The organism is Rhodococcus sp. ARC_M12 (genome assembly GCF_022810385.1).
Taxonomy (GTDB): domain Bacteria; phylum Actinomycetota; class Actinomycetes; order Mycobacteriales; family Mycobacteriaceae; genus Rhodococcoides; species Rhodococcoides navarretei.
The window spans coordinates 1-56,951 of record NZ_JALGQI010000003.1; the positions used below are offsets into that span (position 1 = coordinate 1).

The 56,951-nt window shown below is 64.8% G+C and carries 57 protein-coding genes and 3 tRNA genes (1 of these 60 running past the window's edge); 21 read left to right on the forward strand and 39 right to left on the reverse strand.

All coding sequences use genetic code 11. The features are described from left to right. The 6 genes from MTX35_RS05270 to MTX35_RS05295 all read right to left on the reverse strand — a co-directional run. Positions 1-422: IS3 family transposase (locus tag MTX35_RS05270; RefSeq protein WP_243593979.1), on the reverse strand; the 422-nt coding region annotated here is incomplete at its 3' end. A gap of 44 nt (positions 423-466) precedes the next feature. Beyond that, a complete protein-coding gene (locus MTX35_RS05275; RefSeq protein ID WP_243593980.1) occupies positions 467-778 on the reverse strand; it encodes a transposase in 312 nt (103 codons plus the stop codon). 13 nt (positions 779-791) lie between these two features. Next, positions 792-1,694, reverse strand: coding sequence for a hypothetical protein (locus tag MTX35_RS05280; protein ID WP_243593981.1), 903 nt, complete (start codon positions 1,692-1,694; stop codon positions 792-794). A 137-nt stretch (positions 1,695-1,831) separates the two neighbouring features. Next, a tRNA-Val gene (locus tag MTX35_RS05285) sits at positions 1,832-1,906 on the reverse strand. A gap of 87 nt (positions 1,907-1,993) precedes the next feature. Next, positions 1,994-2,455 carry a peroxiredoxin gene (locus MTX35_RS05290; RefSeq protein WP_243593982.1) on the reverse strand — a complete coding sequence of 154 codons (462 nt, stop codon included), beginning with the start codon at positions 2,453-2,455 and terminating at the stop codon, positions 1,994-1,996. Positions 2,456-2,486: 31 nt separating this feature from the next. Continuing rightward, positions 2,487-2,909 (reverse strand): DUF3052 domain-containing protein, encoded by a 423-nt coding sequence (locus MTX35_RS05295; protein WP_032379129.1) that lies wholly within the window; start codon positions 2,907-2,909, stop codon positions 2,487-2,489. Positions 2,910-3,167: 258 nt separating this feature from the next. On the opposite strand from MTX35_RS05295, the gene aceE reads away from it, so the two are divergent. From aceE to MTX35_RS05325, 6 genes are all read left to right on the forward strand, one after another. Then, complete coding sequence (gene aceE / locus MTX35_RS05300) at positions 3,168-5,987, forward strand: pyruvate dehydrogenase (acetyl-transferring), homodimeric type (protein WP_243593983.1); 2,820 nt, start codon at positions 3,168-3,170, stop codon at positions 5,985-5,987. An 86-nt stretch (positions 5,988-6,073) separates the two neighbouring features. Further along, positions 6,074-7,453, forward strand: coding sequence for a CdaR family transcriptional regulator (locus tag MTX35_RS05305; protein ID WP_243593984.1), 1,380 nt, complete (start codon positions 6,074-6,076; stop codon positions 7,451-7,453). A 128-nt stretch (positions 7,454-7,581) separates the two neighbouring features. Next, positions 7,582-8,490 carry an ACP S-malonyltransferase gene (locus tag MTX35_RS05310; protein WP_243593985.1) on the forward strand — a complete coding sequence of 303 codons (909 nt, stop codon included), beginning with the start codon at positions 7,582-7,584 and terminating at the stop codon, positions 8,488-8,490. 88 nt (positions 8,491-8,578) lie between these two features. Next, the gene (acpM, locus tag MTX35_RS05315; RefSeq protein WP_045199610.1) at positions 8,579-8,923 is read left to right on the forward strand and encodes a meromycolate extension acyl carrier protein AcpM; all 345 of its coding nucleotides are present in this window, start codon (positions 8,579-8,581) and stop codon (positions 8,921-8,923) included. 8 nt (positions 8,924-8,931) lie between these two features. Next, on the forward strand, positions 8,932-10,182 hold the full coding sequence (locus MTX35_RS05320) for a KasA/KasB family beta-ketoacyl-ACP synthase (RefSeq protein ID WP_243593986.1): 1,251 nt from the start codon (positions 8,932-8,934) through the stop codon (positions 10,180-10,182). 128 nt (positions 10,183-10,310) lie between these two features. Further along, complete coding sequence (locus tag MTX35_RS05325; RefSeq protein ID WP_243593987.1) at positions 10,311-11,744, forward strand: acyl-CoA carboxylase subunit beta; 1,434 nt, start codon at positions 10,311-10,313, stop codon at positions 11,742-11,744. 183 nt (positions 11,745-11,927) lie between these two features. On the opposite strand, the gene MTX35_RS05330 is transcribed toward MTX35_RS05325, so the two are convergent. The 3 genes from MTX35_RS05330 to MTX35_RS05340 all read right to left on the reverse strand — a co-directional run bounded on the left by MTX35_RS05330 (position 11,928) and on the right by MTX35_RS05340 (position 13,926). Beyond that, positions 11,928-12,374 (reverse strand): cold-shock protein, encoded by a 447-nt coding sequence (locus MTX35_RS05330; protein ID WP_243594197.1) that lies wholly within the window; start codon positions 12,372-12,374, stop codon positions 11,928-11,930. A 91-nt stretch (positions 12,375-12,465) separates the two neighbouring features. Next, a complete protein-coding gene (locus MTX35_RS05335; RefSeq protein WP_121869542.1) occupies positions 12,466-12,978 on the reverse strand; it encodes a DUF3145 domain-containing protein in 513 nt (170 codons plus the stop codon). A gap of 144 nt (positions 12,979-13,122) precedes the next feature. Next, the gene (locus MTX35_RS05340; protein WP_243593988.1) at positions 13,123-13,926 is read right to left on the reverse strand and encodes a serine hydrolase; all 804 of its coding nucleotides are present in this window, start codon (positions 13,924-13,926) and stop codon (positions 13,123-13,125) included. A gap of 85 nt (positions 13,927-14,011) precedes the next feature. Here MTX35_RS05340 and MTX35_RS05345 point away from each other — a divergent pair, with 85 nt between their 5' ends. From MTX35_RS05345 to MTX35_RS25960, 3 genes are all read left to right on the forward strand, one after another. Continuing rightward, positions 14,012-16,147 carry a molybdopterin-dependent oxidoreductase gene (locus MTX35_RS05345; RefSeq protein ID WP_243593989.1) on the forward strand — a complete coding sequence of 712 codons (2,136 nt, stop codon included), beginning with the start codon at positions 14,012-14,014 and terminating at the stop codon, positions 16,145-16,147. Between the two features lie 68 nt (positions 16,148-16,215). Further along, positions 16,216-16,292, forward strand: a tRNA-Ile gene (locus MTX35_RS05350). Positions 16,293-16,437: 145 nt separating this feature from the next. Further along, the gene (locus MTX35_RS25960; RefSeq protein WP_243593990.1) at positions 16,438-17,058 is read left to right on the forward strand and encodes a YdeI family protein; all 621 of its coding nucleotides are present in this window, start codon (positions 16,438-16,440) and stop codon (positions 17,056-17,058) included. A gap of 15 nt (positions 17,059-17,073) precedes the next feature. Here the strand turns inward: MTX35_RS25960 and MTX35_RS05360 are convergent, their stop codons facing one another. From MTX35_RS05360 to MTX35_RS05375, 4 genes are all read right to left on the reverse strand, one after another. Then, entirely contained in the window at positions 17,074-17,658 is a 585-nt protein-coding gene (locus MTX35_RS05360; protein WP_243593991.1) for a hypothetical protein, read from the reverse strand. Beyond that, positions 17,655-18,005, reverse strand: a complete 351-nt coding sequence (locus tag MTX35_RS05365) for a hypothetical protein (RefSeq protein WP_243593992.1) — start codon at positions 18,003-18,005, stop codon at positions 17,655-17,657. The genes MTX35_RS05360 and MTX35_RS05365 overlap by 4 nt, the downstream gene beginning before the upstream one ends. Beyond that, positions 18,002-19,792, reverse strand: coding sequence for a TIGR03767 family metallophosphoesterase (locus MTX35_RS05370; protein WP_243593993.1), 1,791 nt, complete (start codon positions 19,790-19,792; stop codon positions 18,002-18,004). The genes MTX35_RS05365 and MTX35_RS05370 overlap by 4 nt, the downstream gene beginning before the upstream one ends. Positions 19,793-19,898: 106 nt before the next feature. Then, positions 19,899-20,366 (reverse strand): universal stress protein, encoded by a 468-nt coding sequence (locus MTX35_RS05375; protein WP_243593994.1) that lies wholly within the window; start codon positions 20,364-20,366, stop codon positions 19,899-19,901. A gap of 113 nt (positions 20,367-20,479) precedes the next feature. On the opposite strand from MTX35_RS05375, the gene MTX35_RS05380 reads away from it, so the two are divergent. Further along, complete coding sequence (locus MTX35_RS05380) at positions 20,480-21,202, forward strand: GAF and ANTAR domain-containing protein (protein WP_243593995.1); 723 nt, start codon at positions 20,480-20,482, stop codon at positions 21,200-21,202. 12 nt (positions 21,203-21,214) lie between these two features. On the opposite strand, the gene MTX35_RS05385 is transcribed toward MTX35_RS05380, so the two are convergent. From MTX35_RS05385 to MTX35_RS05395, 3 genes are all read right to left on the reverse strand, one after another. Further along, positions 21,215-22,669, reverse strand: a complete 1,455-nt coding sequence (locus MTX35_RS05385) for a DHA2 family efflux MFS transporter permease subunit (RefSeq protein ID WP_243593996.1) — start codon at positions 22,667-22,669, stop codon at positions 21,215-21,217. A gap of 55 nt (positions 22,670-22,724) precedes the next feature. After that, positions 22,725-22,889: a hypothetical protein gene (locus tag MTX35_RS05390; protein WP_243593997.1), complete on the reverse strand. Its 165-nt coding sequence runs from the start codon at positions 22,887-22,889 to the stop codon at positions 22,725-22,727. 74 nt (positions 22,890-22,963) lie between these two features. Then, the gene (locus MTX35_RS05395; protein ID WP_243593998.1) at positions 22,964-23,431 is read right to left on the reverse strand and encodes an NUDIX domain-containing protein; all 468 of its coding nucleotides are present in this window, start codon (positions 23,429-23,431) and stop codon (positions 22,964-22,966) included. Between the two features lie 83 nt (positions 23,432-23,514). Here MTX35_RS05395 and MTX35_RS05400 point away from each other — a divergent pair, with 83 nt between their 5' ends. Continuing rightward, on the forward strand, positions 23,515-24,156 hold the full coding sequence (locus tag MTX35_RS05400) for a ScbR family autoregulator-binding transcription factor (RefSeq protein ID WP_243593999.1): 642 nt from the start codon (positions 23,515-23,517) through the stop codon (positions 24,154-24,156). Here MTX35_RS05400 and MTX35_RS05405 read toward each other — a convergent pair. Further along, positions 24,134-25,048 (reverse strand): AfsA-related hotdog domain-containing protein, encoded by a 915-nt coding sequence (locus MTX35_RS05405; protein WP_243594000.1) that lies wholly within the window; start codon positions 25,046-25,048, stop codon positions 24,134-24,136. The genes MTX35_RS05400 and MTX35_RS05405 overlap by 23 nt on opposite strands. Before the next feature lie 267 nt (positions 25,049-25,315). Continuing rightward, positions 25,316-25,388: transfer RNA gene (locus MTX35_RS05410), tRNA-Asn, on the reverse strand. Between the two features lie 160 nt (positions 25,389-25,548). On the opposite strand from MTX35_RS05410, the gene MTX35_RS05415 reads away from it, so the two are divergent. Next, positions 25,549-25,794, forward strand: coding sequence for a hypothetical protein (locus tag MTX35_RS05415; protein ID WP_068052299.1), 246 nt, complete (start codon positions 25,549-25,551; stop codon positions 25,792-25,794). Here MTX35_RS05415 and dnaG read toward each other — a convergent pair. Genes dnaG through MTX35_RS05450 form a run of 7 tightly spaced genes read right to left on the reverse strand, consistent with a single transcriptional unit; the run spans position 25,791 to position 33,279 of the window. Continuing rightward, entirely contained in the window at positions 25,791-27,707 is a 1,917-nt protein-coding gene (dnaG, locus tag MTX35_RS05420) for a DNA primase (protein ID WP_243594001.1), read from the reverse strand. The two genes, MTX35_RS05415 and dnaG, sit on opposite strands and share 4 nt — an antisense overlap. Before the next feature lie 42 nt (positions 27,708-27,749). Beyond that, a complete protein-coding gene (locus MTX35_RS05425; protein WP_243594002.1) occupies positions 27,750-29,024 on the reverse strand; it encodes a deoxyguanosinetriphosphate triphosphohydrolase in 1,275 nt (424 codons plus the stop codon). After that, on the reverse strand, positions 29,025-29,741 hold the full coding sequence (locus tag MTX35_RS05430; RefSeq protein WP_243594003.1) for a YdcF family protein: 717 nt from the start codon (positions 29,739-29,741) through the stop codon (positions 29,025-29,027). A gap of 56 nt (positions 29,742-29,797) precedes the next feature. Then, positions 29,798-30,406 carry a response regulator transcription factor gene (locus tag MTX35_RS05435; RefSeq protein WP_243594004.1) on the reverse strand — a complete coding sequence of 203 codons (609 nt, stop codon included), beginning with the start codon at positions 30,404-30,406 and terminating at the stop codon, positions 29,798-29,800. Next, on the reverse strand, positions 30,403-31,518 hold the full coding sequence (locus MTX35_RS05440; protein WP_243594005.1) for a sensor histidine kinase: 1,116 nt from the start codon (positions 31,516-31,518) through the stop codon (positions 30,403-30,405). Before MTX35_RS05440 ends, MTX35_RS05435 begins: the two co-directional genes overlap by 4 nt. A 46-nt stretch (positions 31,519-31,564) precedes the next feature. Then, the gene (locus MTX35_RS05445) at positions 31,565-32,368 is read right to left on the reverse strand and encodes an ABC transporter permease (RefSeq protein WP_243594006.1); all 804 of its coding nucleotides are present in this window, start codon (positions 32,366-32,368) and stop codon (positions 31,565-31,567) included. Continuing rightward, positions 32,365-33,279: an ABC transporter ATP-binding protein gene (locus MTX35_RS05450; RefSeq protein WP_243594007.1), complete on the reverse strand. Its 915-nt coding sequence runs from the start codon at positions 33,277-33,279 to the stop codon at positions 32,365-32,367. The genes MTX35_RS05445 and MTX35_RS05450 overlap by 4 nt, the downstream gene beginning before the upstream one ends. Positions 33,280-33,407: 128 nt before the next feature. Here MTX35_RS05450 and MTX35_RS25635 point away from each other — a divergent pair, with 128 nt between their 5' ends. Next, a complete protein-coding gene (locus MTX35_RS25635; RefSeq protein WP_279393217.1) occupies positions 33,408-35,441 on the forward strand; it encodes a TPM domain-containing protein in 2,034 nt (677 codons plus the stop codon). A gap of 69 nt (positions 35,442-35,510) precedes the next feature. Here MTX35_RS25635 and MTX35_RS05460 read toward each other — a convergent pair whose 3' ends face one another. Continuing rightward, the gene (locus tag MTX35_RS05460) at positions 35,511-36,896 is read right to left on the reverse strand and encodes a glycine--tRNA ligase (RefSeq protein WP_121869514.1); all 1,386 of its coding nucleotides are present in this window, start codon (positions 36,894-36,896) and stop codon (positions 35,511-35,513) included. Between the two features lie 185 nt (positions 36,897-37,081). Here MTX35_RS05460 and MTX35_RS05465 point away from each other — a divergent pair, with 185 nt between their 5' ends. Then, positions 37,082-37,543, forward strand: a complete 462-nt coding sequence (locus tag MTX35_RS05465; RefSeq protein WP_243594008.1) for a metalloregulator ArsR/SmtB family transcription factor — start codon at positions 37,082-37,084, stop codon at positions 37,541-37,543. Continuing rightward, entirely contained in the window at positions 37,540-37,980 is a 441-nt protein-coding gene (locus MTX35_RS05470) for a Fur family transcriptional regulator (protein WP_243594009.1), read from the forward strand. Before MTX35_RS05465 ends, MTX35_RS05470 begins: the two co-directional genes overlap by 4 nt. Positions 37,981-37,986: 6 nt before the next feature. Here MTX35_RS05470 and MTX35_RS05475 read toward each other — a convergent pair whose 3' ends face one another. The 4 genes from MTX35_RS05475 to recO are packed head-to-tail and all read right to left on the reverse strand — an operon-like array spanning position 37,987 to position 41,049. Beyond that, positions 37,987-38,979, reverse strand: a complete 993-nt coding sequence (locus MTX35_RS05475) for an iron-siderophore ABC transporter substrate-binding protein (protein ID WP_243594010.1) — start codon at positions 38,977-38,979, stop codon at positions 37,987-37,989. A gap of 49 nt (positions 38,980-39,028) precedes the next feature. Beyond that, positions 39,029-39,448, reverse strand: a complete 420-nt coding sequence (locus MTX35_RS05480) for a hypothetical protein (protein ID WP_374230241.1) — start codon at positions 39,446-39,448, stop codon at positions 39,029-39,031. Further along, positions 39,441-40,259, reverse strand: a complete 819-nt coding sequence (locus MTX35_RS05485) for an isoprenyl transferase (protein WP_243594011.1) — start codon at positions 40,257-40,259, stop codon at positions 39,441-39,443. Before MTX35_RS05485 ends, MTX35_RS05480 begins: the two co-directional genes overlap by 8 nt. Continuing rightward, positions 40,216-41,049, reverse strand: a complete 834-nt coding sequence (gene recO, locus MTX35_RS05490; RefSeq protein WP_243594012.1) for a DNA repair protein RecO — start codon at positions 41,047-41,049, stop codon at positions 40,216-40,218. Before recO ends, MTX35_RS05485 begins: the two co-directional genes overlap by 44 nt. A 72-nt stretch (positions 41,050-41,121) precedes the next feature. Here recO and MTX35_RS05495 point away from each other — a divergent pair, with 72 nt between their 5' ends. Continuing rightward, positions 41,122-42,543, forward strand: coding sequence for an amidase (locus MTX35_RS05495; protein WP_243594013.1), 1,422 nt, complete (start codon positions 41,122-41,124; stop codon positions 42,541-42,543). 76 nt (positions 42,544-42,619) lie between these two features. On the opposite strand, the gene era is transcribed toward MTX35_RS05495, so the two are convergent. The 8 genes from era to hrcA form a co-directional block, all read right to left on the reverse strand. Continuing rightward, positions 42,620-43,534 carry a GTPase Era gene (gene era / locus MTX35_RS05500; protein WP_243594014.1) on the reverse strand — a complete coding sequence of 305 codons (915 nt, stop codon included), beginning with the start codon at positions 43,532-43,534 and terminating at the stop codon, positions 42,620-42,622. A gap of 15 nt (positions 43,535-43,549) precedes the next feature. Beyond that, positions 43,550-44,872 carry a hemolysin family protein gene (locus MTX35_RS05505; protein ID WP_243594015.1) on the reverse strand — a complete coding sequence of 441 codons (1,323 nt, stop codon included), beginning with the start codon at positions 44,870-44,872 and terminating at the stop codon, positions 43,550-43,552. 40 nt (positions 44,873-44,912) lie between these two features. Then, a complete protein-coding gene (ybeY, locus tag MTX35_RS05510; protein WP_243594016.1) occupies positions 44,913-45,455 on the reverse strand; it encodes an rRNA maturation RNase YbeY in 543 nt (180 codons plus the stop codon). Between the two features lie 53 nt (positions 45,456-45,508). Continuing rightward, entirely contained in the window at positions 45,509-46,552 is a 1,044-nt protein-coding gene (locus tag MTX35_RS05515; protein WP_094612780.1) for a PhoH family protein, read from the reverse strand. A gap of 93 nt (positions 46,553-46,645) precedes the next feature. After that, the gene (locus tag MTX35_RS05520; RefSeq protein ID WP_243594017.1) at positions 46,646-47,401 is read right to left on the reverse strand and encodes a S9 family peptidase; all 756 of its coding nucleotides are present in this window, start codon (positions 47,399-47,401) and stop codon (positions 46,646-46,648) included. Next, complete coding sequence (locus MTX35_RS05525; RefSeq protein WP_243594018.1) at positions 47,398-48,171, reverse strand: 16S rRNA (uracil(1498)-N(3))-methyltransferase; 774 nt, start codon at positions 48,169-48,171, stop codon at positions 47,398-47,400. Before MTX35_RS05525 ends, MTX35_RS05520 begins: the two co-directional genes overlap by 4 nt. A 3-nt stretch (positions 48,172-48,174) precedes the next feature. Beyond that, a complete protein-coding gene (dnaJ, locus tag MTX35_RS05530; RefSeq protein WP_243594019.1) occupies positions 48,175-49,332 on the reverse strand; it encodes a molecular chaperone DnaJ in 1,158 nt (385 codons plus the stop codon). Positions 49,333-49,429: 97 nt separating this feature from the next. Beyond that, positions 49,430-50,473 (reverse strand): heat-inducible transcriptional repressor HrcA, encoded by a 1,044-nt coding sequence (gene hrcA / locus MTX35_RS05535; protein WP_243594020.1) that lies wholly within the window; start codon positions 50,471-50,473, stop codon positions 49,430-49,432. A 133-nt stretch (positions 50,474-50,606) separates the two neighbouring features. On the opposite strand from hrcA, the gene MTX35_RS05540 reads away from it, so the two are divergent. Next, complete coding sequence (locus MTX35_RS05540) at positions 50,607-50,912, forward strand: type II toxin-antitoxin system VapB family antitoxin (protein WP_243594021.1); 306 nt, start codon at positions 50,607-50,609, stop codon at positions 50,910-50,912. 40 nt (positions 50,913-50,952) lie between these two features. Here MTX35_RS05540 and hemW read toward each other — a convergent pair whose 3' ends face one another. Next, on the reverse strand, positions 50,953-52,164 hold the full coding sequence (gene hemW, locus MTX35_RS05545; RefSeq protein WP_243594022.1) for a radical SAM family heme chaperone HemW: 1,212 nt from the start codon (positions 52,162-52,164) through the stop codon (positions 50,953-50,955). Positions 52,165-52,499: 335 nt separating this feature from the next. Here hemW and MTX35_RS05550 point away from each other — a divergent pair, with 335 nt between their 5' ends. The 4 genes in view from MTX35_RS05550 to MTX35_RS05565 are tightly spaced (each overlapping or abutting the next) and all read left to right on the forward strand, a layout consistent with a single transcriptional unit that may run on beyond the window. Continuing rightward, positions 52,500-54,218, forward strand: a complete 1,719-nt coding sequence (locus MTX35_RS05550) for a nitrite/sulfite reductase (protein WP_243594023.1) — start codon at positions 52,500-52,502, stop codon at positions 54,216-54,218. After that, positions 54,215-54,925 carry a phosphoadenylyl-sulfate reductase gene (locus MTX35_RS05555; protein WP_037193073.1) on the forward strand — a complete coding sequence of 237 codons (711 nt, stop codon included), beginning with the start codon at positions 54,215-54,217 and terminating at the stop codon, positions 54,923-54,925. Before MTX35_RS05550 ends, MTX35_RS05555 begins: the two co-directional genes overlap by 4 nt. Beyond that, entirely contained in the window at positions 54,922-55,866 is a 945-nt protein-coding gene (gene cysD, locus MTX35_RS05560; protein WP_037193075.1) for a sulfate adenylyltransferase subunit CysD, read from the forward strand. Before MTX35_RS05555 ends, cysD begins: the two co-directional genes overlap by 4 nt. After that, positions 55,866-56,951: the 5' portion of a sulfate adenylyltransferase subunit 1 gene (locus MTX35_RS05565; protein WP_243594024.1), read on the forward strand. It continues 219 nt past the right edge of the window; 1,086 of the gene's 1,305 nt are visible here — the first part of the coding sequence; its start codon is at positions 55,866-55,868; the stop codon falls past the right edge of the window. Before cysD ends, MTX35_RS05565 begins: the two co-directional genes overlap by 1 nt.

The following is a 56,951-nucleotide window of genomic DNA, read 5'->3' on the forward strand; positions in this document are numbered from 1 at the left end:
ACAATGTTCAACAGGGACTGCCGGGTGTGTTCGTCGATCATCGACGCGATCTTGATCGCCTTCCCGTCGACGGTCGAATCGAACTGAAAGTCCATAGCCCACACCACTTTCGGTGCATCGGCTTCGACCTGAGGGCAGGAGCTGATGCCGGCGCGTTTGCGTGGGTGATAGATCCGAACCTGCAGACCCTCCTCCTTCCAGAGCCGGTGCACCTTCTTCTTGTTCACCGACAAGCCCTGATCGTGCCTCAGATGCGCCCAGGCGCGACGGAAGCCGTGCAGCGGATGCGTGCGTGCGTATGTCCGCAACGCGACCCTCATAGCCGCGTCGGGATCCGCGGGCGTTTCGGCGATCGGTGTTCGTGCGTAGGTGGAGCGGGCAAGCCCAACAGCTTTGCACGCCAGTCGTTTCGACACACTCATGGTGTTCACGAGCATGTCGACGGCGCGGCGCTTGGCAGCTGGGCTCAGAATTTTCCCTTCGCTACCTCCCGCAGCGCATCCTTCTCCAGCTCGGCCTCGGCGAGCAACCGTTTGAGCTTGCCGTTCTGCTCGCGCAACTCCTTGAGTTCCTTCGCGGCATCGGTGTCCATCCCGCCGTACTGACGCCGCCAGTTGTACAACGTCGCCGCCGACACCTCGAGCTCCGCCGCGATCTCCTCCTGCGTCTTGCCCGCAGCGGTCAGCTCATCAGCACGGCGCAGCTTGCGCACGATGTCCTCGGCAGAGTTGCGTTTCCGTCCAGCCATGTTCTCCATCGTCCTATCCGCCCAGCTCATGGGCAACAAGACTCTAAAACGAGATGGCCCCGTTCACTGGGGACACGCCAGCAGCACTGCCGAACTGGACGTGCGGGCCTCCGCGCTCGTTAACGATCTTGCCGATCTTGAGACGACGAGTCACGAACTCACAAGCCAAGCGGTTCAAGTACACCGCGTCGTCGTCACGGTCAGTGCCATCAAGGATCTCGTTGATTCCGTGGCACGCGCTGTAGAAGCGATCTAGGAGCATCAACTCTTTTAGCGGCACTCGTCGAAGAGTTCGCACGAATCGATCGTCGTTCGTGGTTGGGGCCTTACTCGAAATGTCCGCGCCGGTGTCGTAGGTGAGCAGGTGAACCTCACGGAACGGTGTGGCGCGAAGTGCATCGCGCACGCGCTCGTTCAACAGCAAAGATGCCGAATATCTTTGCGCATTGAAATCGAGTCGGAACCAGTCGAGGACGATGAGGTTGATGTGCTGAAACTCTGTGTAGTCGTAGTTCAGTCCCGATTTTCCCTCGATGGTTTCAGCCAGGACAGCGTGGAAATCAGACCGCGTAGGGGGATGCTCGACAAGCACGACCGGCAGGTTCTCGTGCTTGACGTTTCCGTCCTTGTCGGTCACCTTCGCGGTGGTGGCCTGCAGGCGGTCAACATCATCTCGGTGACGGTGGCGCGCACCCTCCCACAGCGACTCCAAGTAACCGGGCATCATGTGCACCCGAGCGTGGGATCCGTCCGGGAACATCTGCGTGATCTCGACACCGAACGGTTCCGTGTCCGCGTTGGACCGCAGCGCAAAGTCGGGACGCTCCTGCTCATCGATTTCGTCGAAGTCGTCGGGCCGATATACGAACTCCAAGATGATGCGCTCATGCGCACGTTTCCGTTCAGCGCTCGTCATACCCGCGAAGAGTTCATCTTCAGTTCCCACGCGTGGACCGTAGCGCACGTGGCTTCTCTAACTGCGATGAAAGTGGGAGAGTCCGCATTCGGCACAGTCGCGGCACATAGCGGGGGTCAATCGAACCAAAGCAAGTAGGTCGCCAAGTTGCTGAGCTGCGAAAATCATGGTGGGCGCAGAGGGGTTCGAACCCCCGACCGCTGGTGTGTAAAACCAGAGCTCTACCGCTGAGCTATACGCCCGAGTACCGGTGGCCTGGGGACAACCCCGGGCCACCGGAACGCTTGGAGAAATTTATCGTGTCTGATCTCTAACTACAATTCCGCAGGTCAACTCACCTGAGCGAGTGCCTCCGCCCACGAAGAACTGTCGCGAGCCTCGCCGGGTCCGTTCATTTCGGCGAACCTGATGATTCCGGATTTGTCGACCACGAAGGTTCCACGATTGGCGAATCCTGCTGCGTCGTTGAAGACTCCGTAGGCCTGAGCAACCTCACCGTGTGGCCAGAAGTCCGACAGCAGCGGAAAGGTGTAACCCTGTTCTGCAGCCCAGATCTTGTGGGTAGGAGGCGGTCCCACCGAGATTGCCAACACCGCAGTGTCGTCGTTCTCGAAGGTCGGTAGCTCGTCGCGTACTTTGCACAGCTCGCCCTGGCACGTGCCTGTGAAGGCCAGTGGATAGAACACGAGCAGAACGTTTTTCACGTCCCTGTACGACGACAACGTGACCAGTTGGTTGTTCTGGTCTTTGAGGGTGAAGTCGGGCGCAACCGCGCCAACCTCGATCGGCATCTAGAACCGTCTTCCTGTGTCGAGCATCGGCCTACCGCTTGGTGGCAGGGGTCTTGGGCTGAACCAATCGACTTCCGATCCAGTCACCGAGGTTTGCCGCAGAGGTCTGCGTCAATCCTGCGGTCGGGGCGGACTCGGCAATCTCACTGGGTTCGACATGACCGGACATGCCGGTCTTGGGACTGAGGACCCACACGATGCCATCGTCCGAGAGCGGACCGATCGCATCCATGAGTGCGTCGACCAGGTCACCGTCTCCGTCGCGCCACCACAGCAGTACAACGTCGATCACCTCGTCGGAATCCTCGTCGAGGGTCTCGCCACCGATCGCATCTTCTACGTCGGCGCGTAGATCATCGTCGGTGTCCTCGTCCCAGCCCAGCTCCTGTACGACCATGTCGCGAGTGATGCCAAGTTTCTGAGCGTAGTTCTGAGCGTCCGCCGCGGCGACCACGGTGGTGACCTCCTTGAATTGTGGGTGCAGTAGTCAAAGCGAACAGTGTTGAAGCCGTTCGCGCAAGCTGACCGCGCCGAAATTGCGTACATAAATTTCTACTGGTGGGTATCGGACCTCTGTACTACCAGAACCGGCAAGATGCGGCAGGATTGGGGAGGAATCACGAGAACGAGGAAAGTAGACCGCCGTCACAGGGGCGGGTCTACCGGGACCGGGCGCCACACCGAGCGTCCGCCACATTGAGGAGTGCACACGTTGTCCGAAGTGAACAGCGGCGAACGGCAGAACACATCGTCTGCAGGAAAAAAGGGCTCGGACGGCCGGGTCCGCGTCATCCGCGAGGGTGTCGCGTCGTACCTGCCCGATATCGACAACGACGAGACGAACGAATGGATCGAATCGTTCGACGGCTTGTTGGAGAGGTCCGGCCCCAACCGCGCTCGCTACCTGATGCTCAGGTTGCTCGAGCGCGCCGGTGAGCGCCGCGTAGCGCTGCCGTCGCTGACGTCGACGGATTACGTCAACACCATTCCCACCGAGAACGAGCCGTGGTTCCCAGGCGACGAGTCGATGGAACGCCGCTACCGCGCCTGGATCCGCTGGAATGCCGCGATCATGGTGCACCGCGCGCAGCGTCCCGGCGTCGGCGTCGGCGGCCACATCTCGACCTACGCGTCCTCCGCAGCGCTCTACGAGGTGGGCTTCAACCACTTCTTCCGCGGCAAGGACCACCCGGGCGGCGGCGACCACATCTTCATCCAGGGTCACGCCTCCCCCGGCATCTACGCCCGCGCCTTCCTCGAAGGCCGCATTCCGGCCGAGCGCATGGACGGCTTCCGTCAGGAGGCCAGCCACGTGAACGAGGGCGGCGGACTGCCGTCGTACCCGCACCCACGCCTCATGCAGGATTTCTGGGAGTTCCCGACGGTGTCGATGGGTCTCGGCCCGATGAACGCCATCTACCAGGCCCGCTTCAACCACTACCTCAACGACCGCGGCATCAAGGACACCACCGATCAGCACGTGTGGGCGTACCTCGGCGACGGCGAGATGGACGAGCCGGAATCGCGTGGACTCGCGCACGTGGCCGCCACCGAGGGCCTCGACAACCTCACGTTCGTCGTGAACTGCAACCTGCAGCGCCTCGACGGCCCGGTCCGCGGCAACGGCAAGATCATCCAGGAACTGGAGTCGTTCTTCCGCGGTGCCGGCTGGAACGTCATCAAGGTCGTCTGGGGCCGCGAGTGGGACTCGCTGCTGCACAAGGACCGCGACGGCGCACTGGTGAATCTCATGAACACCACGCCCGACGGCGACTTCCAGACCTACAAGGCCAACGACGGCAGCTACGTCCGCGATCACTTCTTCGGCCGCGATCCGCGCACCAAGGAGCTCGTGAAGGATCTGTCCGACGACGAGATCTGGAACCTCAAGCGCGGTGGCCACGACTACCGCAAGGTGCACGCTGCCTACGCCGCCGCGATGTCGCACAAGGGCCAGCCGACGGTCATCCTGGCGCACACCATCAAGGGCTACACCCTCGGCAAGCACTTCGAGGGCCGTAACGCCACGCACCAGATGAAGAAGCTGACGCTCGACGATCTCAAGACGTTCCGCGATCTCCAGCACATCCCGATCTCGGACGAGGAGCTCGAGAAGGATCCGTACATGCCGCCGTACTACCACCCCGGCCCGGATGCTCCCGAGATCCAGTACATGCTCGATCGTCGCAGCAAGCTCGGCGGATTCGTTCCCGAGCGCCGCGTCGACGTCAAGCCACTGCCGCAGCCCGGCGACGACACGTACAAGACGCTGCGCAAGGGCTCCGGCAAGCAGGAAGTCGCCACCACGATGGCGCTCGTGCGCGTCATGAAGGAGCTGTTGCGAGACAAGGAGATCGGCCACCGAATCGTGCCGATCATTCCCGACGAGGCCCGTACGTTCGGTATGGACTCGTGGTTCCCGTCGCTGAAGATCTACAACCGCAACGGCCAGCTGTACACCTCGGTGGACTCGGAGCTGATGCTCGCCTACAAGGAGAGCTCGGTCGGCCAGATCCTGCACGAGGGCATCAACGAGGCCGGTTCGACGTCGTCGTTCACCGCAGTCGGCACCTCGTACGCCACACACGGCGAGGTCATGATTCCGCTGTACATCTTCTACTCGATGTTCGGATTCCAGCGCACCGGCGACGGTCTCTGGGCAGCGGCCGATCAGATGGCTCGCGGATTCGTGCTCGGAGCGACCGCCGGGCGTACCACCCTCACCGGTGAGGGTCTGCAGCACGCAGACGGTCATTCGCTGCTCTTGGCGTCGACCAACCCGGCGGCCGTGGCCTACGACCCGGCGTTCTCGTACGAGATCGCGCACATCGTCAAGGACGGTCTGCGACGGATGTACGGCGGCACCGAAGGTGTCGAGGGCTTCGGCGGCGAGAACATCTTCTACTACATCACCCTCTACAACGAGCCGTACGTGCAGCCGGCCGAGCCGGAGAACCTCGACGTCGAGGGTCTGCTCAAGGGCATCTACCGGTTCGCAGAGCCGCAGGAGGGCGACGGACCCGAGGCGCAGCTGTTGGCGTCGGGCGTCGGCATGGTCTCGGCCCGCAAGGCTCGTGAGCTGCTGTTCGAGGAGTGGGGCGTGCGTTCGGCCGTGTGGTCCGTCACCTCGTGGGGCGAACTGCGCCGTGACGGCGTCGACGCCGAGAAGGAGTCGCTGCGCAATCCCGGTGCGGACAAGCGCGTTCCGTTCGTCACCTCGGCCCTGGCCGACGCCAACGGTCCCGTCATCGCATCCTCGGATTGGATGCGTGCGGTTCCGGACCAGATCCGTCAGTGGGTTCCGGGTGATTACGTCACCCTCGGCACCGACGGCTTCGGGTTCTCCGATACCCGTCCGGCCGCGCGTCGGGTGTTCAACGTCGACGCCGAGTCGATCGTCGTCGCCACGTTGTCCGCCCTCGCCGCATCCGGTGAGATCGACAAGTCCAAGGCCGTCGAGGCCGCGGAGAAGTACAAGATCGACGACGTCACCGCGGCTCCGACCTCGTTCGCCGATACCGGTTCCGCGTAGGTTCAGCCTTGATCGCCCGGCCCCCGTCCCACGTCGCGAAGTACGTCCATCGCGATAGGGGCGGGGGTCGGGCGTAGGTTCTCCTTATGTCCGATGCGAAGCCCGGTTCACCGGACGGTGCGTCCGCACGCGATGTGTCCCGACGCGACGCCTACCGTGAGGCGTTGCGTGAATCGTTGACCTCGGACAACGAAGTGCACCTTCCGGTCGCCTCATTGGCACCCTCGCGCCAGAAGCGCGATCCCCTGCCCGATGCCCTGCTGCGTCGCGTCAAGCAGTTCTCCGGCCGACTCTCGACCGAGGCCGTGACGACGATGCAGGGCCAACTGCCGTTCTTCGGTGATCTCGACGCAGCCCAACGCGCGAGCGTGCAGTTGTTGATTCAGACAGCCGTCGACAACTTCCTCGAGTGGCTGAAGAACCCCAACAGCGATATTCGCTTCTCGCTCGATGCCTTCCAGGTCATTCCGCAGGACCTTGCCCGACGCCTCACGCTGCGCCAGACCGTGGACATGGTGCGGGTGGCGATGGAGTTCTTCGAGCAGTGGCTCCCGGCGCTGGCCCGCAACGATCAGCAGTTGGTGGCCCTGACCGAGGCCGTGCTGAGATACGGGCGCGAGCTCGGTTTCGCTGCGGCGTCGGTCTACGCCAGCGCCGCCGAATCACGCGGAGCGTGGGACACCCGCCTGGAAGCCCTCGTGGTCGACGCCGTGGTTCGCGGAGACACCGGCTCGGACATGCTCTCGCGTGCCGCCACGTTGAATTGGGACGCCACCGCGCCCGCCACGGTGTTGGTCGGCACTCCCCCGGACGATCGGGGCGTCTCGGTGGTCGGAACCGTGCATGCCGTGGCGCAGAAACACGGCCGCGCCGCACTGGCCGTCGTGCAGGGGACCCGGCTGGTGATGGTGGTCAGCGGTCAACTCGACGACACTGCCACGCACCGCACGTTCATCGACGACATGCTGCAGAACTTCTCGGACGGACCGGTCGTCATCGGCCCGACCACTCGCACCCTCGGCGCGGCGCACTCGAGCGCGGTGGAGGCATTCGCCGGGATGCAGGCCGTGGCGGGCTGGCGGGGCGCGCCGCGTCCGGTGCACGCCGGCGAGTTGTTGCCCGAACGCGCACTGCTCAACGACGGCGCAGCGATATCGGCGCTGAACGATCACGTGGTCGTCCCGTTGGCGGCGGCAGGTTCGGGATTGGCCGACACCCTCGATGCGTATCTCGACTGTGGTGGAGCCGTCGAAACCTGCGCACGGCAGCTGTTTGTTCATCCAAATACCGTCCGGTATCGGCTCAAGCGCATCGCCGAGGTCACCGGTCGCGACCCCACCCACCCGCGGGATGCGTACGTCCTCAGGGTTGCGGCAACGGTAGGTAGGTTGGCTCGAACGCATCACGAACCGGCACATCCTGCCCCATATGTCACACAGGTCACATTCGGTGAAGTAGTTACGTAACGCCGAACCACCCTCCGGCGATAGCGGTTCCCCACGAGGCAATTTGTAGGGTTCCCACAAATTGCTTGTCGAGAGTTCATCGAGCGCGACATCACCCATTCGGCACCCGACGGTGTTCTCTTAACCCTGTGATTGCGTTGCTTGCGCCCGGTCAGGGCTCCCAGACTCCCGGCATGCTGTTGCCTTGGCTCGAATTGCCGGGTGCAGCAGACCGACTCGCATTGTGGTCGAAGGCCTCCGGTCTCGATCTCGTCCGTCTCGGTACCACTGCCACCGCCGAGGAGATCACCGATACCGCGGTGACCCAGCCCCTGGTCGTGGCGTCCGCCTTGCTCGCATTCGAAGAGATCGCATCGCGCGGCCTGTTCCCCGAAGACACCATCGTCGCCGGACACTCGGTGGGCGAACTCGCTGCGGCCGCCATCGCAGGCGTCATCTCCTCCGACGACGCAGTCTCGCTCGCCGCGGTCCGCGGCGCAGCAATGGCCAAGGCATGCGTACTCGAACCGACCGGCATGTCCGCCGTGCTCGGCGGCGACGAAGCTGCCGTACTGGCCCGCCTGGACGAGCTGGACCTCGCTCCGGCCAACGTCAATGCTGCAGGTCAGATCGTCGCAGCCGGACTGCTCACCAAGCTGGCCGAGTTGGCAGAGAGCGCGCCCGAAAAGGCTCGGGTTCGTGCACTGCCGGTCGCGGGCGCATTTCACACCAAGTACATGGCGTCCGCGGGCGACACCGTTGCCGCAGCCGCTACCGCCATCACCCCGTCGGAGCCCACGCGGACGCTGCTGTCCAACTCCGACGGTCAGCCGGTCGCCTCGGGTGCCGACGCCCTGAACAAGCTCGCTGCCCAGGTCACTCGCCCCGTGCGATGGGATCTGTGCAACGCCTACCTGCGTAATGCGCAGGTCACCGGACTTGTGGAACTGCCCCCGGCAGGCGCACTGGTCGGCATCGCCAAACGCGAACTGCGCGGCGTTGCCAATCTCGGCCTGAAGACACCGGCGGACATTTCCGCAATGGCCGAGCTCGGTTAGCTCGGCCCACACACTCCGCAGTCACGACACTGCGGATCGCACTTCCACTCCCCGAGTGGCAGAAATGCACAATCGCGTCTCGAAGCACATGACTTCGGCGTTCTACACAGAAGAGAAGGGAGCCACAACAGTGGCCAGCCAGGAAGACCTCATCGCCGGACTTGCAGAGATCATCGAGGAGGTCACGGGCATCGAACCGTCCGAGGTGACCATCGAGAAGTCCTTCGTGGACGACCTCGACATCGACTCGCTCTCCATGGTCGAGATCGCAGTGCAGACCGAGGACAAGTACGGCGTGAAGATCCCCGACGAGGACCTCGCAGGTCTGCGTACCGTCGGCGACGCCGTCAACTACATCCAGAAGCTCGAAGCGGAGAACCCCGAAGCCGCAGAAGCTATCAAGGCCAAGCTCGACGACTCCGCGAGCGAGTGACACGGCCCATGACCAACCCATCCACCGCCAACGGACGCTTCCCCAGTGTCGTCGTCACCAGCCTCGCTGCGACCACGTCACTCGCGGGTGACGTCGATGCCACGTGGAAGGGTCTGCTGAACGGCGACAGCGGAATCGGCACTCTGGAAGACGATTTCGTCGCCGAGTACGACCTGCCCGTGCGGATCGGCGGACACCTCGCGGTGAACCCGCAGAGTCTGCTCTCGCGGGTCGAAATCCGTCGCCTGAGCTACGTGGAGCAGTTGTCCACGGTGCTCGGTCGTGAGGTCTGGAAGAACGCCGGCTCCCCCGACGTCGATCCCCTTCGCCTCGGCGTGTCGATCGGCACCGGCCTCGGTGGCGGCGATTCTCTGATCGACGCCAACGACAAGATGAAGGCCGGCGGCTACCGCAAGGTGTCTCCGCTCGCAGTTCAGATGGTCATGCCCAACGGCCCCGCAGCGGTCGTCGGCCTCGAGCTCAAAGCACAGGCCGGTGTCATCACACCCGTCTCCGCCTGCTCCTCGGGATCGGAAGCCATCGCTCACGCGTGGCGGATGATCGTGATGGGTGACGCGGACATGGTCGTCACCGGCGGCGTCGAGGGATACATCGATGCGGTTCCGATCGCCAGCTTCTCCATGATGCGGGCGATGAGCACCAACAACGACAATCCGAAGGGTGCGTCACGGCCGTTCGACAAGGATCGTGACGGCTTCGTCTTCGGTGAAGCGGGTGCGCTCATGGTCATCGAGACCGAGGAGCACGCCAAGGCACGCGGTGCAACGATCCACGCCCGCCTGCTCGGTGCCGGAATCACCTCCGACGGGTTCCACCTCGTGGCCCCCGACCCGGAGGGCAAGGGTGCCGCGCGTGCGATGCAGCGCGCCATCGAGACCGCAGGCCTGCAGAAGTCCGACATCACCCATGTGAACGCACACGCAACGGCAACTCCCATCGGAGACACCGCCGAAGCGCTGGCGATCAACAAGGCCGTCGGAAATCACGCAGCGGTGTACGCACCGAAATCCGCTCTCGGCCACTCGATCGGTGCCGTCGGTGCCCTCGAGTCGGTTCTGACGGTGCTGGCAGTGCGTGAGGGAATCATCCCTCCCACACTGAATTTGGAGAATCAGGATCCCGAAATCGATCTCGACGTCGTCAAGGGCGAGCCCCGCGTCGGACAGATCGACTACGCGATCAACAACTCGTTCGGATTCGGTGGGCACAACGTAGCGCTCGCCTTCGGAAAGGCGTGATGCACTGAGTCGTCTCCTCGACTCAGCGAATCTCGCTCTCGCAGTGCATGATCCGGACCGGGGCCGTTCCCAGGGAACGGTTCCGGTTCGGGCCTCGCCCCCTCAGGGGCCCTGAAGAAGGACAAGCGATGACTATTCTGGCCCCTGTCACACGATCCGGTACCTCCACCGATCCCCGCGATCCACTCGCCCGCCTCGAGAATCTGTTCGACGCCGGAACCACTGTGCCGCTGCATAATCGAGACAAATCCGGCATCCTCGCAGCGTCCGGTGAGATCGACGGCGTCCACACCATCGCTTATTGCTCCGACGCCACCGTCATGGGCGGTGCCATGGGTGTCGACGGGTGCAAGCACATCGTCGCCGCCATCGACACGGCCATCGAGCAGCGCGCTCCGATCGTCGGCGTCTGGCACTCCGGAGGCGCTCGCCTCGCCGAGGGCGTCGAAGCTCTCCACGCCGTCGGGCTCGTCTTCGAGGCCATGGTCCGAGCGTCCGGCCTCGTCCCCCAAGTTTCCGTCGTCCTCGGCTTCGCAGCCGGCGGCGCCGCCTACGGTCCTGCGTTGACCGACGTCGTCATCATGGCTCCCGAGGGACGCGTGTTCGTCACCGGACCCGACGTCGTCCGCAGCGTCACCGGTGAGCAGGTCGACATGGCCTCGCTCGGCGGCCCCGACACACACCACAAGAAGTCCGGCGTATGCCACATCGTCGCCGACAGCGAGATGGACGCCTTCACCCGCGCCCGCCGTCTGGTGTCCATGTTCTGCGAGCAGGGCGAATTCGACATCGCCGCCGCCGAGCACGGAGACACCGACCTCCGGGCCCTGATGCCCGAATCCAACCGTCGCGCATACGACGTCCACCCGATCATTCACGAACTGCTGGACAACGTCGAAGGCGAATCGACCTTCGAGGAGTTCCAAGGCGGCTGGGCCCGCAGCATCGTGATCGGCCTCGGACGCATCAGCGGCCGTACCGTCGGCGTCATCGCCAACAACCCCATTCGCCTCGGCGGTTGCCTCAACTCCGAAAGCGCCGAGAAGGCAGCCCGTTTCGTGCGCCTGTGCGACGCATTCGGCATCCCTCTCATCGTGGTCGTCGACGTTCCCGGATACCTGCCCGGCGTCAGCATGGAATGGGAAGGTGTCGTCCGCCGCGGAGCAAAGCTGTTGCACGCCTTCGCCGAAGCCACGGTCCCCCGCGTCACGCTGGTGACGCGCAAGATCTACGGCGGCGCATACATCGCGATGAACGCACGCGCACTCGGTGCCACCGCGGTCTACGCCTGGCCCGGCTCCGAGGTCGCCGTGATGGGTGCCAAAGCCGCCGTCGGCATCCTGCACAAGAAGGCCCTCGCCGCAGCTCCCGAGGAGGAGCGTGAGGCACTGCACGATCGCCTGACTGTCGAGCACGAGAGCATCGCCGGTGGCGTCGAGCGTGCCGTGGCCATCGGCGTCGTCGACGAGGTCATCGAGCCGAGCAAGACTCGCAGCACGGTCGCCAAGGCACTCGCGGCTGCCCCCGCTGCGCGCGGCAACCACAAGAACATTCCGCTCTGATCGACCGGCTTCGCTTGCGGCCCTGACCCAGCACCCAGCCCCGTCCTCCCCCGGCCGCGTGAATGGACCCTTGCAGCGCCCAGACGCATGTAGTGGTCCATTCACGGTGGCTCAATGCGGGTTTCAGTCGCTCAGACTGCAACAAAGCCACATTGATCCACGGCGGGCGGCCGAACTACAGCGTCAGTTCTCGATCCACTTGTGATCGTGAGCCAGTCGCAGCATCGCTGATCGGATGTCGAGAATCTGCGCTGCCGTCACGGTTCCGTTGGCCGTCAGGAGTGCCTCGGTCACTTCGGCAGTGAAGTCCGCCTCGGACAGCACGTCGCAGATGACGTCCTCGAGTGGCTGGTGTTCGCCGGCCGGAACGTCGTGGAACGGCACATCTGGCTTGCGTCGGGTGACCAGGGCGGTCGATGCCGGACCGTCGATGATCTGCACCTGAGTGGCCTTAAGGCCACGATCGCCGTCGACGGCAACGTATTCGACGCGAACCCCCGGTGCCAGCAGTCGCTTGTCGAAGTCCAGATCGTTGACGTGAATGAACACGTCCTCGCCGCCCTCGTCCGGCGCTACGAATCCGTACCCCTTGAACTCGTCGAATCGAATAACTTTTCCGGTCGACAACATCGAACTCACCACTCCACGGTCGTTCCCACATGCCTACCCCAGGCACGTTCGCGAAACTACCGCGACAGCGGATCCCCAGCAACTCTCGTATCTAGCCGACGTTGCGGCTCAACCACGTCACTTCGGCTCCGGCACCACCGGTGCGGAACGGCTCGAGAGCGGCGTCCCAGTCCGAGCCGAGAGCGTGCTCCACGGCCGCGGTGAGGTTGCCCTGATTGTTCTCCATCAGGGCGCGCAGTCGCATTTCGCCGAGGACCACGTCACCGTTCGCGCTCGTCGATCCGCGCCACAGTCCCAGACCTGGAACGTGCGAGAACCGTTCGCCGTCGACGCCTTCGCTGGGATCCTCGGTCACCTCGAAACGCAGCATCTGCCACGAGCGCAAGATGCCGGCGAGGGTCGCCCCGGTGCCGACCGGGCCGATCCAATCGGTGGTAGCGCGCAGCTGCCCGTCGGAGGCCGGCTGCGCAGACCACTTCAAATTCGCACGGCAATCGAGGGCGTCGGACAACGCCCATTCGACATGCGGGCACAACGCAGCGGGCGACGAGTGGATGTACACGACACCCGACGTCGCTTCTGCGAATTGATTCGATCCACGCATTGCACTACCTCCAGCTTCGACGAGGGACGTCTTCCCCAACGACCTCGACATGCTTCGGCTGGCTGCAGTGAATCAACACGTATGTGTACTAGTGTGCCCCGAGTTACCCCTGTTGCGCCAGTGCAATCTGTGAACGGTCGATATTCAGCCTGCCAGGACGGCGTCGGACAGTTCGGGCCACAGGGGTTTTGCCCAATCTCCGAAGGCCCGGTCGGTCAACACCACGCACGCGGTCCGCACGGCCGGATCCACCCACAGGAACGTCCCGGCCTGACCGAAGTGACCGAACGTGGCCGACGAGTTGGCGCTTCCGGTCCAATGCGGGGTCTTCTCTCCACGTAGCTCGAACCCGAGCCCCCAGTCGCAGGGTCTGTGCGATCCGTACCCGGGCACGATCCCGTTCAGACCGGGAAACTGCACGTCTGTCGCGGACAACAGTGTCTGCGACGCCAGGAGCGTGGGCTGCAACAGCTCCGCCGCAAATGTCTTCAGGTCCGCCAAGGTGGAGCTGGCACCGTGGCCTGCCGATCCCGGCAGCGCGGTGTTCGTCATCTGCAATGGTCGGCACACGGCCTCGTCGAGGTAATCGGGGAAGGCGATGCCCGCCTCGGTTTCGATCAGTTCGGCCAGCACCTCGAACCCGGCGCTCGAATAGATCCGCTTGGTGCCGGCCGGTGCCTGAACTGTGCGTTCCCCGAACGCCAACCCCGACGCGTGCGCCAGCAGATGCCGAACCGTCGACCCTTCCGGCCCTGCGGGTTGATCCAGTTCGATCGCACCTTCCTCGACGGCGACGAGGACCGCGTATGCACTGAGCAGTTTGGTGACCGAGGCGAGCTCGTATACGCGATCGGTGTCGCCGACCTCCTCACGAACCCCGGAGTCGGTGACGACTGCGGCACTGACATGGTCGACGGGCCAGGAGGACGTGAGATCGAGGGTGGTCACGATTCACGAGCCTAATTGTCGGTCGATGACGGTGCCCCGGTCCCCCGTCGGGCTACGCTCGCAGCACATGAGTGGGAGGAATGCGATGTCGGTTGTGTATGGATCGTGCAATTTGTGCGAAGCGATCTGTGGTCTCGAGTTCACGGTGGAGAACGACGCGGTGACGTCCATCCGCGGTGACGAGAAGGATCCTCTCTCGCGCGGCCACATCTGCCCGAAGGCTCTGTCGCTGATCGATCTGCACGCCGATACCGATCGACTCACCACGCCGGTCAAACGTGTGGGTGAGAAGTGGGAGAAGATCGGCTGGGACGAGGCATACGACCTCGTGATCGACGGTCTGATCTCGACGCGTGAGAAGTACGGCCGCAATGCCGTCGGCATCTATCAGGGCAACCCCAACGTGCATTCGATGGGTGCGATGACCCATGGCATTCCCTTCACTTCGCTGCTCCGGACGCGCAATCGATACTCCGCCACCTCGCTGGATCAACTCCCGCATCAGCTCGTCGATCACCTGCTGTACGGGCATCAATTGCTGCTGCCGATCCCGGACATCGACCGAACCGACTTCTTCCTGGTCCTCGGCGGCAATCCGATGGCGTCGAACGGCAGCATGATGACCGTCCCCGATTTCGCCAAGAGAGCGCGGGCATTGCGCAAACGGGGCGGACGGCTGGTCGTGGTCGATCCACGAAAGACCGAGACCGCGGATATCGCGGACACACACTTCTTCGTCCGCCCCGGCACCGACGCACTGCTGCTGCTCGCGATGATCCACATCATCGTCGCCGACGGCAACGTGCGCGTGGCCGACTACATCGACGGTGCCGATCGGCTCGCCGATCTCGTCGCCGAATTCACACCGGAATCCGTCGCTCCGGTCGTCGGGATTGCTGCGGAAGAGATCTACGCCCTGGCACGTGATTTCGCCTCGGCGAAGTCCGCGGTGGCATACGGCCGAATGGGGGTCTCGACTCAGCAGTTCGGCACCGTGTGCCAGTGGGCGATTCAGGTACTGAACATCATCACGGGCAATCTCGACCGCCCCGGCGGTGCCATGGTGACCGATCCCGCGATCGATCTGATCAAGCAGGGCATCGTCGGCCGCGGCCATTTCGACAAGTGGCGCAGTCGCGTTCGCGACCTGCCCGAGTTCGCGGGCGAATACCCCTGTTCGACGCTGGTCGACGAGATCACCACCGAGGGCAAGGACCAGATCCGCGCGATGGCTGTCCTGTCCGGTAACCCGGTGTTGTCGATGCCCGGCGGCACCACCCTGAACGACGCGTTCGCCGGTCTCGACTTCATGGTGTCGTTCGACTTCTACATCAACGAGACCTCGCGTCACGCACACGTGATTCTGCCGCCGACGATGTCTCTCGAACGTGACCACTACGATCTGATCTTCAACTCCTTCGCGGTACACAACACCGCCAAGTACATGCCGGCGATCCTGCCCAAGCAGGCTGGAGCAAAGCATGATTGGGAGATCTTCCGAGATCTGTCGCTCCGCTACAAGAGCCGGATGGCCGGCTCGACGGTCGGTCGACTGAAGTCACGATTGACTCCGAAGAGCGTGATCAGCGAAGCGCGCCTGCGACTGTCCCCCGCTCGCACCCTGGACATCCTGCTCCGCAGTCAACGAAAAGGGTTGTCGCTCAGAAAGCTTCGAGCCAACCCACACGGTGTCGATCTCGGACCGTTGCGCCCCGGCTTCCCGCAGAAGCTGAAGACGCGGGACAAGCGCGTACAGCTGATACAGGACATCGTCGTCACCGAACTTCCCGCGCTGGTGGATCTGATGCGCTCCAGTGCAGTACCGAGCGGCGACGAGTTGTTGATGATCGGCCGACGACACCTGCGTAGCAACAACTCGTGGATGCACAACACCGCCCGGCTCACCAAAGGCAAAGCACGGCACCACCTTCTGGCCCACCCGGACGATCTTGCGCATCGCGGCATCGAGGACGGGGCGATGGTATCGGTGACTTCTGCCGCGGGAACCGTCGACATCGAGGTGGCGGCATCGGAGAAGATGATGCCGGGTGTGGTGAGCATGCCGCACGGCTTCGGGCATCAGCGCCCCGGCGTGGAGTTGTCGGTTGCCACGACGGTGACGGGTCCCAGTGTCAACGACATCACCGACCCCAACCGCGTCGACGCCGTCTCGGCCAACGCGATCCTCAACGGGGTTCCGGTGCAGGTCCGAGCGAAATAGCGCCCCGATGCACCGTCGAGGCGACGGGATTCTGTACGATTCTGCAGGCTCGTACCTGGTACGGGCATGGGGCGGTAGCTCAGTCGGTTAGAGCCGTGGACTCATAATCCATTGGTCGCGGGTTCGAGCCCCGCCCGCCCCACCACGGTGCCGAGAGCCGAACCCTGATGTCCGTGCCGATTCATCGATACCTCAGCGCCATTGCGGACGTGGGATGTCCTCGATTGCGGGCAGGCTGACCGCATGCGATATTCGAGTGCGACACCACGACGAGTGGATGGAGCGCACAAGTGACTGCTGAGAAGTCTTCCTCGTCGGCGTCCGACCACCCACCGACGTGGAAGTTCGACTACCCGGTCGTTCACGCCGAAACTCGGGCACAGTGGCGAACCTGGCTGGCGGACAATCACACCTCGACCCGAGGCGTGTGGCTGTGTTCGTGGCGCAATACCACCGATCGACCACGCTGCCCCTACCCCGAAGCCGTCGAGGAAGCCATCTGCTTCGGTTGGATCGACTCCACGAACACCGTCTTCGACAACGAGCGCAGCCTGCAACTCTTCACGCCGCGCAGGCCCAAGAGCCAGTGGACCCGTCTGAACCGGAAACGCGCCGCCGATATGGAGGACCGCGGCCTCATGACCGACGCAGGTCGCCGTGCCATCGCTGCCGCGAAATCCAACGGCTGGTGGACGATTGCCGATCAGGTCGAGGACCTCCAGGAACCACTTGAGCTGACAACGGCGCTGGACAGAGATCCGAACGCTCGGAGCACCTGGGACGGCTTTCCGCCCAGTGCCCGCAAGCAGATGCTGTGGTGGGTCGTCAGCGCCGTGCGAGACGACACTCGCGCAACTCGAATCGCACACGTCGTCGCCGAGGCCGCCGCCGGTCGACGAGCCCGCGGCTGAGGGCGGCTACAGCGGTCAGATCAGCGCTGCTCTTCGGTACAGCCGCGACCAATACACCAGCAGCACAGCAGCATTCGTCCCGAACCACAGCCACGTCACGAATGCCGCCAGGACACCGGTGACGAAGAAGCCCAGTACCAATGCCACGACCCAGGCGAGAACATAGGCCACAATCGTGACGACAGCCGCCACTGCGCACCGCCCCGGGAACTGCCGGACCGTAGCCCACGCTGCGCGGAACGGATGTCGTTGGTTGTCGGCCGCGGCCGGAAGTATCAGCAGCGCAACCAGAATCACGATGGCCGGGAGCAGCGGGAAAACTACTGCCAACGCAACGGCCACCCCGGTCAGCACTACGCACCACACCAAGACGCGCGGACGTCGCCGTGCCCGGCTCAGCGCGTCGATCGCAGTGCCGTCCACCACGTCGAGTGCCGTCGATGCGGTGATCCACAGGGCGAGTACCAGTGCCGCGGCGGAGGCCGCAACCAATCCCGCGAATCCCAGGGAGAACGTGGGTACGGGATCCCCCACCACAGTCAGCGCCTGAATCAGAGCGGACACGACCACCACGAGAGCCAGAACCGCACTCCCTTTCACGGCGCACCGACCGTCGAATTGCGGTCGAGCACGTCCTGTACGGATCCCGAATAGAGAACGTCCGTGCCGACCTTCACCTCGACGGTGCTCGCGTCGTCCGACGTCGCCGAACCGGTGATCGCCTCGTTGTCGGTTGTCTCCCCGGCACATTCGATGTCGGCTCCGGCACCCGAGCACACCGGCGCGACCAGTATCTCGATTCCCTTCTCCAACAGCACGTCGTTGACGGCATAGCGCAGATTTCCGAGCTCGGCACCGCCGACCGGGGCGAGCGCTGCAGTCTGCGAGCATCCCGCGCAGACCATCACCGCGAATACGGCGAGAATCTTTCTGCGCAATCCGTTCATCGGCCCTGCCTCGTCTCGTAGGCGATCAGTCGCGCATGCTCGTCCAGGTGTTGTTGTTCGAGGGCGGCGTCGGTGATGCTGCTCAGATCGAACGGTGCCGGAAGGAGCAATTCGGTGTTGCGGTCCAGGCGCGACCCTCGACGCATCAGTGGATTCTCGGCCCAGTCGTTGGCCGCCAATTCACGGCTGCGCGACGCCAGATCCAGGTACCCTCCGCTGTTTCCGGGCGTGACCGGAGACGCGTGATCGAGCACAGTCGTGAACAGCGACAGGGTCCCGTCCCGGTTGTCGACGATCTCGACCACCTGCTGCTGTTGAGGAAAGTCGATGCACGACGCAGTCGTGATCTCCCAGAATCCGCGTCCGTCTCGCGAGTGCGCCAAAATCTGGTTCTGGTGGGTGTGGCCGTTGAGCCAGCCGATCACCACCGGATACTTCAACAGAAGATCGACGAACTCGTCCGCGCCGTAGAGCTTCACCGACTGCCCTGGCCTCTGTGCTCGGTTCTCCAATGTCAGGCTGTTGTGGTGCGTGTAGATGAGCACCAACTTGTTCTCGGCCTGCGCTCGCTCCAATTGCCCGGTGAGCCAATCGAATTGATTTCCCGGCACCGCACCGTCGGGCCCGGCGACAGCGTTGCAGGTGTCGAGACCGAACGTGCGGATGTTCGGGGTGGGGTCTGCCACCCACCACGTCTCGCCGGAGTCGAGATTGTGCTGGGTGAAGCCGTGACCGATCGGTCCCGGCGTCGGAGTGGTCTCGAAGTGCTCCTGCATGAACTCGCGTTGTTCGAACAGGTAGCGCGACGGATCGGCCGACACCGCCCGAAACCCCGGTCGCGCACCGGCTCCTACGCCCAACGCGTCGGCCATTCGCTGTAGCGGACTGGCCGTCGACGCATAGCCGGCCAGAGCCGAGGTGGCTGTCGCTTCGAGCGTGTACGCCTTGCGACCCCCGACGGCCAGCGCATGCAGCTGCGAGGACAGGTCGAACGTGCCGAGCAACAGGGTGTCGTGATTGCCGTACACCGAGTACCACGGCACCGGCAGCCCCACCGATTCCACGGTGCCCGACATCGCCTGCTCGAGGAGGTCGGGAAGCGTCGGGAATCCGTAGTCGCCGAACGACCCTCCCGACGGATCGCCCGGCCGATAGGCCCACTGCGCCTCCGGCCAGGCCTGAACACCCTCGAAGACGTCCGCGGAGCCGCTCGTCGGCCGAACCGGAACACCGTCGAGAACATCTATGTACCAGCGTAATTCGAGGTGCGAATGCATGTCGGCACTGTCCCCGGTGACCACGGCTGCCCCCATCGGAGCGCCGGTGACCGGGCTGATCCGCGCGTCCGCGAAGGCCTTCACCATCGCCGCGGTGACGTGCACCGTGAGCGGATCCTGCGGATGGAACGCCGAACCCCACGCGGCGTGGTCGGAGACGATCATGGGCTCGATCCGGCCGGGCGATTGCGCGTCGATGACATGCATGTCCGACAGGTGGCCGAGGTAGAGCAACGAGCGCCGTGACTGCACCCGCGACGCATCGGGCGCTCGTCCGAGAACGTCGAGGCGCGCGACGTACGGCTCCCCCGGCCCGGCAGCGAGCACCCGGTACTGCCCCGGCCCGTTCGCGGTTCGCAGAATCGTCTGCGCCAGCGTTCCGGTCCCGCCCGCTTCCACAGGCTGGGCGTGCGCAACGAGAGCCTGACCCAGCACGTGGGGCGCGATTCCCCACGCCGCGGCGAGAGCCCCTACTCGAGCGATGAATTGTCGACGCGACAGCCCAGCCATGGAACTCCCCGGATCCTCGAGAACGGCACCACGTGCGCCTCGCATCCGACGAGGTGACTGCCTATTTTTACAGGGTGTACGGCAGCCAGGCTCGATTTCGGATCGTTCAGGGCACCACGGTGACCGGCCAGCGGCCGGCTTTGACCAACCGCACCGCCACCGAACCGGCGATTCGATGGCCGGCATTCTCGGATGCGCCCACCACAACGGCGTCGGTGCGCAGTTGTTCTGCCACGGCGATCAGCCCGTTGTACGGGTCACCCTGCGCGGTGCGGAACTCCCACCGAACGTGCTCCCGGTCCCCGAATCGAGCAGCAGAGGTGCGGACGTAGTCGAGAAGTTCGTCGGCGATCTGCTGACCGGTCTCGACGAGTGAGATGCCGGCCTGGCCCCAGGAAGCGGTCGCAATGGGCTGCACGTACACCAGCACCAACAGTGACCTCTGCCGGCGAGCAAGGCCTGCGGCGTAGGCGGCGGCGCGCCAGGACGAATCGGACCCGTCGACGCCGACCACGATCGATTTCGGTCCGTCGTGGCCGTACTCGAACCCGGTGGACTCCTGCGCATCGCTCACGACCTGAGGCTACTGCCGGTACCCGCCGATTCGAACACCCCATACCGTGGCGGTACGGTTGGTTCACTTCGAGTGCTGGTCGCTCGAACATACTTATTGGACGGGAGTAGCAAGTGAACGACGTCTCGCAGCACGACGGCCCGTCGACGGATCCGGCTACAGTGTTCGCCGCTCTGGCCGACATCGTGTACCGAGGCAGCAGCGCCGAAGAGATCTACACCGCGATCTGCAATGCCGCTGTGCTGATCGTTCCGCACTGTGATCACGCGAGCCTGATGCTGATGCGCCACGGAAAGCCCGTCACGGTCGCGGCGTCGGACGACATCGCTCGTGTCGTCGACGACATCGAGCGCGCCACCGGCGAAGGCCCGTGCCTGGACGCGATCACCAGCGAGGCAGCACAGCTCGAGGCCGACTTCCGAACTCCCACCCAGTGGCCCGCGATGGCTCGCGGTGTGTTGAACCGCACGCCGGTGCGAGGAGCCATGGGATTCCGGCTCAACGTGGACGAGCAGAAGGTGGGCGCGCTCAACCTGTTCACCGACAAGCCGGGCGTGTTCGACACCGACAGCGCGAGCAAGGCGATCATTCTGACGGCGTTCACCGCAGTCACTGTTGCTGCGGTCATGAACGGTCAGGAAGCGTCGACTCTGCGTGACGGACTCGAGAGCAATCGGGAGATCGGCAAGGCGATCGGCCTGATCATGGCTCTGCACGATGTGTCCGGCGACGAGGCTTTCGCTCTGCTGCGTAAGTCCTCTCAGGACCTCAACGTCAAGATCGCCGACCTCGCAGCAACTGTCGTCGATCGGCACAGCAAGGGCTTGACCACCTGATCGGTGCGCTGCCTACACCTTCTTCGGTAGCGCGAACACCAGTGCCAGCGCCACCACACTGAACGCAGCACTGACGGCCATGGCCATCGCCGCGCCGTGCAGAAAGCCGGAACCGACAGTGTCGGGACCGGTGATGTTCAGAGATCCGAACAGCACGCTGCCGATGACGGCGATACCGATCGCCGAGCCGACGCGCTGCATGGTGGAGATGACTCCGCTGGCGGCTCCCGCGTCGTCGCGATCGACGGTCGCGACGATGAACTGGGCGTTCGGTGCTATGAACGCACCGTTGCCCAGACCCGCGATGAACAGTGGAACCAACAGCGTCCAGTGCGAGATCGTGTCGGCAGAGCTGGTCGCGAGGATGACCCACAGCCAGATCAGCCCGATCGAGACGAGAGACGCGCCGAGTATCAGAACGGTGCGACCGAGTCGGATCGTCAGCCTGTTGCTCTGCGAGGCCGCGATGATGCTGCCGATCGCGAACGGTATCGACACCAGTCCCGACGCCAGTGCCGTGTTACCGAGCCCGGTCTGCCACAGCAGCGAGATGGTGAAGAAAATGCTGGTGAAGGCGGCGAAATAGACGAGCGCGAGGATCACACCTCCGGTGAACGCCGGACGGGTGAACAATCGAGGTGGCACCAACGGATTCTGTCCGCGGCCGGTCCGAATCACTTCCCACCAGCCGAACAGCGCGATGAGGCCCAGTCCTGCGGCGATCGTCAGGTAGGTCCACGTGGGCCAGCCCAATTCCTGGCCCTCGATCAGCGGAACGAGCAGTGCGATGAGACCTGCTGAGATGAGTACCAGTCCGAGCCAGTCGATTCCGGGGCGGGCCGCCGGCTCGGCATCGGTCTTGCTCGGGAGCAGCACTGCAGCCGCAACGAGACCGACGATTCCGATCGGCAGGTTGACCCAGAAGACGAGCCGCCAGCCGTTCTCCTCGCCGAAGGCCTGGATGATCAGGCCGCCGACGATGGGTCCGAGTGCGGTCGACACTCCGATGACCGCCCCCATGATGGCAAATGCCTTACCGCGCACCGGCCCCGGGAACAACAGCTGGATGAAGGCGGTGACTGCGGGCACGAACATGCCGCCCGCCAAGCCCTGAACGACTCGCGCGACGACCAGTTGCAGATCGTCCTGAGCCAGCCCGCAGGCGAAGCTCGCGACGGTGAAGAGAGCGAGGCCGGTGAAGAACACCCATTTGTGGCCGATGCGATCGCCCACCTTGCCCGCCGGTATGAGTGCCAATCCGAAGGCGAGTGCGTACCCCGAGATGATCCACGACAGAATCGATTCCGACGCGTCCAACGTGGTGCTGATCGTCGGTAGTGCCACGTTGACGATGGTGGTGTCCAGCAGGGCCATGAACATGCCCAGCAGCAGAACCACGAGCGCTTTCCAGGCACGTGTGGGTACCTCTGTCGCTGGTGGAGTTGCAGAGGCAATGCCGTCGGTCACTGTGCTGCCCTTCGTCGTAGTCGCTGAGCAGTGTCGACCAGCCGCTGTCGGGTTGTCAGCCGATCATTGCCGTAGCGGCGAACACCCACGAGAGTCCTGAGGCCAGCACCACGAACGCGGAGGCGACGATCCGGCCACCCCACTGCGTCTCCACGAGAGAAGTCTCCGCCAGAGCCGTCTCCGAGAGCGCTTTCGCACCTGCCGTATTCGTCGGCGTCATGATCCACTTCCCACCCTGCATCCGCGACCCTGGTCATTTCCGGCCGGTGGATACCCTGGGAACCCGTGCCGAAACTAGTTCGCGGCAACAACCACCTCCAGAGCGTCGAGAAAGGGGTGCTGAGAGGCGAGCAGCTTTGCTCTCGCCTGCGCCAGCGGAAACCATTCGACGCGGTCGACCTCGGGAAACGACTTCATGACGCCGGATTTCGGCGGCCATTCGATCTCGAATGTGTTGCTCACCGCATTCGAGACATCCAGATCGGCCTCGACGCCGAATGCAGTGACGATCTTCCCGCCGCGTTGTCTGACGGTGCCGAGGTCGACGGGCTCTCCGGCCGGAACCTCGACCCCGACTTCCTCGCGAAATTCCCGTTGGGCTGCCGTCCAGGAATCTTCACCATCGGTGATCAGCCCTTTGACGATCGACCAGGCTCCGTCGTCCTTGCGGGCCCAGAAAGGTCCGCCGGGATGAGCGATCAACACCTCCGGGCCATCGACACCGACGCGATACAACAGAATTCCTGCGCTCGTTTCGACCATGGCCTCAGCGTGCCACCAATGTGCAGCGCTAACGTCCTCCGCGCCGCCGTGCCTCGAACCCGGCTGGCAGTTATTGTCGACCGATGCAAGAGCGTGCAGCGTCCACCAGGCAGGCCGTACTCGAAGGTGCCGCGACCAGTTTCGAGAAATTCGGTTACGGCACAGCCAGTTTGAGCACTATCATCGCGTATGCCGGGGTCAGCAAAGGCGCGATGTACTTTCATTTCTCCTCCAAGGAGGAGCTGGCCCAGGCTGTCATCGACGCGCAGCTCACGATGGCTGCGACTGCCACCGCCGTCATCGTCGATCGGACGCCGAAAGCGCTCGACGCGTTGATTCTGGTGACCAAAGAGCTGGGCCGTCAGCTGCAGACCGAGTCGATATCGCGAGGCGGCATGAGATTGACCTTGGAGTCGGCCATCGCCGACGGTCCCCACGCGGGGGCGTTCGGCGAGTGGATTGCCAAGATCGGTGATCTGGTCGCGCGTGCCCAGACGGAGGGCGACGTCGTCGACAGCGTCGACGCGATGGCCGCGGGACGGTACATCGTCTCGTTGTTCACCGGCGTGCACACGGTCTCGGAAATGCTCACCGGACGGGCCGATCTCCAGCAGCGGATGACCGAAATGTGGCAGATACTGCTACCCGGCATGGTCCCGCGTCGACGCCTTCCTCGGCTGGTTGCGCTGGCCGAGGCTCCCGTTATCGACTGGAGCGATCGATAGCGGCCAACCACGGTTCGGATGTAGCCGTGACCGATATCGCCGAGAGCACCTCGCCGTCGTTCTCGAACTGAATGCGATGGACGCCGTCCGTGGGATCGGTGTCGACGATCACCGAACACGGGTTGCTCCACTCCGCAAATCCCATGAACCTCACCTCGCACGTGGTGAAGTCCAGCGTCGGGATTCCGGTTGCCATACGCAAAGCCTGCCGGGCCGCTTCGAGCATCGTGACTCCCGGCAGGTACTCGACCGAATGGTCGAACATGGCCAAGTTGCGGGGATCAGGGGCGACGACGATGCTGCCGTCGGATGTGTGGCGTGCCAGCACCACGTCTGACGGGTCGAGGCGTCCCACGGCGGAGGGCGAGACCACCTCGGTTCCGGCCGGCAGGTAACGGAAATGTGGGTCGGCCATGGTCGACTTGCGATGCTGTGAGTACACCTCAGGCCCGATGGTCCGGACGGACGCCGTCCCCGAGGCCACGAGGTGGGTGCCGTTCAGGAGCCGCGCCGACAGCTTCATGCTGTCCATCGACTCGTCGTCGAACCTGACGTCGGTCGCGATCGACTCGGCGACGAGCGAATCGTCGATGTCGTCGACCGACAGCGGATCGAGGATCTCGAAGCGGGAGTGCTCGATGAACACCACGTGATCGAGAGGCACGCCATGATTGACGTGACAGAAGAGGCTGATCGCCTGCCGCAGAGCCTCCGCCACCATCAAGGAGTCGTGGGTCCGACGTACCGGCGCGAACATGCGGTGCGACGTAGGGAACTGCACCGCCGCCCGATGGGTACCGTCGATGGTCTCGTAGTCGGTCAACAGAACGTCGCCCGGTGACCGCCGATGCACCAGGTGACGTGGAACGGTTGCTGCGTAACTCAAACTCATGAAGCCCCTTAACCCGACCGACCCGGTTTTTTATAGCACTCTCGAGCCGTCCGGATCGCCCGTTCAGTATGTCGCGGGTCGCCGACATCCCTCGCATCCGTCGCAGGGATTCATTCATTCGATATACGGCAACAGCGGTCGCGATCTGATAACCGATCCGTACTTGCAGTACCACGTATTCGGTACTTCGTCGGATCGGAGGGTGGCTCCGGTCGGTGCAGCCGGACGCAAAAAATCCCCGCCCAATGGAACCGGACGGGGATTGCGCTCCCCCACCTGGACTCGAACCAGGAACCCTTCGATTAACAGTCGAATGCTCTGCCAATTGAGCTATGGGGGATTACTTCGCGGCGTCACACTCTCGTGCGAGCCGTTGGAAACAATAGCGCACACCCCCTTGCTACTACCAAATCGGGTTCTGCCGAGTACCAAATCGCCCTGCTCGAGGTTCGTCGGGCAAGATGGAAGAACAGCCGCACGTTCTATGGAAGGACCTACTGATGATTCGTTTGGTACTGGCGGCTGGAGCTGCGTATGTGCTCGGTGCCAAGGCAGGACGTGGCCGGTACGAGCAGATTCGGAAGACTGCGAACGCCGTCGCGTCGAGCCCGGCCACCAAGAAGGCGATCGAGGTCGGCCGTCAGAAGCTGTCCGATTCCCTGAACACCCAGCCTCGACTGGAACCGATGCAGCCGATCGACGACGAGACCCAGGTCTTCGTTCCGCGCGATCAGCTGCGGCGCTAACCGACCTCGGCCACACTTCCGACAGCGAGCTCGAGCAGGCTGCGGCGATACTGCTCGAGGGCGATGAGGTCGCCGAACAACGCGTTGTAGTCGTCGGGCTTCTCCACCGGCGACATGCGCTGCAGTTTCGATTTGAGTTCGGCCACCTGCTGACCGACCCACACTTCCTGGAGCCGCGCGAGCACGCCCGAGATGTAGCGGGTGAGGGCGTCGTCGGCCACGCGCATCGGGTCGACGGCCAACTCCGTCACCAACGACACGACTACGGCATCCTTGGCCTGTTTGGCCACGGCGTCGACCCACTCCCCTCCGCCCAAGCCTGCAGCCGTACCGCCGGCAGCGGCCACTGCGTCGCGCACAGCCGAGTACGCCGGGTGGTGGAAGCTCTCCGGCGGCAGTGAATCGAACACCGTACCGGCCATCGCGGGCATCTGCAGCACAGCTTTGAGAGCCTCCCGCTGCGGCCACAGCGACGGATCGGTTGGGTTGGGACGCGGGGGTCCCGTGGGAGCCTCCACGGGAGCTGCCTGCCGCTTCTCGAACGGGACACGTTTACCGCTGGTGTCGCCCCGGGCACCTTTCTTCGCCTCGTCGCGCACGCGGGCGAGCACCATCGCCGTGTCGTCCCAGCCGGTCCACCCGGCGAGCTGCCGGGCGTACTCGTCCCGAAGCGACGCATCCTTGATGCGAGCAACGACGGGGACCGTTCGCTTCAACGCTTCGACGCGCCCCTCGGGCGTGTCCAGATCATGTTCTCGCAGAAGCGATTTGACAACGAAGGCAAACATCGGAGTACGTCTGGCGACAAGATCGCGAACGGCGTTGTCGCCGGACTTCAGGCGCAGGTCGCACGGGTCCATACCGTCGGGGGCGACGGCCACGAACGTCTGACCGGCGATCTTCTGATCACCCTCGAATGCCTTCATCGCTGCGGCTTGGCCGGCGTCGTCTCCGTCGAAGGTGTAGATCACCTCTCCGCGGAAGTAGCTGTCGTCCATCATCAGTCGACGCAGCATCGCCAGGTGATCCTCGCCGAATGCGGTTCCGCAGGACGCCACCGCAGTCTTGACGCCGGCCAGGTGCATCGCCATCACGTCGGTGTACCCCTCGACGATGACGGCCTGATGCGACTTCGCGATCTCCTTGCGCGCGAGATCCAGCCCGAACAAGACCTGAGACTTCTTGTACAGCATGGTTTCCGGGGTGTTGATGTACTTGCCCGGCATCGTGTCGTCGTCGAACAGCTTGCGTGCGCCGAAGCCGATGACGTCTCCACTCTGACTGCGGATGGGCCACACCAATCGGCGCCGGAAACGGTCGATCGGCGTACCGCGTTTTCCGGGTGTCGCCAACCCCGCGTCGACGATCTCCTTGGCCTCGAAGCCCTTGCCCAGCAGGTGCTTGGTGAGGGTGTCCCAGCCGTCGGGTGCGAAACCGCAGCCGTAGGCGAGCGCGGCATGGCCGTCGAAATTGCGTTCGGTCAGGTAGTCCCGCGCAGCCTGGGCGTCGGGACCACTGAGCCTGCCCGCGTAGAACTCCTGCGCTGCCGCGTTGGCGGCGATCAAGCGCGCTCGGGTGCCACGATCACGTTGAACCGATGGCCCGCCGCCCTCGTAGGAGATCGAGTAATTCAGCCGGTCGGCGAGTTGCTCGACGGCCTCGACGAACGAGATGTGCTCGATCTTCTGGAGGAAGGAGTAGGCGTCACCGCCCTCGCCGCAGCCGAAGCAGTGATAGTGACCGTGGTTGGGGCGAACGTGGAACGACGGTGATTTCTCGTCGTGGAAGGGACACAACCCCTTCATGGAGTCGCCGCCCGCGCGCTTGAGCGAGACGTAGTCGCCCACGATGTCTTCGATCCGTGTGCGTTCGCGAATGGCGGCGATGTCGCGTTCAGGAATTCGGCCGGCCACGAAGGGCAGTCTAGTCCCGATCCGAGACGGGTTTCGAATCGATCAACCCCAGCTGGCCTGAGCTCCGAGTGACCGCTTGTCGATCAGTTCGAGCCTGCTCTCGGTGTACGACGCGATCTGGTCGACGACCACTCGGGTCCGTTCCGCGTCGCTGTCGGCCCGTTGCCATGCCGGCACCAGGATGGGGTCCAGTTCGCCCGGAGCCGAGCGCATCAGCCACTCGGCGACGCGGTGGATACGGTCGCGTTGACGCTCCTGGCGAATCTTGTGGCCGGCGTCGGACATCACGTACCGCAGTGCCATGGTCTTGAGCAATGCCACCTCCGACCCGACGATCGACGGCACCACCAGATCGGCGTCGTATCGGCTCAGTGGCGCGGTGCCGTATTTCTCGTGGGTGCCCTCGATGGCAGCGGTGGCGAAGCGGCCGACGAGCTCACTGGTCATGTGCTTGAGCGCGACGGATGCGGCGAGCGTGCCGTCGTAGCGTCCGACGGCGATGACGACGGGCATCCTCGACAGTCGGTTCGCGGCCTCGATCAGTTCGTCGACGTCGAGTCCGCGAAATTCCGAGACGCCGAGTTCGGCCAGGGCGCGTTGCTCGATCGGATCGGACAGCGCACGCAAGTCGATTCGGGCGTCGATCACACCGTCCTCGACGTCGTGCACCGAGTACGCCACGTCGTCGGACCAGTCCATGCTCTGCGCTTCGAGGCACTTGTGCTTCTCGGGCGCGCCGTTGCGCACCCAATCCAGAATGGCCGAGTCGTCGTCGTAGGCACCGAATTTCGCTCCGGGTGCGGGCCTGATCCATGGGTACTTGGTCGCCGCATCCAGCGAGGCTCGGGTCAGGTTGAGCCCCACACTGCGGCCGTCCGCGTCGAGGATCTTCGGCTCCAGACCGGTCAGAATGCGCAGGTTCTGCGCGTTGCCCTCGAAGCCGCCGCAATCCTGGGCCACTTCGTCGAGGGCGCGTTCACCGTTGTGGCCGTACGGCGGGTGGCCGATGTCGTGCGCCAGACCGGCAAGGTCGACCAGATCGGGGTCGCTACCCAGGCCTTCGGCGATGCTGCGGCCGATCTGCGCCACTTCGAGCGAGTGCGTCAGCCGCGTACGCGGGGTGTCTCCGTCTCGAGGTCCGGTGACCTGCGTCTTGTCCGCGAGCCTGCGCAAGGCCGCGCAGTGCAACACGCGCGCACGATCGCGAGCGAAGGCGCTTCGATGCGAGGCGTTGTCCGCCCCGGCCCGCAAGCCCGCGGTCTTCGGGGCTTCGGTGACGAATCGTTCGACGTCGTGCGCCGAGTAGGTGCCGGTCATCTACTGGCCCGCCGTGTAGGAGAAGTCTGCCGTGAAGTGGGTCAACTGATACCAGAGCAGAGCGCCTGTCTCCCTGGCGATTCCGTGTGCCTGCGATTCTCTGGTGTAGACGGCCGGACCGGTGCGGGTGGGCGAGGTCCAGGCGTCGAGGCCTGCGTCACGCGCCATGGTTCTGGTGCGCAATGAATGCCACGGGTCGCTGACCAGCACCACCGACGACTTGCCCTGTTCTTGCAGTGTGTTGCTCACGGCCTCGATACTCCGGAGGGTGTCCGAGCCCGTCTCGACGGCGGTGATGGCGTCGGCGGGCACTCCCTGCTCGATCAGATAGTTTCGGCCCGACGCCGCCTCGGTGAACAGGTCGCCCTCCTGCTTGCCACCGACGGTGACGATCTCGGGGGCGATTCCCTGCTCGTACAGTGACGCGGCCTGGGACAGACGGGCCTCGAACACGGTCGAGGGTGTGCCGCTGTACTGCGCCGCACCGAGCACCACGATGGCGTCCGCCTTGGAGTAGTCGTCGATGCGCGCCACCTGCCATACCCGCACCGCTGTTCCTGCGACCAGTACCAACGCCATCAGCACCACTCCCGCGACCAGCCGACCGGTCCAGCGTCCGAGCGTTCCGAAGAAGCCGAGGCGCTCGGGACCGGGGTCCGGGGCATACCGATCGTCGTACGGATCGCCGTACGAATCTCGGTCGAGAGTTGAGTTCACCCCTCGAGTTTGCCAGGCCCGCGCTTCTTCGGCGGTCACGGCGCGCCTCGAACGAGCTACAGCCACCCTCGATCCTCGGCCACGCGGACCGCCTCGGCCCGGGTGCTGGTACCGGTCTTTCCGATCGCCGACGACAGATGATTGCGCACCGTCCCCTCCGACAGGTGCACCGTGGCAGCGATGGAGCCGGCCGTCCCTCCCTGCGCTGCGGCGCGGAGAACTTCCTGCTCACGAGCCGTGAGCGGAGAAATGCCGTCCGTCAGAGTCTCGGTTGCCAGCGTCGGATCGACGACCCGGAGCCCCATGTGCACCCGCCGAACAGCGTCGGCCAGCTGCTTGGCTGGAGTGTCCTTGACCACGAAACCCGACGCACCCGCATCGATCGCGCGGCGCAGGTAACCCGGTCTGCCGAACGTGGTGACAATCAGCACCCTCGACTCGGGAGCGACCAAAGCCAGTTCGGCGGCGACGTCGATACCGTTCTTGCCGGGCATCTCGACGTCGAGCAGCACGACGTCGGGTCGATGTTCCAGTACGGCAGCGATCACTTCGTCCCCGCGTCCCACCTCGGCGACAACGTCCAGATCGTGCTCGAGACCCAGCAGTGCTGCGAGCGCGCCCCGCACCAGCGCCTGATCGTCGGCCAACAGCAGTCTGATGCTCATTCCGCCGAAACCTCCACTCCGAAACCACCGGTCGACACCCGAGCGATCGTCAGTGAACCACCCGATGCCATCACTCGTTCACCGAGACCGCGAAGGCCGTTGCCACCGTTGTCGCTGCCGCCCTCGGCAGGTCCGACTCCGTCGTCGACGATCGAGATGCTCGACGCCGTCAGCGTCACCCGGCAGTGCCGTGCGCTCGAGTGTCGAACCACGTTGGTCACCGCTTCCCGAAGTACCCAACCGAACAGTTCTCGGTGTCGCAGCGGCACCACGTCGGCATCGCCGGGAAGGTCGGCCTCGATTCCCGCAGCGTTCAAAGCCGTACGTGCACTGGGCAGTTCGGTGCCTATATCGATCTGCCGCATTCCGCCGACGGTGCTGCGAACGTCCGCAAGCGCTTGCCGCGCAAGGGTTTCCAGTTCGGCGATCTCGACGGCAGCTCGGGCGGGGTCGATCTCGATGAGCCTGCCGGCCAGTTCGCTCTTGACGGTGATGACGGTCAGGGAATGGCCGAGGATATCGTGCACGTCTCGGCTCATGCGCTCGCGCTCGGCCACGATGGCCAGGTCTGCCAATTGCTGCCTGGCCACGGCCAATTCGTGATTGCGTTGGAACACCTGGGTGATGCCCCAGGCCGCGGCCGCGCTGATCAGCAGCTGAAACGCGAAGAAGGTGTCGGGCTCCCAGGACGAGACGAAGCGTGGCACCGCCTCGACGAGTGCGACCATCACCACCACCAACGCCCACGCTTGCCTGACCGGCAGGGTCATCATGGCCAGCACTGCGATATAGACGGTGGCACCGAATGCAGTGGTGTCGATCGACAGGCTCATGAACACGGTCAGGGTGATCATGACCCCGAGCGCGATCCACGCCTGCGAAGTAGGCAGTGGCTTTCCTCGGCGGAGTCCGGTGCGGAAGCGCCAGAAGGTGGACGTGAACACCACTCCGAAGGCAACGATCGTCATGACCCCGGCAACCTTCGCCGGCGTGTGTTCCAGAGCGAGGATGTCGTTCAACGGGTAGATCAGGTACACCAGCCAGATGGCTCCGAACATCCAGCCGAACCGCCAGATCCGTCCCTCGGGAAGGTCGGCGGTGAGCGTGGTCATGCCGCCCACGGTATCTCTGTGGGCGACATGATCAGTGGTTTCGGTCTCAGGCACGCGTGGTGTCTCTTCGGAACAGCAACGCAGCTCCCGAGACGAACACCGTCGCCCACACCGCCAGATTGATCACGGCGATCAGCAACGTTCCGGTTTCGGTCCCGGCGAACGCGGCCCTGGACACGGTGGCCAGCCCGTAGAGCGGGGTGAACTGGGCCAGCATCGGGAACCAGCCGCTGTCACCGAGGGGAACGAAGAGTCCGCCCGCCAACGCCAGGAACGCCAGCACGGGTCCGAGAATCTGCATCACGTTCTCCGACGGCAGCAGGTAGCCCATGAACAGTCCGAACGCGGCGAACACCGCCGAGCCGATCCAGCCGATCAGACCGCTGACGATCCACACCCAGATCGGCATGTCCGCCCCGAGGAACTTCGCGACGACGAACACCACGACGATCGAGGCTGCACCCATCGTCATGGCCACGAGGACCTTGGTGACGATGTAGGCGACCGGCTTCAGCGGGGTCAACCGCAACTGTCGGCTCCACCCTTGCGCCCGCTCGACCGAGACCATCGCTCCCCCACTGGTGGTGGCGAGCATCGCTCCGTAGACGGCCATGCTGATGGCGATGTAGCCGGTGACGTTGCCGTGCGCGAAAGGGTAGTCGGTTCTGTAGTCGGACTGTGTGCCGAAGATGACGAAGAACACCGGCGGCATCACCAAGGTGAAGATCAGAGTTCGCTTGTTTCGGAAGAGCCTGCGAATCTCGAGTCCGAGAAAGGTCGGCGAGAAGCCGCCCCAGGCAACAGCTCTGGCAGAGGTACGGGTGGTCGTGGACGGCGTGGTCGTGGTCATCGGATGCTCCCGGCGAGGTCGTTTTGTGAGTCGGTGGTCAGGGCGAGGAATGCGTCTTCGAGGTTGCGCGAGACGATTTCCAGATCGGTCGCGTGCGCTTCGTCGAGTAGGTACCGAGCCACCGCGTCGGAGTCGCGGCCGTGCACGATCACCCGATCGCCGCGAGTCTCGACGCGGTCCACCCCCGGCAGAGCCAGCAACACCGACTGGTCGACGCCGGGCAGCGTGGCGGTGACGGTGCGTCCTGCAGCCAGGTTCTTCACCTCGGCGGCGCTGCCGTCGGCGACGATCTTGCCGTGCCGCACCAGCACGATACGGTCCGCATAGGCGTCGGCTTCGTCGAGATAGTGCGTAGCGAACAGCACCGTTCGGCCGGTACTGGCGTCCTGGCGGATGGCGTTCCAGAAGTCGCGACGCCCTTCCACGTCCATGCCGGTGGTCGGCTCGTCCAGCACCAGCAGATCCGGGTCGGGCAGCAATGCGAGCGCGAACCGCAATCGCTGCTGCTGCCCGCCGGAGCATTTGGCCACTCGGCGATCGCCGATCTCGGCGATACCGGCCCGGGTGAGAACCTCCTGCACCGACCGGGTTCGGGCGAACAGCACCGAGGTCAGCTCGACGGTTTCGCGGACGGTCAGGTCGCGAAGCAGACCGCCGGTCTGCATGACGGCCGAGATGCGGCCCTGGGCGATGGCGTCGGCGGGCGTGCCCCCGAACACCGACACCGACCCGGTGGTGGGTGTTGCCAGCCCGAGCATCATGTCGATGGTGGTCGTCTTTCCCGCTCCGTTGGGTCCGAGAAATGCGACGACCTCGCCCGGTTCGATGGACAGGCTGAGCCCGTCGACCGCCCGGACCGAGCCGTAGGTCTTGGTGACGTCTCGTAGTTCGACTGCCGTTGTTGTGGTCATGGGACTCACTCTGCTGCGGCCGGGCGGCTTCGACCTCGTTCGAGCGTCACGATTGCGAGGTGACAACTGTCATGCATCCACATCGACCTGCTCGATCTCTGCACCGCCCAGCCGGTAGATTTCAGGCCATGGCAGTCCAGCACCGGCGGCACAGCAGCGCCACAGTCCCCAGGTCGGTCCATCGATTTCGTCGTCTCGCCGCTACGGGTGCTCTGACCCTGTTCGCGGCGGTTCTGCTCGCGCCGGGGGTTGCATCCGCCGAGGCTCCCTCGCGGCTGGCCACCCAGATCACCGACAACGTCCAGGCTCTGGACCCTGATTCGCTGGCCGAGGTGCAGACCTCGGTCGACGACCTCTACGGCAGCAGCCAGCTTCGGTTGTGGGTCACCTACGTTGCGGATTTCGACAACCTGTCGGCCGCCGACTGGGCCGAGCAGACCGCGTCGAGAAGCGATCTCGGGCAGCGTGACGTCCTCCTCGCGGTGGCGACCGTGGACCGTTCGTACTACCTGGGCGTGAATACCGGACTGTCTCAGATCACCTCGTCAGAACAGGACGACATCCGTGTCAACGACGTGGAACCCGCACTGCGCGAGGAGGATTGGTCCGGTGCCGCTATTGCGGCAGCCGGTGCACTCGGCGACGCGTATGCCTCGAGCGGCAGCGGCGGATCGTCGGCACCGTTGCTGATCGGTGTCGGCGTGCTGGCGGTGGCGGGCGGCGGAGCTGTCGTCTACTCCTCGCGTCGCAAGAAGGCCCGCGTCGCCGCCGAGGTCGAGGCCGTGGCGAACATCGACCCGAGCGACCCGGCCGCGCTGGCCGCCTTCCCGATCGACGTCCTCGATACCCGCGCCAAGGAAATTCTGATCGAGACCGACAATGCCGTGCGCGCCAGCGAAGAGGAATTGAACCTCGCGCGAGGCGAATTCGGCGATTCCGCGGCGGCACCGTTCATCGCCGCCCACGACAACGCCAAGAAAGCGTTGGCCTCTGCCTTCGAAATACGTCAACGCCTCGACGACGCCATTCCCGAAACTCCCGACCAACGACGCGCGATGCTCGTCGAGATCATCTCCTCGTGCGGGCAAGCCGATCGCGAACTCGATTCGCGGGTGGAGGAATTCGACGGATTTCGCGACCTGGTGATGAATGCCGAGTCGCATCTCGACGAGCTCACCCAGGCGATCATCGGGTTGACGGTGCGGATTCCGCAATCCGAAACCCTGCTCGCTCAACTGCATTCGGAATTCTCCGAGACCGCACTGAAATCGATAGCGGACAACGTCACGATGGCCAAGGACCGCCTCGCGCTGGCCGAGGACAACATCGAGGCCGGCCGCAAGGCGGCTGCGCTCCCGCCCGGTAAGCAGGGTCCGGCCGTCACTGCGATTCGGACGGCCGAACGAGCCGTCGATCAGGCCAAGACACTGCTCGACGGCGTCGACCACGCACGTGACGACATCAGGCACGCCATCGCCACCCTGCCCGACGCCATCGCGGACGTCCGCCGCGACATCGAGCAGGCCGGCACATTGACCGAACACGGTGGTGCCGAGTTGCACTCGGCGGTGACTGCGGCGCAGACGGCGTTGCAGAACGCGGAGAAGGCCCAATCCTCGGATCCTCTGGGTAGCTATACCGCCCTCGCCGAAGCCGATGCCGAACTCGAGAAGATCGTGGACGAGGCATCGGCCGAGAAGGCTGCCGAAGACCAGCTGCGGGCTCGCCTCGAGCGCGATATCGCGGCCGCTCAGGCACAGATCACCGCAGCCGCGGACTACATCTCGACCCGTCGTGGCGGCGTCGGGGCCGACGCCAGAACACGCCTGTCCGAGGCCGAACGCCACCTCGGCGCGGCCCGGCAGCTCGAACCGGAGAACCCCGACGAAGCCCTCAAGCATGCGCATGCCGCCAGCCAATTGGCCTCGCGCGCATCGCAGATCGCCCAGTCCGATGTACAGAACTGGGAGAACCGTCACGGTCCGCGCGGTGGCAGCAGCGGCGGCAACATCGCCGGCGCAGTGCTCGGCGGCATCCTGATCAACAGCGTCCTTCGCGGCGGCGGTGGCGGCGGTGGATTCGGTGGTGGCTTCGGTGGTGGCGGGGGCTTCGGTGGAGGTGGTGGGGGCGGCGGATTCGGCGGTGGCGGCGGCCGCTTCTAGTTTCTCGACATACGCACGACAGGGCCCGATCTCACGAAGAGATCGGGCCCTGTCGGTTATGTGAGGCTCTTACGCACCGATCAGTCGAGAGGCGATGTAGCCCTCGACCTGGTCGAGAGCAACGCGCTCCTGTGCCATCGTGTCGCGTTCACGGATGGTGACGGCATGATCGTCGAGGGTGTCGAAGTCGACGGTGATGCAGAACGGGGTGCCGATCTCGTCCTGACGACGGTAGCGGCGACCGATGGCTCCGGCGTCGTCGAATTCGACGTTCCAGTACTGACGCAGTTGCTGCGCAAGATCTTTCGCCTTGGGCGTCAGGTCGGCGTTACGCGAGAGCGGAAGCACTGCAACCTTCACCGGGGCGAGACGACGGTCCAGCTTGAGCACGACACGCTTGTCGACGCCGCCCTTGGCGTTGGGAGCTTCGTCCTCGGTGTACGCGTCGACGAGGAACGCCATCAGCGAACGCGTCAGGCCTGCGGCCGGCTCGATGACGTACGGGGTGTACCGGGTGTCGGTGGCCTGCTCGTAGTAGCTCAGGTCCTGGCCCGACGCCTTCGAGTGCACCGAGAGGTCGTAGTCGGTGCGGTTCGCGACGCCCTCGAGCTCACCCCACGCACTGCCCTGGAAACCGAACTTGTACTCGATGTCCACGGTGCGCTTGGAGTAGTGCGACAGCTTCTCCTTGGCATGCTCGTAGAGCCGAAGGTTCTCCGGATCGATACCGAGATCGGTGTACCACTTCATGCGGTAATCGATCCAGTACTGATGCCACTCGTCGTCCTCGCCCGGCTTGACGAAGAACTCCATCTCCATCTGCTCGAACTCGCGGGTACGGAAGATGAAGTTTCCGGGAGTGATCTCGTTGCGGAAGCTCTTGCCGATCTGGCCGATGCCGAACGGCGGCTTTTTGCGTGAGGTGGTCAGCACGTTGGCGAAGTTGACGAAGATGCCCTGCGCGGTCTCGGGACGCAGGTAGTGCAGGCCCTCTTCGTTGTCGACCGGGCCGAGGAAGGTCTTGAGCAGGCCCGAGAACGCACGCGGCTCGGTCCACGAACCCGGCTCACCGGTCTCGGGATCGCGGATGTCGGCCAGGCCGTTCTCCGGCGGGTGGCCGTGCTTTTCCTCGTAGGCTTCGATGAGGTGATCGGCGCGGTAGCGCTTGTGCGTGTGCAGCGACTCGACCAGCGGGTCGGAGAACGTCTCGACGTGGCCCGACGCCTCCCACACCTCACGAGGCAGAATCACCGAGGAATCCAGCCCGACGGTGTCGTCGCGGCTGGTGATCATGTTGCGCCACCACTGCTTCTTGATGTTCTCCTTGAGCTCGACGCCCAACGGACCGTAATCCCAGGCCGACCTGGTACCGCCGTAGATCTCGCCGCACGGGTAGACGAGGCCTCTGCGCTTGGCGAGGTTGGCGACGGTTTCGACTTTGGACTTGGGTGCCACTGGCGGAGCTCTCCATCTTCGGTTACATCGTGTAAGAGGTGACGTGGGCGGTTTTCGCCCTGATCAGACTATCTGGCTCGGCGGGCGAAACCGAACAGCGGTCGAGTGCGGAAGTTGACATGCGCACCTGTGCATATCACAATGAATACGATTTGCAATAACAACAACTGCACTAACCTGAAGTCATGACGTCGATCGTGCAGGGAGAGTCCGCCGGCAACGAACCGGCTACCGAAGGAGCCGCAACCGTGTCCACGGACTCGACAGTGGAAGCAAGTTCGAGCCACAGGCAGGATCCCGAGCATCCGTTGCACTCGGGCGATCCGTTCGCCGTCGCACCCCCGGCTCACATCCCGCCGAAGGAGACTCTGACTGCGGCGGGAGACATCCTGCGGGCACTCGCGGCGCCGGTACGCATCGCCATCGTGCTGCAGTTGCGCGAGTCCGAGCGGTGCGTTCACGAACTCGTCGTCGCCCTCGGTGTCACGCAACCGTTGATCAGCCAGCACCTGCGGGTACTCAAGGCAGCGGGTGTCGTGCGCGGAGAACGCAACGGACGCGAGGTCCTGTACCGATTGGTCGACGATCACCTCTCCCACATCGTCGTCGACGCCGTGGCCCACGCCGAGGAAGGCCGACACCCGTGACCGACAAGTCCACCGATACCGCCACACCCAGACGACCCGTCGTCGTCGGTGTGCGGGCCACCAAGCAGCGCAGTGCCATCTCGGATCTGCTCGACACCATCGAGGAGTTCAAGTCCGCACAGGATCTGCACGACGAATTGCGCAAGCGCGGTGAGGGCATCGGCCTCACCACCGTGTATCGCACTCTCCAGACCCTCGCCGATGCCGGCACTGTCGACGTGCTCCGCACCGACAACGGGGAGTCCGTCTACCGACGCTGCTCCTCCGGTCATCACCATCACCTGGTGTGCCGTTCGTGTGGTTTCACCGTCGAGGTCGAAGGCCCCACCGTCGAGAAGTGGTCGCAGAGTGTCGCAGAGTCCAACGGCTTCAGCGACGTGAGCCACACGATCGAGATCTTCGGCACCTGCAGTCAGTGCAGTGCTGCCGTTCGGTGAATCCGCTCAGGCGACGGCCTCTGCCACGCGAGGTACCACCGCGTCGATGGCGAACGGAATCGACAGCACCGAGTTGTACGTGATCGCGCCACGCTGATCGGTGGACAACGGAACGATCGCGTCGCCCCGTGCGGCATCGAGCGTTCCGAAGATCGGGTTCTCCGCCACCACGTCGATGTCCTCACCGGTACCGAGATAGAGCACCAGATCCGCGTCGAGCATGGAAATGTTCTCGGCCGAGACCGGAACGAAGAAGTTGGTGCCGTCGTCCTGGGCGCGGATCGATTCCGGGACCTCGAAGCCCAGCGAGGTGACGAACGTCCCCCGCGCATCACCGGGCAGATAAGCGCCGAACTGGCCGTCGTACGGAAGCACCACTGCTGCTGTCTTACCCGCGAACTCGGGATGTTCGTTTCGAACCTGCTCGAGCGCCGCGGTGGTCTGCGTGTTCAACTCCTCGCCGCGGTCGCGTTCACCCATGGCACGAGCAATGGTGTCGGTGGCCACCTCACGATCGACGGCATAAGCGGCCGATCCTGCAGGTCGGGCCACCGTCGGCGCGATGTCACTGAGTTGTGCGTACGTCGCCTCGTCGAAACCCGCATTGAGTCCGGTGATGAGATCCGGTGCCAGAGAGGCGATCAGCTCGAAGTTCGGCTCGGACTCCGAGCCCAGCAGCGTCAACGGCGCGTCACCGACCAACTCGTCGGTCCACGGACCCAGTCCGGTCTCGTAGAACGTGTACCCGGTGTTGCCGACGGGAACGGTGCCGAGCGCGATGACGGCATCGGCGTCGGACACCCCGAGTGTGACGATTCGGGTCGGCTTCTCCGCGATGGTCGTGCTGCCGTAGATGTGATCGATGACGACCGGGAATGCACCGTCGGACGATGGTGCCGCCGAGTCCTCCGGGCTCTCTGTCGAACAGGCCGTCAGAGACACACCGAGGACGATCACCGCCACTGTTGCCGTCAGCATCCGGGTCCACTGCACAGTCATCGCATCCGCCTCTACTCGAAGTAAGTACAGGCAAACCTTATCTGACCGATCAGGGCAGTAGGCCTTCGCGCGCTTTCTCGACTCCGGCCAGCACCAGAATGAGCATCGTCAACATCGCCTCGTCGTCCAGACCGTTCGCTGGAAAGGTGTAGCGCAGCAACACATCCGCGAGCTTGTCGTGGGTGTTGACCGAGATCGCGCCGAACTGCGAATCGGCATTGCGGTCGGCAACCTTCTTGTGCAGAGCTGCCTTGAGCGGCCGGTCCCAGGCCAGAACTGCAGTGAGCGAGAGCACCTCGAGTTCGGGTGAGAGTCGAACCGCACGCAGCGAGCAGAGTGCACCGGCGTAGTCGAAACCGAGCGACCCCTCGTCGCCGAGAGTCACGGTCGCGAACTGTGAGAGCGCAAGCTGGGCACGAGTCTGCAGCGAGAGTCCTTCGGCCGGCATCTCGTTCGCGTTCTCACTCATACTTGACTCCGCCGAACCGTCGGTCTCGCGAAGCGAATTCGATACACGCCTCCCACAGATCCCGACGGTCGAAGTCCGGGAAGAGCTTCTTCTGGAACACGAACTCCGCGTAGGCGGATTGCCAGAGCAGGAAGTTCGACGTTCGCTGCTCCCCCGACGGACGCAGAAACAGATCCACGTCGGGCATGTCCGATTCGTCGAGGTACTTGGCGACGGTCGCCTCGGTGATCTTCTCGGGGTTCAGCTTGCCCGCGGCCACCTGGCGAGCGATTTCCCTTGTAGCATCGGCAATCTCGGCACGGCCACCGTAGTTGACGCACATCGTCAGCGTCATCACGGTGTTGTGCTTCGTCAGCTCCTCGGCCACTTCCAGTTCTTTGATGACACTGCCCCACAACCTCGGTCGACGGCCGGCCCAGCGAACCCGGACGCCCATCTCGTTCATCTCGTCGCGTCGACGACGGATGACGTCGCGATTGAAGCCCATCAGAAACTTGACCTCGTCGGGACTGCGCTTCCAGTTCTCCGTCGAGAAGGCGTATGCCGACAACCACTGAACCCCGATCTCGATGCATCCGCACACGGTGTCCATGAGCACCGCTTCACCCTGCTCGTGCCCAGCGGTCCGCGGCAATCCTCGATCCTGGGCCCACCGACCGTTGCCGTCCATCACCAGCGCGACGTGGCGAGGAATCAATTCGGGCTGCAGGATCGGCGGCCGAGCGCCCGACGGATGCGGATCGGGAGGGCGCACTGCCGACTGTTCGTCAGGCCGGGGTTGCGGCTCTCGTCGTCGAATCACGGTCCCCATCCTGCCCGACGGTGTCGGCGAACACGGAGTCAGGTTGTGCCAGCGGCACCTGATGCGGGTGCGACCGTTCGATGAGCGGAAGCGTGCGCAGCTGTCGTTCCAGATGCCATTGCAGATGCGCCGCCACCAGTCCACTGGCCTGCTTGCGGACGGCATCGGAGGTGGTGACGGTGTAGTCCCACTCTCCCCGCTCGAGCGCAACCATCAGATCGAGAACCCCGGTCGACGGCGTCGCCGATCCCGGCGGCCGGCAATGCACACACACGGCCCCACCGGCCGCGACGTGAAACGCACGGTGCGGCCCTACCGCTGCGCACCGCGCGCAGTCGGTCAGTGCGGGAGCCCATCCGGCGAAACCCATCGCGCGCAGCAGGTACGCGTCGAGCACCAGTTCGGGAGGCCGGATGTGCTGTGCGAGGGCGCGCAGGGCACCGACGGTCAACTGATGCAGCCGCTGCGCGGGTGCATGTTCCTCGCCTGCCAGCCGTTCGGCAGTTTCGAGAACCGCGCAACCGGTGGTGTAGCGACCGTAATCGGCGACGATGTCTCCGCCGAACGCGTCGACTGTGTGCACCTGGGTGACGATGTCGAGGTTGCGACCCGGATAGAGCAGAACGTCGATGTGCGCAAACGGCTCCAGCCGCGCACCGAACTTGGATTTGGTGCGACGAACCCCTTTGGCGACGGCCCGCACGATTCCGTTTTCCCTGGTCAACAACGTGACGATGCGATCGGCCTCACCCAGCTTGTGCTGGCGCAGGACGACTGCGTTGTCACGGTATGGCCTCACGTACTCCAGTGTCCCACGCGCGCAGCGGCGGTGACCGTTCCCGCGCTGACGAGTACTCGATACTGTGCAGGCGTGGATTTCCATCGGTCGACCCTCGTTGCTCAGGCCGCCGCTCTCGCGTCGGGCCGCATCACGTCGGTGCAGGCGGTAACCGCGTCGCTCGATCGGATCGAGAAGAGCCAGCCCGCGCTCAACGCGTTCCGCATCGTGCGCCGCAGCGCCGCCCTCGCCGAGGCAGCCGAGGCGGATCGGCTGCGTTCCACCGGCCACACCGCTCCCCTGCTCGGCGTTCCGATCGCCGTCAAGGACGACGTCGACATCACCGGAGAGCCGACCGCCTTCGGCTGCGCGGGTGACTTTCCGCCGGCCACCGCGGACTCGGAGGTGGTGCGCAGATTGCGTGCTGCCGGAGCCGTCATCGTGGGAAAGACGAACAGTCCCGAACTCGGTCAGTGGCCGTTCACCGGCGGCACCTTCGGGCACACCCGCAATCCGTGGCACCGCGAGCGGACGCCGGGCGGCTCCTCCGGTGGTAGTTCTGCAGCAGTGGCTGCCGAATTGGTCTCTGCTGCATTGGGTTCCGACGGTGCCGGTTCGGTGCGCATCCCGGCATCGTGGACGAATCTCGTGGGGATCAAGCCGCAACGCGGGCGCATATCGTCGTGGCCGGAGCCCGAGGCGTTCAACGGCATCACCGTCATCGGCCCGCTCGCGCGCACGGTGGCCGACGCGGCACTGCTCCTCGATGTGGTCTCGGGTAGTCACGACGGAGATCTGCATCGTCCGATACCGCTGACCGTCTCCGATGCTGTCGGACGCAACCCTGGCTCCCTGCGCATCGCGCTCAGCCTTCGTAAGCCCTTCATCCCGACGCCGGCACCGCTGGATCCGGAGATCGCGGCGGCGGCGTACGAGATGGCCGCGGTGCTGCGATTGCTGGGACACCGAGTGGTCGTGGACGACCCCGCCTACGGAATGCTGTTGGGGCTCAATTTCCTACCCCGCTCACTGGCGGGCGTGGCGACCTGGCTCGATCGACTCCCCGATCCATCTCTCGCCGACCCGAGGACCCGAGCCAACGCCAGGAGCGGCCGGGCTCTCGCCGGAGCGCCGCTGCGCGCAGCACGCGCCGCCGAACCGCGCATCGGGCGTCGAATCGGCCGGTTCTTCGACGAGTACGACATCGTGCTCGCGCCCACGACGGCTACCCCACCGCCGCGGATCGAGGCCATCGACGGCATCTCCAACGCAGACACCGATCGGGTCATCACCGAGCACTGCCCGTACACCTGGCCGTGGAACGTGCTGGGGTGGCCGAGCGTCAACGTGCCCGCAGGATTCACCGCCGGCGGCCTCCCCATCGGCCTGCAGTTGATGGGCCACGAATCCTCGGAGCCACTGCTGGTCTCGGTCGCCGCCCAACTCGAGAACGTCTTGCAGTGGCACCGCAAGCGCCCCGATCCCTGGTGGGCCGATGTGAGCGAAACTTCGTAGCGCACTACGAGGCAGGAGTGGAGCCTGCGGAACGACCGGTGGGGCCAGTCGTGCACGTGCGGCGAAGCCGCTCCGGTCAGAAGCCGAGCTTGCCCATCTGCTTGGGGTCGGTCTGCCAGTCCTTCGCGATCTTGACGTGCAGGTCCAGGTAGATCCTGGTGCCGAGCAACTTCTCGATCTGCAGTCGCGACGCCGTGCCGACCTCTTTGAGTCGTGAACCGCCCTTGCCGATGATGATCGCCTTCTGGCTCGATCGCTCGACGTAGAGGATTGCGTGCACGTCGAGCATGTTGTCGTGGCCCTCGCGGGGCACGACCTCCTCGATGACGACGGCCAACGAGTGGGGCAGCTCGTCCCGGACGCCTTCGAGCGCGGCTTCACGGATGAGCTCGGCCATGAGGATCTCTTCGGGCTCGTCCGTCAATTCGCCGTCGGGGTAAAACGCCGGTCCCGGTGGGAGTTCGGAGGCCAGCAGGTCGACGAGCTTCTCGATCTGCTCGCCCGATTCGGCCGACACCGGGATGACGTGCGAATTCTCGCCGAGCAGCTTCGACAGCGACATCAGCTGCTGTACGACGCGTTCCTTCTTGACCTTGTCGATCTTGGTCACGATCCCGACGAGCGTGGTCTTGGGCGCGATGTGCCGCACCTGTTCGAGGATCCACCGGTCACCGGGCCCGATCTTCTCGTCCGCGGGGATGCAGAGTCCGATGACGTCGACCTCGGAGTAGGTGTCCTGCACCAGATCGTTGAGGCGTTGCCCCAGCAGCGTTCTCGGTCGGTGCAGGCCCGGGGTGTCGACCAGGATCAGCTGGGCGTGCTCGCGGTGCACGATGCCGCGAATGGTGTGCCGCGTCGTCTGGGGACGCGAGGACGTGATGGCGATCTTCGATCCCACCAGTGCATTGGTCAGTGTGGACTTGCCGGTGTTGGGTCGGCCTACGAAACAGACGAATCCGGATCGGAACTCACCGTTGTTCTGCTCGGACAAGAGCACCTCCAGATTTCAGTGTTGGCGAGTGGCGTCGGACGAGTCGTCGTCCTCGGTGGATTCTTCGTCGGGTTCGATCTTTTCGACCAGCACCGTGGTGATGCGGACGCGCCCCTTGGGGTCGGCTCCGCCTTCGCCGCGCAGCAGCAGTCCGTGGGTGATCACCTGCGATCCGGGCAACGGTACTCGGCCGAGTTCGTAGCCGAGGAGTCCGCCGACGGTGTCGACTTCCTCGGATTCGATCTCGATGTCGAAGATCTCGCCGAGGTCCTCGAGTGGCACCCGGGAGGACAATCGATAGCGCCCGTCGTCGAGTTCCTCGATGGGGGCAACCTCGTCGGAGTCGTATTCGTCCGCGATCTCGCCGACGATTTCCTCGATGACGTCCTCGATGGTCACCAGGCCCGCAATGCCTCCGTACTCGTCGACGAGCAGAGCCATGTGGTTGCGATCGCGCTGCATCTCGGCGAGCAGACTGTCCAGCGCCTTGGAATCGGGAACGAAGACGGCCGGACGCATCAACTCGGACACCTGCACTCCGCGGCCACCGTCGGTGGAGTAGTACGTCTGCTGCACAAGGTCTTTGAGGTACACGACGCCGACGACATCGTCCACGTTCTCCCCGATCACCGGGATGCGGGAGTGTCCGCTGCGCACGGCCAACGACGTGGCCTGGCCCGCCGACTTGTCCGACTCGATCCACACCATCTCGGGGCGCGGGACCATGACCTCACGGGCGGAGGTGTCACCGAGCTCGAACACCGACTGGATCATCCGCCGTTCGTCGTCGGCCACGACGCCGCGTTCGCGAGCCATGTCCACCAGTTCTCGGAGTTCTATCTCGGAGGCGAAGGGGCCGTTGCGAAATCCCTTACCTGGGGTGATCGCGTTACCGATGAGGATGAGCAGTCTGCTGATCGGGCCGAGGAGCCACCCGAGCGCGCGTAGCGGCAACGCGGCCGCCAACGCGATCGAGTACGCGTTCTGCCGCCCGAGGGTTCGCGGACCGACACCGATCACGACGTAACTGACCAGCACCATGGCCACCGCGCTGATCAGCAAGGCCGTGGTGGAGTCGATCAGCTGTGTCAGACCACCCGCGAGCAACACGGTGCCGCCGATCTCGCACAGGATGCGCAGCAGCACCATCAGATTGACGTAGCGCGGGCGGTCGCCGACCACGACGACGAGGCCGGTGGCACCGGGCCGCTCGTCTTTGACCATGTCGTCGATGCGCGCCCGCGAGACCGTGTTCAGTGCAGAGTCGACCGCAGCGAACAGGCCTCCGAGAGGGACGAGAAGGACGGCGAAGACGATGAGCGCAACAGCACTGCTCACGCGCTACGACCCCGTACTTCCAGCTGTTCGACGACGCAGATCATCGATCGTGTCCGTCGACGAAACCGGCCTTGCCGAGGAGCCGGGCATCGCGGGCGGCCTGTTCGGCGGCCTGCTCCGCTCGCCTGGCATCCTCGTACCATTCGGCGAGCAGACGGTTCTGCAGCTCGAACATCTCCTTCTCTTCGTCCGGCTCGGCATGGTCGTAACCCAGCAGGTGCAGTACACCGTGCACGGTCAACAACGCCAGCTCGTGCTCGAGCGAATGGCCTGCCGCAGCAGCCTGATCCGCGGCGAACGACGGGCACAGCACGATGTCGCCGAGCATCGCCGGTCCGGGCTCGGGGGCGTCGGGACGACCGCCCGGCTCCAGCTCGTCCATCGGGAACGACATCACGTCGGTGGGGCCGGGCAGATCCATCCACCGCATGTGCAGATCGGCCATCGTGGCGGAATCCACCAGCACCATCGACAGCTCCGCGGCGGGATGCACGTCCATGCCGGCGATCGCGAACCGTGCGACCGAGACCAGCTCGGGTTCGGAGATGTCCATCCCCGACTCGTTGGACACTTCGATACTCATCTAGCCACTACCCACGCTCTCGTTGCCTGCATCTGTCGGTCCGTCTGCCTGAATCATCTTCTCGCCGAACGCGGTCCACCGGTGCGGCGTTGCGCGCGGTTGGGAATGACGCCTTCCGACGTCGACTCGAACCGCTCGTACGCGTCGACGATCTCCGAGACCAAGCGGTGCCGCACCACGTCGCTGCTGGTGAGCTGCGCGAAGTGGATGTCGTCGACGTCGGTCAGGATCTCGGACGCCGCACGCAGTCCGGATCGCGCACCTCCCGGAAGGTCGACCTGGGTCACGTCACCCGTGACGACGATCTTCGATCCGAATCCGAGTCGAGTCAGGAACATCTTCATCTGCTCGGCGGTGGTGTTCTGCGCTTCGTCGAGGATGATGAACGCGTCGTTGAGTGTGCGACCACGCATGTACGCAAGGGGCGCGACCTCGATGACCCCGGCCTGCATCAGCTTAGGGATCGCTTCGTCGTCCATCATGTCGTGCAGCGCATCGTGCAGTGGGCGCAGATAGGGGTCGATCTTCTCGTGCAGGGTTCCGGGGAGGAAGCCGAGCCGCTCCCCCGCTTCCACGGCCGGACGCGTCAGGATGATGCGACTGACCTGTTTGGTCTGCAATGCCTGGACGGCCTTCGCCATCGCGAGGTACGTCTTTCCGGTACCCGCGGGCCCGATACCGAACACGATGGTGTTGGCGTCGATCGCATCCACGTATCGCTTCTGATTCAGAGTCTTCGGCCGAATCGTCTTACCGCGGCGCGAGAGGATGTCCAGGCTCAGCACCTCGGCCGGAGAATCGGCCACGCCCTCGGTGAGCATGGCTATCGATCGGCGCACCGCATCGGGAGTCAGTGGCTGAGCGCGCTTGGCCAGCGCGGCCAACTCGGAGATCACCCGTTCGGCCAGCGCCACATCCGCCACTTTTCCGGTGAGCGTCACGGCGTTTCCTCGTACGTGGATATCTGCCGTCAGCATCTGCTCGAGCGCCCGCAGGTTCTCGTCGGACTGTCCCAGCAGTGGCATCACTGCTTCGGGGGCGAGTTCCAAAGTGGACCGAACGTCACGCTCGGCGGGAAATTCGCTGTGTTCACTCACGTGGTGGCTATGGCCTGCTCTCTGGTGTCGGCTTCTCGGACGTGCACTCGCTACGGATCGAGTTTAACGCCGCAGGGACGATGCGCATTCCCATTACTTGCTGGTGGCACCGATCACGGCATCGAGCGAGAGCGCCCAACACCGGGAATCGGGATCGAGGAAGGCGAAGTGGTCCTCGCCCGGAACGATCGCCAGCTCCGCGTCGTCCCCGGCGGCGCGCGCCAGCGCGACGTACCGTTCGCTCTGCGCCGCCGGAACCTGGATGTCCTCGGATCCGTGCAGGGCGATCGTCCGGATGCCGATGGGTACACGCGCGGCCGGCGAGGCCGATCGGTACAGGTCGGGATCGTCCTCGTACCGGGCCTGCAACAGCGCCTCGACCGCCGGGTTGGTGCGTCCCGACGCACCGCGCGGTTCGAGATCGAGAACGCCGGCCTGCGAGACGATGCGCGACGGGCGGACCTTCGTGCCGGTCTCACCGCCGAGCCACACTGCCAGGTGGCCTCCAGCGGAGTGCCCGATGACGCGCACGTCGTCGACACCGACCGGGGCGTGCTGCTGCAGTTCCCCGGCGACCACGTCGAGTGCCGCGGTCACATCGGACTGCATTTCCGGCCAGTGCCCGCCTGCGCCGACGCGTCGATACTCGATGTTCCACGCCACCGCGCCGGCTCCGGCGACGGCCCGGGCGAACTGGGTGCCCAGATTGGATCCGTACTGACCGCTCCAGAACCCACCGTGCACCACCACGACCACCGGCGTCGTGTCCTCCATCGGCTCGGCCGGCAGGTAGAGGTGCCCGAACTGCTCCGGGTGCTCGCCGTAGGCGATCTTGATTCGCGCGCTCATGCGTTCTCGAAGTCCGGCGGAAGTTGCGTCCACCGCGAGGTCAGGACGCCCAGCGCGCCGAGGGCCACGGCTCCCGCCGTAGAGGTCCGCAGCACCGTCGGACCGAGAACCACCGGGGTTGCACCCGCCTCGGTCAGAGCGGTGACCTCCCTGTCGTCGAGCCCGCCTTCGGGTCCGACGATGATCGCGACCTCGGGCACCGAGGCGAACGGCAGGTCCCGAAACGACGTGGTGGCCGCCTCGTGCAGCACGGCGACGATTCCGCCGCGCTCCACGACGCCGCGCACGAGGGCGTAGATCTCTCGCGAATCCTGCAGCTCGGAGACCTCGGGGATGTAGGCCCGACGCGATTGCTTGGCCGCCTCCGACGCGGTACTGCGCCACTTCGCGACGCCCTTGGCTGCCTTCGGGCCCTCCCACCGTGCGACGCAGCGAGCCGACTGCCAGGGCACGACGGCATCGACGCCCGCCTCGGTGGCCAGCTCGACCGCCAACTCCGACCGATCCGCCTTCGGCAATGCCTGCACGAGGGTCACGGCCGGAGTGGGACGCGGCATCTCGCTGCGCGAGTGCACGGTCAGTTCCAGTCGATTCTTCTCCGCGGCGACGACGACCGCGTCGGCCAAGCCACCTGCTCCGTCACCGAGCAACACCCGCTCACCGACGCGGATGCGTCGCACGGTCGCGGCATGGTGCCCTTCCTTGCCGTCGAGCACCGCCAACTCGCCGACGTTCGGCAGGGGCGAGAGATAGAAGACCGTGGGGGCCATCGATCAGCGACCGCTGAATGCTTCCCGCAACCGCGAGAACAGGCCGCCGCTGTGCGCGGAACCGGTGGTGACGACCTCCGCCGAGTCGCGGTCGCGCATCGACCTGAGCTGTTCGAGCAGATGGGTCTGCTTGCTGTCGAGCTTGGTCGGCACGATGACCTCGAGGTGCGCGTGCAGATCGCCACGAATGCCCGACCGCAGCTTGGGCATTCCGTGACCACGCAGTACCGTCGTCGAATTCGGTTGCGTGCCTTGTTCGATCGAGATCTCGGTGGGTCCGTCGATGATCGCATCGATGTTGACCGAGGTGCCGAGGGCGGCGTCGACCATCGGGACGCGGACGGTGCAGTGCAGATCGTCACCGTCGCGCACGAACACCTCGTGCTGCTGTTCGACGATCTCCACGTACAGGTCTCCCGCGGGTCCGCCGCCGGGACCGACTTCGCCCTGCGATGCCAGTCGGATCCGCATGCCGTTGCTCACGCCGACCGGCACCTTGACCGAGATGTCGCGACGCGACCGGACGCGACCGTCGCCACCGCATTTGCGGCAGGGGTCGGGGATGGTCTCGCCTGCACCGCGGCAGGTGGGGCAAGGACGGCTGGTCATGACCTGGCCGAGGAACGAGCGCTGCACCGACTGCACTTCTCCGGCACCGCCGCAGGTGTCGCAGCGAACCGGCTTGGAGTCGCCGTTGGTACCCGAGCCGGTGCACAGGTCGCACAGGATCGCGGTGTCGACGGTGATGTGCTTGGTCACGCCGGTGGCGCACTCGTCGAGGGTGAGCTTGGTCCGCAGCAGTGAATCCGCTCCCGGCTGTACTCGGCCCTTCGGCCCGCGCTGGGAGCCGCCCGCGCCCCCGCCGAAGAACGCCTCGAACACATCTCCCAGGCCGCCGCCGAATCCGGCTCCACCGAATCCACCGCCGCCGCCTCCGCCGCCCTGCTGCAGCGGGTCGCCGCCCAGGTCGACGATGCGACGCTTCTCCGGATCGGACAGCACCTCGTACGCGGTGGAGATCTCCTTGAACCGGGCCTGCGCGGCCTCGTCCGGGTTGACGTCCGGGTGCAGTTCTCGCGCCAGTTTGCGGTAGGCGCGCTTGATCTCCTGGTCCGTCGCCTGCTGGCCGACGCCCAAACTCCCGTAATAATCCCGTGCCACGTCGTCTCTTTCGTCCTAGAAGATGAATCTCGTTCGTTGCTGCTGTGTGCGGCCGCCCATGCCCCGCGGCCGTCGATCGATTCGGTTCTCGCTCGTCTCAGCGTTCGGCCAGGACCTCGCCGATGTACCTGGCAACCGCAGCGACCGACGCAATTGTTCCTGGGTAGTCCATTCGGGTCGGCCCGAGAACACCCATTCCTCCGAGGACCATGCCAGCCGACCCGTATCCGGTGGAAATCACCGACGTCCCACGCATTTCCTCGACCTGCGTTTCCTCGCCGATCCGCACTGTCACGGTGCGGGTGTCCTGCGTCACGGCGAGCAGTTTGAGCACCACCACTTGCTCTTCCAGCGCCTCGAGTACCGCCCTGAGCGATCCGGGAAACCCCGCGTCGCCGGCGAAGTCCGCCGCGTTGCGCGTCAAGTTCGCCGTACCGCCGAGAACCAGACGTTCTTCGGGATGCTCGACGAGCGATTCCACCAGCACCGTTGCCGAGCGAATCATGGCGTCTCGTAGCGCGGGTGGCGCGTTCTCGGCGAGTTCGGCCACTGCGGCCGATGCTGCCGCCAGCCGCTTGCCCTCGAGCGCGCCGCCGAGCAGACGCCGCAGCTGCGCCAGATTCTCGTCGTCGATCACATCACCGAGTTCGACGATGCGCTGATCGACGCGACCCGAGTCGGTGATCAGCACCAGCAGCAGCCGAGCCGGGGTGAGCGCTACCACTTCCAGGTGGCGCACCGAGGACGCCGACAGCGTGGGGTACTGGACCACGGCGACCTGACGGGTCAACTGAGCCAGCAACCGGACGCCGCGTCGCAACACGTCGTCCAGGTCGACGCCGTTCTCGAGAAACTCCAGGATGGCGCGACGCTCGGCCGCGGAGAGCGGCTTGACGTCGGCAATCCGATCGACGAACTGCCGGTAGCCCTTGTCGGTCGGCACCCGGCCGGAACTGGTGTGCGGCTGGGCGATGTACCCCTCGGCCTCGAGTACGGCCATGTCGTTGCGCACTGTCGCACTGGACACTCCGAGGCTGTGACGCTCGACCAGGGCACGTGAACCGACCGGTTCCTGGGTGGACACGTAGTCCGCCACGATCGCTCGTAGAACCTCGAACCGCCTGTCGTCGGTGCTCGACATCGGTGCCCACCTCCGTTCTCGTTTCCAATCGTCGCTCGAGTCTAGTAGCCGGCGAACGCATGCTCGTGCAAGGCCTTACTGTGGTCCGAGTGGAAACTGTCTTTCGATTCGACCCAGCGGCCACGGGCTCGCGATGATCTTCAAAGGTGTGCGTGACGGAAAGCCGTACCCCGAGCACGGTCTGTCCATCAGAGACTGGTCGAGAATCCCGCCACGGCAGCTGCGTCTGGACGAGATCGTCACCACCACCAAGGTGCTCGAGCTCGACAGGTTGCTGTCCGAGGACTCCACCTTCTACGGCGATCTGTTCCCTCATGCGGTGCAGTTCCGTGGTGTCGTCTATCTCGAGGACGGCTTGCACCGCGCAGTGCGTGCGGCTCTGCGCAATCGAACAGTGTTGCACGCCAGGGTGTTCGACTACGACGCCCTCGGCGCCTGAGGGTACGGAGGCCCGAGAACCGCGGCACCGGACAGATCGGTCAGGCGGCTGCGATACTGCGCACCACCGCGTCGGCCAGCAATCGGCCGCGATCGGTGAGCACGAGCCGTTCCCCGCGGCGCACCATCAACCCGTCCGTCACACGCTGCTCGGCGGCAGCGCGCTCGGCCGGCCCCAGCAGAGCCATCGGCACTCCCGAGCGGAGCCGCACGGTCAACATCAGCTCCTCCAGGTGTCTGTCCTCGGCGCTGAGCAGTTCGCTGCCGTGCACCGGTAGGTGGCCTGCGGCGAGCCGATCGGCGTACGCGGCCGGGTGCTTGACGTTCCAGAACCGGGTGCCACCGATGTGGCTGTGTGCACCGGGTCCCGCGCCCCACCAGTCGCCGCCGTCCCAGTAACCGATGTTGTGACGGCACTGCGCCGCAGCGTCGGTGGCCCAGTTCGACACCTCGTACCAGGACAGGCCCGCGGCGTTCAACGCCGTGTCGATGCGTTCGTATCGGCTCGCCAGTACGTCGTCGTCGGGTGCCGGCAGCTCACCGCGTCGAACCTTGCGTGCCATGGCGGTGCCGTCCTCGACGATCAGTGCGTAGGCCGAGACGTGGTCGACGCCTGCCTCGAGCACCGCGGCGAGAGACTGATCGAGGTCGCTGTCTCGCTCGCCAGGGGTGCCGTAGATGAGGTCGAGGTTGACGTGCTCGAACCCGGCCGCGCGAGCCTCCTTGGCCGCAGCGACCGCGCGACCCGGTGTGTGGGTGCGATCGAGCACGGCGAGCACATGTGGTGCAGCGGACTGCATTCCGAGCGAAATTCGAGTGAAGCCCGAGTCTCGGAGCCGGTCGAAGAATTCCGGCGACGTCGATTCCGGGTTGGATTCGGTGGTCACCTCGCCGCCGTCGGTCACACCGAAACTGGACCGGACCGCACCCAGGACGTCGGCCAGACCGTCGCCCCCGAGCAGCGACGGTGTGCCGCCGCCGACGAAGACGGTGTCCGCCGTCGGCACGCGACCCGTGCCGGCCTGGATCAGCCCCGCCGCGGTGTCGAGTTCGCGTCGTAGGCCCTCCAACCAGGATTGCGGAGACGCCGACGTTCCCAATTCACCCGCCGTGTAGGTGTTGAAGTCGCAGTACCCGCACCGAGTGGCGCAGAACGGAACGTGCACGTAGATCCCGAACGCCCGATCCCCCACCCCGTCGAATGCCTCGACCGGCAGCTCGAAGGTGGACGGGACGGGCACGACGGTATTCACGATCTCCAGTCTCCCAGAGTCCAGGTCCGCCCGATCCCACTCGCCCTGCCAGCCTATTCACCGCAAAATCGGGGTAAATAGCCGCCGCGGTCGTCTGTCGCCCCGATGACGTGGCACAATGGCTCCCGTGACCGACTCAGGAATTCGACTCGTGGCGCGCCGCCATGTCGATCTCGGCCGTGTCTGCAGTGCGTCGTGTCGACACACGACCGGCTGCTGACCAGCCTCCTTCGAGCACGTCCATTCGATCCACCGGTTCCCCACTGTCGTCGAGAGCGCAATCGCCTGCGCTGTCGTCCCGGGTACCGGCCAGCACACAGATGCAGGAGCAATGCATGTCGTCGACCAGCGACGCGACCACCGACGCTGCCCCCGTTACACCACGGGAGCGCACGCCACGGCCGACCAAGCGTCGAGCCGAGGGACAGTGGGCACTGGGATACCGGGAGCCACTGAACGCCAACGAGCAGTCCAAGAAGGACGACAACCCGCTCAACGTGCGTGCCCGCATCGAGAACATCTACTCCAAGCAGGGGTTCGACAGCATCGACAAGGGCGACCTCCGTGGCCGCTTCCGTTGGTGGGGCCTCTACACCCAGCGCGAACAGGGTTACGACGGCACCTTCACCGGTGACGACAACATCGACCTGCTCGAGGCCAAGTACTTCATGATGCGCATCCGCTGCGACGCGGGCGCACTGAACCTGGAGCAGTTGCGCGTCCTCGCCGGCATTTCCCAGGACTTCGGCCGCGACACCGCCGACCTCTCCGATCGGGAGAACGTCCAGTTCCACTGGATCGAGGTGGAGAATGTCCCCGAGATCTGGCGTCGCATCGAAGCGGTCGGCCTGAAGACCACCGAGGCGTGCGGCGACTGCCCACGCGTGGTGCTCGGTTCCCCGCTCGCGGGCGAGGCGGTCGACGAGATTCTGGACCCCACCTCCGCCATCGACGAGATCGTCGAGCGCTACATCGGCAAGCCCGAGTACTCCAATCTGCCGCGCAAGTTCAAGACGGCGATCTCGGGCCTGCAGGACGTGGTGCACGAGGTCAACGATTGCGCGTTCATCGGTGTGAACCATCCCGAACACGGACCGGGGCTCGACCTCTGGGTCGGCGGCGGACTGTCCACCAACCCCATGCTGGCGCAGCGGGTCGGTGTCTGGATCCCGCTCGCAGAGGTTCCGGATGTATGGGAAGGCGTCGTCTCGATCTTCCGTGACTACGGCTACCGTCGACTTCGTACCAAGGCGCGCCTGAAGTTCCTCATCAAGGACTGGGGCATCGAGAAGTTCCGCCAGGTCCTCGAGGACGAGTACCTGCACCGCAAGCTCATCGACGGCCCGGCTCCCGAGAAGCCCGCTCGGCCCCGCGATCACGTCGGGATCCAGAAGCTCAAGAACGGGCTCAACGCCGTCGGTGTTGCTCCCATCGCGGGTCGCGTCTCCGGCACCATCCTCGCCGCCGTCGCCGACGCCGCCGAGAAGGCCGGGTCGGATCGCGTGCGGTTCACGCCGTACCAGAAGCTGATCGTCCTCGACGTTCCGGACGAGACGCTCGAGCAGTTGATCTCCGACCTCGATGCGCTGGGCCTACCGGCCCGGCCCTCGCACTGGCGCAAGAACCTGATGGCATGCAGCGGCATCGAGTTCTGCAAGCTCTCGTTCGCCGAAACCCGCAAGCGTTCACAAGTTCTCGTACCGGAGCTCGAAGAGCGCCTGTCCGACATCAACAGTCGACTCGACGTTCCGATCACGATCAACATCAACGGCTGCCCCAACTCGTGCGCACGGTCGCAGATCGCCGACATCGGGTTCAAGGGTCTGCTGGTCGACGACGGGGCCGGGAATCAGATCGAGGGTTTCCAGGTTCATCTCGGAGGCAGCCTCGGACTCGACAGTGCCTTCGGCCGAAAGTTGCGCCAGCACAAGGTCAACAGCTCCGAGCTGGGAGATTACATCGACAGAGTGGTGCGCAATTTCGACAAGCACCGCGAGGACGGCGAACGGTTCGCTCAATGGGCCGTGCGAGCAGACGAGGCGGATTTGCGATGAGTACCAGGCTGAATTTGACGGTAGAGGAATTGAAGGACATCGCCGAGCGCGGTGCCCGCGAACTCGACGGGGCGAGCCCACTGGAGCTGTTGCAGTGGACCGAGGACAACTTCGGCAACGACTTCATCGTTGCCTCCAACATGCAGGACGGGGTTCTCGTTCACCTCGCTGCACAGGTCCATCCCGGCGTGGACGTGTTGTTCCTCGACACCGGCTACCACTTCGCCGAGACCATCGGAACGCGCGACGCCGTCGAGGCGGTCTACGGCGTGCACGTGGTCAACGCCCGCGCCGAGAAGACTGTGGCGGAACAGGATTCGATCGAGGGCAAGGACCTGTTCGCCCGCGAGCCCAACCGGTGCTGCGCGATGCGCAAGGTCGCCCCTCTGAAGAAGGAACTGGCGAACTACAGCGCCTGGGTCACCGGCATCCGGCGGGTCGAAGCACCCACGCGTGCCAACGCCCCGCTCATCTCGTTCGACGACGCCTTCGGCCTGGTGAAGATCAACCCGATCGCACCGTGGTCGGACGAGGAGATGCAGGCCTACATCGACGAACATTCGATTCTGGTCAATCCCCTCGTCGACGAGGGCTATCCGTCCATCGGGTGCGCACCGTGCACCGTCAAACCTGCCCCCGGAGCCGACCCGCGTAGCGGTCGTTGGGCCGGTAAGGCCAAGACCGAATGTGGGTTGCACGCCTCATGACACTCGACCTCACCTCGGCGACCGTCGGTCGAACCCATCTCGACGCAGATCGGTTCGACACCCTCGACGCACTCGAATCCGAGGCCATCCACATCTTCCGCGAGGTGGCGGGCGAGTTCGAGCGCCCCGTCATCCTGTTCTCCGGCGGCAAGGACTCGACAGTCCTGCTGCACCTGGCGATCAAGGCCTTCTGGCCAGCTCCCCTGCCGTTCGCACTGCTCCACGTCGACACCGGCCACAACCTGCAGGAGGTGCTGGACTTCCGCGATCACGTGGTCGCGAAGTACAACCTGCGCCTGCACGTGGCCAGCGTCGAGGAGTACCTCGCCGACGGACGCCTCACCGAGCGCCCCGACGGCATCCGCAACCCGCTGCAGACCGTGCCGCTTCTCGACGCGATCTCCGAGAATCGGTTCGACGCCGTCTTCGGCGGTGCCCGACGCGACGAGGAACGCGCCCGCGCCAAGGAGCGGATCTTCTCGCTGCGCAATGCCTTCGGTCAGTGGGAGCCCAAGAAGCAGCGCCCCGAGCTGTGGAACCTGTACAACGGCAAGCATTCCCCCGGTGAGCAGGTGCGGGTGTTCCCGCTCAGCAACTTCACCGAACTCGACATCTGGCGTTACATCGCCCGTGACGACGTGGAACTGGCGAGCATCTATTACGCCCATCAGCGTCCCGTCTACCAGCGTGACGGCATGTGGATGACGCCAGGAGTGTGGGGCGGACCGGCCGAGAACGAGGAACTGCAGACCTTGTCGGTGCGCTACCGCACCGTCGGCGACGGATCCACCACCGGCGCCGTCCTGTCCGAGGCCGCTGACAACCAGGCGATCCTTGCCGAGGTGGCCGCGTCACGGCTGACCGAACGCGGAGCCACCCGCGGCGACGACCGCGTCTCCGAGGCTGCCATGGAAGATCGCAAACGAGAAGGATACTTCTGATGAGCAGCACGGGAACTCAACTCCTCCGCCTCGCCACCGCAGGTAGCGTCGACGACGGTAAGTCCACCCTCGTCGGACGTCTGTTGTACGACACCAAATCGGTTCTGGCAGATCAGATCGACGCAGTCACTCGCGCGTCGGTGGACAAGGGACTGGCCACACCGGACCTGTCGCTGCTCGTCGACGGCCTACGCGCCGAACGTGAACAGGGCATCACCATCGACGTGGCCTACCGCTACTTCGCGACGCCGCACCGCTCGTTCGTGCTGGCCGATACCCCCGGCCACGTGCAGTACACCCGCAACACCGTCTCCGGTGCGTCGACGGCCCAGCTCGTCATCCTGCTGGTCGATGCCCGCAAGGGTGTCATCACTCAAACTCGAAGGCACGCAGCGGTTCTCGCCCTGCTCGGCGTTCCGCGCCTGGTGCTCGCGGTCAACAAGATCGATCTGGTCGAGGACCCCGCTACGGTGTTCGCCGAGATCTCGGCCGAGTTCAACTCGCTGACCACCTCACTCGGCTGGTCCAGCGAGGACGTCATCGAAATCCCGGTGTCCGCACTGCACGGCGACAACGTCGCGGTGAAGTCCGACAAGACTCCGTACTACGACGGCCCCACCCTCATCGAGCACCTCGAGTCGGTCCCGGTGGACGCCGAACCGCATCGGGTCGGTCTGCGATTCCCCGTGCAGTACGTGATCCGTCCGCGCACAGCAGACTTCCCGGACTATCGCGGATACGCCGGCCAGGTAGCAGCAGGCACCGTCGACGTCGGCGACGAGGTCGTGATCCTGCCTTCCGGCACTCGGACCACCGTCGAGCGCATCGACACCGCCGACGGCGAACTGCGCACGGCCCACGCCGGACGCAGCGTCACCCTCGTGCTCGCCGACGACGTCGACGTCTCGCGCGGCGACACCATCGCCTCACCGCAGGACGCACCCGAACCGATCGGCGACTTCGAGGCCACGGTGTGCTGGCTCGCCGAGAAGCCGCTTCGCCCCGGCGCTCGCCTGCTGCTCAAGCACGGCACGCGCACCACCCAGGCCATCGTCGGGACACTGATCGAGCGGTTCGACGAGCAG

Excerpts from the sequence above, each read along its gene's own strand:
- MTX35_RS05525 (WP_243594018.1), bottom strand. The coding sequence starts at position 48,171 with ATGGCCCCCACGGTCTTCTATCTCTCGCCCCTGCCGAACGTCGGCGAG.
- MTX35_RS05480 (WP_374230241.1), bottom strand. The coding sequence starts at position 39,448 with ATGAGTGAGAACGCGAACGAGATGCCGGCCGAAGGACTCTCGCTGCAG.
- MTX35_RS05345 (WP_243593989.1), top strand. The coding sequence starts at position 14,012 with ATGTCGGTTGTGTATGGATCGTGCAATTTGTGCGAAGCGATCTGTGGT.
- MTX35_RS05330 (WP_243594197.1), bottom strand. The coding sequence starts at position 12,374 with ATGTTGTCGACCGGAAAAGTTATTCGATTCGACGAGTTCAAGGGGTAC.
- MTX35_RS05415 (WP_068052299.1), top strand. The coding sequence starts at position 25,549 with ATGATTCGTTTGGTACTGGCGGCTGGAGCTGCGTATGTGCTCGGTGCC.
- MTX35_RS05555 (WP_037193073.1), top strand. The coding sequence starts at position 54,215 with ATGAGTACCAGGCTGAATTTGACGGTAGAGGAATTGAAGGACATCGCC.
- MTX35_RS05390 (WP_243593997.1), bottom strand. The coding sequence starts at position 22,889 with ATGACGCCGACGAATACGGCAGGTGCGAAAGCGCTCTCGGAGACGGCT.
- MTX35_RS05365 (WP_243593992.1), bottom strand. The coding sequence starts at position 18,005 with ATGAACGGATTGCGCAGAAAGATTCTCGCCGTATTCGCGGTGATGGTC.
- MTX35_RS05435 (WP_243594004.1), bottom strand. The coding sequence starts at position 30,406 with ATGAGCATCAGACTGCTGTTGGCCGACGATCAGGCGCTGGTGCGGGGC.
- MTX35_RS25635 (WP_279393217.1), top strand. The coding sequence starts at position 33,408 with ATGGCAGTCCAGCACCGGCGGCACAGCAGCGCCACAGTCCCCAGGTCG.
- MTX35_RS05450 (WP_243594007.1), bottom strand. The coding sequence starts at position 33,279 with ATGACCACAACAACGGCAGTCGAACTACGAGACGTCACCAAGACCTAC.
- hrcA (WP_243594020.1), bottom strand. The coding sequence starts at position 50,473 with ATGTCGAGCACCGACGACAGGCGGTTCGAGGTTCTACGAGCGATCGTG.
- MTX35_RS05445 (WP_243594006.1), bottom strand. The coding sequence starts at position 32,368 with ATGACCACGACCACGCCGTCCACGACCACCCGTACCTCTGCCAGAGCT.
- MTX35_RS05370 (WP_243593993.1), bottom strand. The coding sequence starts at position 19,792 with ATGGCTGGGCTGTCGCGTCGACAATTCATCGCTCGAGTAGGGGCTCTC.
- MTX35_RS05540 (WP_243594021.1), top strand. The coding sequence starts at position 50,607 with ATGATCTTCAAAGGTGTGCGTGACGGAAAGCCGTACCCCGAGCACGGT.
- MTX35_RS05305 (WP_243593984.1), top strand. The coding sequence starts at position 6,074 with ATGTCCGATGCGAAGCCCGGTTCACCGGACGGTGCGTCCGCACGCGAT.
- MTX35_RS05395 (WP_243593998.1), bottom strand. The coding sequence starts at position 23,431 with ATGGTCGAAACGAGCGCAGGAATTCTGTTGTATCGCGTCGGTGTCGAT.
- MTX35_RS05325 (WP_243593987.1), top strand. The coding sequence starts at position 10,311 with ATGACTATTCTGGCCCCTGTCACACGATCCGGTACCTCCACCGATCCC.
- MTX35_RS05405 (WP_243594000.1), bottom strand. The coding sequence starts at position 25,048 with ATGAGTTTGAGTTACGCAGCAACCGTTCCACGTCACCTGGTGCATCGG.
- MTX35_RS05520 (WP_243594017.1), bottom strand. The coding sequence starts at position 47,401 with ATGAGCGCGCGAATCAAGATCGCCTACGGCGAGCACCCGGAGCAGTTC.
- MTX35_RS05275 (WP_243593980.1), bottom strand. The coding sequence starts at position 778 with ATGAGCTGGGCGGATAGGACGATGGAGAACATGGCTGGACGGAAACGC.
- MTX35_RS05290 (WP_243593982.1), bottom strand. The coding sequence starts at position 2,455 with ATGCCGATCGAGGTTGGCGCGGTTGCGCCCGACTTCACCCTCAAAGAC.
- MTX35_RS05440 (WP_243594005.1), bottom strand. The coding sequence starts at position 31,518 with ATGACCACGCTCACCGCCGACCTTCCCGAGGGACGGATCTGGCGGTTC.
- MTX35_RS05550 (WP_243594023.1), top strand. The coding sequence starts at position 52,500 with ATGTCGTCGACCAGCGACGCGACCACCGACGCTGCCCCCGTTACACCA.
- MTX35_RS05475 (WP_243594010.1), bottom strand. The coding sequence starts at position 38,979 with ATGACTGTGCAGTGGACCCGGATGCTGACGGCAACAGTGGCGGTGATC.
- MTX35_RS05485 (WP_243594011.1), bottom strand. The coding sequence starts at position 40,259 with ATGGGGACCGTGATTCGACGACGAGAGCCGCAACCCCGGCCTGACGAA.
- MTX35_RS05320 (WP_243593986.1), top strand. The coding sequence starts at position 8,932 with ATGACCAACCCATCCACCGCCAACGGACGCTTCCCCAGTGTCGTCGTC.
- ybeY (WP_243594016.1), bottom strand. The coding sequence starts at position 45,455 with ATGAGTATCGAAGTGTCCAACGAGTCGGGGATGGACATCTCCGAACCC.
- MTX35_RS05400 (WP_243593999.1), top strand. The coding sequence starts at position 23,515 with ATGCAAGAGCGTGCAGCGTCCACCAGGCAGGCCGTACTCGAAGGTGCC.
- cysD (WP_037193075.1), top strand. The coding sequence starts at position 54,922 with ATGACACTCGACCTCACCTCGGCGACCGTCGGTCGAACCCATCTCGAC.
- acpM (WP_045199610.1), top strand. The coding sequence starts at position 8,579 with ATGACTTCGGCGTTCTACACAGAAGAGAAGGGAGCCACAACAGTGGCC.
- MTX35_RS05465 (WP_243594008.1), top strand. The coding sequence starts at position 37,082 with ATGACGTCGATCGTGCAGGGAGAGTCCGCCGGCAACGAACCGGCTACC.
- MTX35_RS05335 (WP_121869542.1), bottom strand. The coding sequence starts at position 12,978 with ATGCGTGGATCGAATCAATTCGCAGAAGCGACGTCGGGTGTCGTGTAC.
- MTX35_RS05425 (WP_243594002.1), bottom strand. The coding sequence starts at position 29,024 with ATGACCGGCACCTACTCGGCGCACGACGTCGAACGATTCGTCACCGAA.